General features: G+C 52.8%; 58 protein-coding genes and 1 riboswitch (2 of these 59 running past the window's edge). Of the genes, 14 read left to right on the plus strand and 44 right to left on the minus strand.

Annotated features, from left to right (window positions below):
- On the minus strand, positions 1 to 449 hold the 5' end (the start) of the coding sequence (dnaE, locus tag DWY25_RS00255; protein WP_117892223.1) for a DNA polymerase III subunit alpha. 2,635 nt of this gene lie to the left of the window's left edge; only the first 449 of its 3,084 coding nucleotides appear in the window; it begins with the start codon at positions 447 to 449; the stop codon falls past the left edge of the window.
- Positions 450 to 887: 438 nt separating this feature from the next.
- Between dnaE and DWY25_RS00260 the strand changes: the two genes are divergently transcribed.
- From DWY25_RS00260 to DWY25_RS00295, 8 genes are all read left to right on the plus strand, one after another.
- Positions 888 to 1,739, plus strand: a complete 852-nt coding sequence (locus tag DWY25_RS00260; RefSeq protein WP_006060344.1) for a DegV family protein — start codon at positions 888 to 890, stop codon at positions 1,737 to 1,739.
- A gap of 139 nt (positions 1,740 to 1,878) precedes the next feature.
- The gene (locus DWY25_RS00265) at positions 1,879 to 2,334 is read left to right on the plus strand and encodes a MarR family winged helix-turn-helix transcriptional regulator (RefSeq protein ID WP_117892225.1); all 456 of its coding nucleotides are present in this window, start codon (positions 1,879 to 1,881) and stop codon (positions 2,332 to 2,334) included.
- The gene (locus DWY25_RS00270; RefSeq protein WP_006060342.1) at positions 2,327 to 2,734 is read left to right on the plus strand and encodes a hypothetical protein; all 408 of its coding nucleotides are present in this window, start codon (positions 2,327 to 2,329) and stop codon (positions 2,732 to 2,734) included. The genes DWY25_RS00265 and DWY25_RS00270 overlap by 8 nt, the downstream gene beginning before the upstream one ends.
- A gap of 9 nt (positions 2,735 to 2,743) precedes the next feature.
- A complete protein-coding gene (locus DWY25_RS00275; protein ID WP_147336639.1) occupies positions 2,744 to 3,037 on the plus strand; it encodes a hypothetical protein in 294 nt (97 codons plus the stop codon).
- A gap of 264 nt (positions 3,038 to 3,301) precedes the next feature.
- Positions 3,302 to 4,780: a stage IV sporulation protein A gene (gene spoIVA, locus DWY25_RS00280; protein WP_006060339.1), complete on the plus strand. Its 1,479-nt coding sequence runs from the start codon at positions 3,302 to 3,304 to the stop codon at positions 4,778 to 4,780.
- A gap of 230 nt (positions 4,781 to 5,010) precedes the next feature.
- The gene (locus DWY25_RS00285) at positions 5,011 to 6,357 is read left to right on the plus strand and encodes a S1C family serine protease (RefSeq protein ID WP_244925893.1); all 1,347 of its coding nucleotides are present in this window, start codon (positions 5,011 to 5,013) and stop codon (positions 6,355 to 6,357) included.
- Between the two features lie 384 nt (positions 6,358 to 6,741).
- Positions 6,742 to 7,434 carry a hypothetical protein gene (locus DWY25_RS00290; RefSeq protein WP_147336640.1) on the plus strand — a complete coding sequence of 231 codons (693 nt, stop codon included), beginning with the start codon at positions 6,742 to 6,744 and terminating at the stop codon, positions 7,432 to 7,434.
- 48 nt (positions 7,435 to 7,482) lie between these two features.
- Positions 7,483 to 8,169: a hypothetical protein gene (locus DWY25_RS00295; protein ID WP_117892233.1), complete on the plus strand. Its 687-nt coding sequence runs from the start codon at positions 7,483 to 7,485 to the stop codon at positions 8,167 to 8,169.
- Between the two features lie 74 nt (positions 8,170 to 8,243).
- On the opposite strand, the gene DWY25_RS00300 is transcribed toward DWY25_RS00295, so the two are convergent.
- A complete protein-coding gene (locus DWY25_RS00300; protein WP_117892235.1) occupies positions 8,244 to 9,629 on the minus strand; it encodes a sodium-dependent transporter in 1,386 nt (461 codons plus the stop codon).
- 270 nt (positions 9,630 to 9,899) lie between these two features.
- Here DWY25_RS00300 and DWY25_RS00305 point away from each other — a divergent pair, with 270 nt between their 5' ends.
- On the plus strand, positions 9,900 to 10,340 hold the full coding sequence (locus DWY25_RS00305) for a LytTR family DNA-binding domain-containing protein (protein ID WP_117892237.1): 441 nt from the start codon (positions 9,900 to 9,902) through the stop codon (positions 10,338 to 10,340).
- A gap of 9 nt (positions 10,341 to 10,349) precedes the next feature.
- Entirely contained in the window at positions 10,350 to 10,811 is a 462-nt protein-coding gene (locus DWY25_RS00310; protein ID WP_117892239.1) for a DUF3021 domain-containing protein, read from the plus strand.
- A gap of 170 nt (positions 10,812 to 10,981) precedes the next feature.
- Here the strand turns inward: DWY25_RS00310 and nagA (DWY25_RS00315) are convergent, their stop codons facing one another.
- The 28 genes from nagA (DWY25_RS00315) to DWY25_RS00455 all read right to left on the minus strand — a co-directional run bounded on the left by nagA (DWY25_RS00315) (position 10,982) and on the right by DWY25_RS00455 (position 39,586).
- Positions 10,982 to 12,184, minus strand: a complete 1,203-nt coding sequence (gene nagA, locus DWY25_RS00315) for an N-acetylglucosamine-6-phosphate deacetylase (RefSeq protein ID WP_117892241.1) — start codon at positions 12,182 to 12,184, stop codon at positions 10,982 to 10,984.
- Positions 12,185 to 12,205: 21 nt separating this feature from the next.
- Positions 12,206 to 13,423: an N-acetylglucosamine-6-phosphate deacetylase gene (gene nagA, locus DWY25_RS00320; RefSeq protein ID WP_117892243.1), complete on the minus strand. Its 1,218-nt coding sequence runs from the start codon at positions 13,421 to 13,423 to the stop codon at positions 12,206 to 12,208.
- A 67-nt stretch (positions 13,424 to 13,490) separates the two neighbouring features.
- Positions 13,491 to 14,303 (minus strand): PTS system mannose/fructose/sorbose family transporter subunit IID, encoded by an 813-nt coding sequence (locus DWY25_RS00325; protein WP_117892245.1) that lies wholly within the window; start codon positions 14,301 to 14,303, stop codon positions 13,491 to 13,493.
- The gene (locus DWY25_RS00330; RefSeq protein ID WP_006060324.1) at positions 14,296 to 15,093 is read right to left on the minus strand and encodes a PTS mannose/fructose/sorbose/N-acetylgalactosamine transporter subunit IIC; all 798 of its coding nucleotides are present in this window, start codon (positions 15,091 to 15,093) and stop codon (positions 14,296 to 14,298) included. The genes DWY25_RS00325 and DWY25_RS00330 overlap by 8 nt, the downstream gene beginning before the upstream one ends.
- Before the next feature lie 12 nt (positions 15,094 to 15,105).
- Entirely contained in the window at positions 15,106 to 15,606 is a 501-nt protein-coding gene (locus DWY25_RS00335; RefSeq protein ID WP_117892247.1) for a PTS sugar transporter subunit IIB, read from the minus strand.
- A 78-nt stretch (positions 15,607 to 15,684) separates the two neighbouring features.
- Positions 15,685 to 16,098 (minus strand): PTS sugar transporter subunit IIA, encoded by a 414-nt coding sequence (locus DWY25_RS00340; protein ID WP_181981621.1) that lies wholly within the window; start codon positions 16,096 to 16,098, stop codon positions 15,685 to 15,687.
- A gap of 18 nt (positions 16,099 to 16,116) precedes the next feature.
- Complete coding sequence (locus DWY25_RS00345) at positions 16,117 to 18,852, minus strand: sigma 54-interacting transcriptional regulator (protein WP_244925894.1); 2,736 nt, start codon at positions 18,850 to 18,852, stop codon at positions 16,117 to 16,119.
- Positions 18,853 to 19,235: 383 nt separating this feature from the next.
- Positions 19,236 to 20,075 carry a DegV family protein gene (locus DWY25_RS00350; RefSeq protein WP_181981622.1) on the minus strand — a complete coding sequence of 280 codons (840 nt, stop codon included), beginning with the start codon at positions 20,073 to 20,075 and terminating at the stop codon, positions 19,236 to 19,238.
- A 140-nt stretch (positions 20,076 to 20,215) separates the two neighbouring features.
- Entirely contained in the window at positions 20,216 to 23,437 is a 3,222-nt protein-coding gene (locus DWY25_RS00355) for a DEAD/DEAH box helicase (protein ID WP_117892257.1), read from the minus strand.
- 56 nt (positions 23,438 to 23,493) lie between these two features.
- Complete coding sequence (locus DWY25_RS00360) at positions 23,494 to 24,483, minus strand: NAD(P)H-dependent glycerol-3-phosphate dehydrogenase (protein WP_117892260.1); 990 nt, start codon at positions 24,481 to 24,483, stop codon at positions 23,494 to 23,496.
- 12 nt (positions 24,484 to 24,495) lie between these two features.
- A complete protein-coding gene (der, locus tag DWY25_RS00365; protein ID WP_006060309.1) occupies positions 24,496 to 25,800 on the minus strand; it encodes a ribosome biogenesis GTPase Der in 1,305 nt (434 codons plus the stop codon).
- Positions 25,793 to 26,467 (minus strand): (d)CMP kinase, encoded by a 675-nt coding sequence (gene cmk / locus DWY25_RS00370; RefSeq protein WP_117892263.1) that lies wholly within the window; start codon positions 26,465 to 26,467, stop codon positions 25,793 to 25,795. Before cmk ends, der begins: the two co-directional genes overlap by 8 nt.
- The gene (locus DWY25_RS17635; protein ID WP_181981623.1) at positions 26,467 to 27,516 is read right to left on the minus strand and encodes a hypothetical protein; all 1,050 of its coding nucleotides are present in this window, start codon (positions 27,514 to 27,516) and stop codon (positions 26,467 to 26,469) included. The genes cmk and DWY25_RS17635 overlap by 1 nt, the downstream gene beginning before the upstream one ends.
- 324 nt (positions 27,517 to 27,840) lie before the next feature.
- Positions 27,841 to 28,443: an ECF transporter S component gene (locus DWY25_RS00380; RefSeq protein ID WP_117892266.1), complete on the minus strand. Its 603-nt coding sequence runs from the start codon at positions 28,441 to 28,443 to the stop codon at positions 27,841 to 27,843.
- A 96-nt stretch (positions 28,444 to 28,539) separates the two neighbouring features.
- Positions 28,540 to 28,656, minus strand: a riboswitch (FMN riboswitch).
- A 96-nt stretch (positions 28,657 to 28,752) separates the two neighbouring features.
- On the minus strand, positions 28,753 to 29,310 hold the full coding sequence (gene efp, locus DWY25_RS00385; protein ID WP_006060304.1) for an elongation factor P: 558 nt from the start codon (positions 29,308 to 29,310) through the stop codon (positions 28,753 to 28,755).
- Between the two features lie 49 nt (positions 29,311 to 29,359).
- Positions 29,360 to 29,728, minus strand: a complete 369-nt coding sequence (locus tag DWY25_RS00390) for a hypothetical protein (RefSeq protein WP_117892269.1) — start codon at positions 29,726 to 29,728, stop codon at positions 29,360 to 29,362.
- Between the two features lie 4 nt (positions 29,729 to 29,732).
- Positions 29,733 to 30,074: a hypothetical protein gene (locus tag DWY25_RS00395; protein ID WP_117892272.1), complete on the minus strand. Its 342-nt coding sequence runs from the start codon at positions 30,072 to 30,074 to the stop codon at positions 29,733 to 29,735.
- The gene (locus tag DWY25_RS00400) at positions 30,064 to 30,501 is read right to left on the minus strand and encodes a hypothetical protein (protein WP_181981624.1); all 438 of its coding nucleotides are present in this window, start codon (positions 30,499 to 30,501) and stop codon (positions 30,064 to 30,066) included. Before DWY25_RS00400 ends, DWY25_RS00395 begins: the two co-directional genes overlap by 11 nt.
- Positions 30,432 to 30,680 carry a hypothetical protein gene (locus DWY25_RS00405; protein WP_117892278.1) on the minus strand — a complete coding sequence of 83 codons (249 nt, stop codon included), beginning with the start codon at positions 30,678 to 30,680 and terminating at the stop codon, positions 30,432 to 30,434. Before DWY25_RS00405 ends, DWY25_RS00400 begins: the two co-directional genes overlap by 70 nt.
- The gene (locus DWY25_RS00410; protein WP_117892282.1) at positions 30,670 to 30,987 is read right to left on the minus strand and encodes a hypothetical protein; all 318 of its coding nucleotides are present in this window, start codon (positions 30,985 to 30,987) and stop codon (positions 30,670 to 30,672) included. The genes DWY25_RS00405 and DWY25_RS00410 overlap by 11 nt, the downstream gene beginning before the upstream one ends.
- Complete coding sequence (locus DWY25_RS00415) at positions 30,977 to 31,270, minus strand: competence type IV pilus major pilin ComGC (RefSeq protein WP_006060297.1); 294 nt, start codon at positions 31,268 to 31,270, stop codon at positions 30,977 to 30,979. Before DWY25_RS00415 ends, DWY25_RS00410 begins: the two co-directional genes overlap by 11 nt.
- 21 nt (positions 31,271 to 31,291) lie before the next feature.
- Positions 31,292 to 32,215: a type II secretion system F family protein gene (locus tag DWY25_RS18065; RefSeq protein ID WP_338067135.1), complete on the minus strand. Its 924-nt coding sequence runs from the start codon at positions 32,213 to 32,215 to the stop codon at positions 31,292 to 31,294.
- 34 nt (positions 32,216 to 32,249) lie between these two features.
- Positions 32,250 to 33,224, minus strand: a complete 975-nt coding sequence (locus DWY25_RS17915; RefSeq protein WP_117892288.1) for an ATPase, T2SS/T4P/T4SS family — start codon at positions 33,222 to 33,224, stop codon at positions 32,250 to 32,252.
- Positions 33,225 to 33,429: 205 nt separating this feature from the next.
- Positions 33,430 to 34,188, minus strand: a complete 759-nt coding sequence (locus tag DWY25_RS00430; protein ID WP_117892292.1) for a DUF2087 domain-containing protein — start codon at positions 34,186 to 34,188, stop codon at positions 33,430 to 33,432.
- Between the two features lie 208 nt (positions 34,189 to 34,396).
- Positions 34,397 to 35,002 (minus strand): MBL fold metallo-hydrolase, encoded by a 606-nt coding sequence (locus DWY25_RS00435; protein ID WP_039865038.1) that lies wholly within the window; start codon positions 35,000 to 35,002, stop codon positions 34,397 to 34,399.
- A 136-nt stretch (positions 35,003 to 35,138) separates the two neighbouring features.
- On the minus strand, positions 35,139 to 35,288 hold the full coding sequence (gene rpmG / locus DWY25_RS00440) for a 50S ribosomal protein L33 (protein WP_039865037.1): 150 nt from the start codon (positions 35,286 to 35,288) through the stop codon (positions 35,139 to 35,141).
- 102 nt (positions 35,289 to 35,390) lie between these two features.
- Positions 35,391 to 37,619 carry a peptidoglycan D,D-transpeptidase FtsI family protein gene (locus DWY25_RS00445; protein WP_117892294.1) on the minus strand — a complete coding sequence of 743 codons (2,229 nt, stop codon included), beginning with the start codon at positions 37,617 to 37,619 and terminating at the stop codon, positions 35,391 to 35,393.
- 308 nt (positions 37,620 to 37,927) lie between these two features.
- Positions 37,928 to 39,586 carry a potassium/proton antiporter gene (locus tag DWY25_RS00455; protein ID WP_117892299.1) on the minus strand — a complete coding sequence of 553 codons (1,659 nt, stop codon included), beginning with the start codon at positions 39,584 to 39,586 and terminating at the stop codon, positions 37,928 to 37,930.
- 160 nt (positions 39,587 to 39,746) lie between these two features.
- Here DWY25_RS00455 and ispG point away from each other — a divergent pair, with 160 nt between their 5' ends.
- Positions 39,747 to 40,802, plus strand: a complete 1,056-nt coding sequence (ispG, locus tag DWY25_RS00460) for a flavodoxin-dependent (E)-4-hydroxy-3-methylbut-2-enyl-diphosphate synthase (RefSeq protein ID WP_117892302.1) — start codon at positions 39,747 to 39,749, stop codon at positions 40,800 to 40,802.
- Positions 40,803 to 40,876: 74 nt separating this feature from the next.
- Positions 40,877 to 41,755, plus strand: a complete 879-nt coding sequence (locus DWY25_RS00465; RefSeq protein ID WP_117892305.1) for a carbohydrate kinase family protein — start codon at positions 40,877 to 40,879, stop codon at positions 41,753 to 41,755.
- 79 nt (positions 41,756 to 41,834) lie between these two features.
- Here the strand turns inward: DWY25_RS00465 and DWY25_RS00470 are convergent, their stop codons facing one another.
- From DWY25_RS00470 to DWY25_RS00485, 4 genes are all read right to left on the minus strand, one after another.
- A complete protein-coding gene (locus tag DWY25_RS00470; protein WP_117892308.1) occupies positions 41,835 to 42,605 on the minus strand; it encodes a class I SAM-dependent methyltransferase in 771 nt (256 codons plus the stop codon).
- 114 nt (positions 42,606 to 42,719) lie between these two features.
- The gene (locus DWY25_RS00475) at positions 42,720 to 43,862 is read right to left on the minus strand and encodes a transglutaminase-like domain-containing protein (protein WP_181981625.1); all 1,143 of its coding nucleotides are present in this window, start codon (positions 43,860 to 43,862) and stop codon (positions 42,720 to 42,722) included.
- 227 nt (positions 43,863 to 44,089) lie between these two features.
- Positions 44,090 to 44,977, minus strand: a complete 888-nt coding sequence (locus DWY25_RS00480) for a deoxyribonuclease IV (protein ID WP_117892314.1) — start codon at positions 44,975 to 44,977, stop codon at positions 44,090 to 44,092.
- Positions 44,970 to 46,340, minus strand: coding sequence for a DEAD/DEAH box helicase (locus tag DWY25_RS00485; protein WP_117892317.1), 1,371 nt, complete (start codon positions 46,338 to 46,340; stop codon positions 44,970 to 44,972). The genes DWY25_RS00480 and DWY25_RS00485 overlap by 8 nt, the downstream gene beginning before the upstream one ends.
- Positions 46,341 to 46,826: 486 nt before the next feature.
- Between DWY25_RS00485 and ispH the strand changes: the two genes are divergently transcribed.
- Positions 46,827 to 47,738: a 4-hydroxy-3-methylbut-2-enyl diphosphate reductase gene (gene ispH, locus DWY25_RS00490; protein WP_117892320.1), complete on the plus strand. Its 912-nt coding sequence runs from the start codon at positions 46,827 to 46,829 to the stop codon at positions 47,736 to 47,738.
- Between the two features lie 62 nt (positions 47,739 to 47,800).
- Here ispH and DWY25_RS00495 read toward each other — a convergent pair whose 3' ends face one another.
- Positions 47,801 to 48,823, minus strand: a complete 1,023-nt coding sequence (locus tag DWY25_RS00495) for a WG repeat-containing protein (protein ID WP_181981626.1) — start codon at positions 48,821 to 48,823, stop codon at positions 47,801 to 47,803.
- Positions 48,824 to 49,319: 496 nt separating this feature from the next.
- On the opposite strand from DWY25_RS00495, the gene DWY25_RS00500 reads away from it, so the two are divergent.
- The gene (locus DWY25_RS00500; RefSeq protein WP_117892324.1) at positions 49,320 to 49,778 is read left to right on the plus strand and encodes a GNAT family N-acetyltransferase; all 459 of its coding nucleotides are present in this window, start codon (positions 49,320 to 49,322) and stop codon (positions 49,776 to 49,778) included.
- Between the two features lie 210 nt (positions 49,779 to 49,988).
- Here DWY25_RS00500 and DWY25_RS00505 read toward each other — a convergent pair whose 3' ends face one another.
- The 9 genes from DWY25_RS00505 to tyrS form a co-directional block, all read right to left on the minus strand.
- Positions 49,989 to 50,702, minus strand: a complete 714-nt coding sequence (locus DWY25_RS00505) for a pseudouridine synthase (protein WP_420809853.1) — start codon at positions 50,700 to 50,702, stop codon at positions 49,989 to 49,991.
- Complete coding sequence (locus tag DWY25_RS00510; RefSeq protein ID WP_117892327.1) at positions 50,699 to 52,336, minus strand: oligosaccharide flippase family protein; 1,638 nt, start codon at positions 52,334 to 52,336, stop codon at positions 50,699 to 50,701. Before DWY25_RS00510 ends, DWY25_RS00505 begins: the two co-directional genes overlap by 4 nt.
- 2 nt (positions 52,337 to 52,338) lie before the next feature.
- A complete protein-coding gene (locus DWY25_RS00515) occupies positions 52,339 to 52,935 on the minus strand; it encodes a hypothetical protein (protein ID WP_147336641.1) in 597 nt (198 codons plus the stop codon).
- 330 nt (positions 52,936 to 53,265) lie between these two features.
- A complete protein-coding gene (locus tag DWY25_RS00520; RefSeq protein ID WP_006060274.1) occupies positions 53,266 to 53,427 on the minus strand; it encodes a DUF1540 domain-containing protein in 162 nt (53 codons plus the stop codon).
- Positions 53,420 to 53,647, minus strand: coding sequence for a sporulation protein Cse60 (locus DWY25_RS00525; RefSeq protein WP_117892332.1), 228 nt, complete (start codon positions 53,645 to 53,647; stop codon positions 53,420 to 53,422). Before DWY25_RS00525 ends, DWY25_RS00520 begins: the two co-directional genes overlap by 8 nt.
- A 48-nt stretch (positions 53,648 to 53,695) precedes the next feature.
- Positions 53,696 to 54,568: a 4-hydroxy-tetrahydrodipicolinate synthase gene (gene dapA / locus DWY25_RS00530; protein ID WP_117892335.1), complete on the minus strand. Its 873-nt coding sequence runs from the start codon at positions 54,566 to 54,568 to the stop codon at positions 53,696 to 53,698.
- Positions 54,565 to 55,143 carry a dipicolinate synthase subunit B gene (locus DWY25_RS00535; protein WP_117892338.1) on the minus strand — a complete coding sequence of 193 codons (579 nt, stop codon included), beginning with the start codon at positions 55,141 to 55,143 and terminating at the stop codon, positions 54,565 to 54,567. Before DWY25_RS00535 ends, dapA begins: the two co-directional genes overlap by 4 nt.
- On the minus strand, positions 55,140 to 55,943 hold the full coding sequence (locus DWY25_RS00540; protein WP_117892340.1) for a dipicolinate synthase subunit DpsA: 804 nt from the start codon (positions 55,941 to 55,943) through the stop codon (positions 55,140 to 55,142). Before DWY25_RS00540 ends, DWY25_RS00535 begins: the two co-directional genes overlap by 4 nt.
- 182 nt (positions 55,944 to 56,125) lie before the next feature.
- Positions 56,126 to 56,724 carry the 3' end of a tyrosine--tRNA ligase gene (gene tyrS, locus DWY25_RS00545; protein WP_039865030.1) on the minus strand. Its footprint extends 628 nt past the window's final position, so 599 of the gene's 1,227 nt are visible here — the last part of the coding sequence; its start codon lies off the right edge, out of view; it ends in the stop codon at positions 56,126 to 56,128.

The raw sequence follows: 56,724 nt of genomic DNA on the forward strand, positions 1-56,724 counted from the left end.
AGCTGCGTCTTCAGCCAGCCCAGCTTATCGCCCAACCCGCGGCGGTCTTCCTGAATCAATTCGCTTTCGGCAAAACCGCCTTCGCCATAGACAATCAGCACCCAATGCTCAAGATAAGGCTGAATCTGATCCAGCGTCAGCGCGTCCTGGCCGTCGCACAATCGGCTGGAAGCTGCCATCAGGCCGCCGAAGCCTTCGTCATCCCGCGCCAGCACCGTCATGGCGACCGTTTCCTCTTCAATGTTAACCAGGATTTCCAAACCGAAAATCGGTTTGATCTGTTCTCTTTGACAACACTTCCAGAATTCCATCGCGCCGTGCATCACGTTTTCGTCGGTGCAGGCAATCGCCTCATAACCGGCTTGTTTCGCCAGCGCGACTAACTGCGGCACTCTCAGGGTGCTGTTTAATAAGGTATAACAACTTCGCGCATGCAGATGAACACTCATTTTTCAGCACTCCCTTCTTTACTTTATTTTACCATAAAGCGGCCCGCTCAGCCACTGCTTCAACTCAGCGGGAACTTCCGTCAGCCGATTTATCCTACTTGTTTCCTCGGATCTAAAAGGCATTGTTTTCTTTTTTTACGCTGTTGTTTTCTTTTGAGTTAATTATACGAGATTCCTCAAGCCTCGTCAATTTCAAATTGAATTTTTTTCTAGTTCTGATTGAAACCTGAAATTTACCCCTTTTCTCCTGGTCCATTCTTCAAAAATTCCTCTTCCTTATTTATAAACCTTTTACCTTCGTCAATTTTCCATGCCTGCGATCATAATCAAAATTCACCCTTTCTCACAAAGTCGACAAACCGCCGATTCTGTAAGTGGATATTAGTTTACTTCTAATTCAGATCGCGTTAAAATTAAGCATATAAGGAGTGAGGAACTATGAAAATTGCCTTTGTTACCGACAGCGGCATCGGAAAAACCGCGGCGGAAATGGCAGCCGATGGCATCATCAGCCTGCCGCTTCAGATCAGCGTGGACGGCCGCAGTCTTCAGGATATGGAAGACATTGACAAGGATCAGCTGATCGCTCTGCTTCAAGAGCAGAAGGTCATGGCGACATCGCTGCCCGCGTTGGGCCGGATCCAGGAATGTTTTGAACAGTTAAAAGCTGAGGGGGTGGAACTGATCTTCGCCGTCCCGATCTGCAGCGGTCTGTCCGGCACGATCAGCGCGATGCAGACAGCCGCCGACCAGATTGGACTGCCGATCATCACAATCGACACGCACGTCACGGCGGTCGTTCAGGAATACCTGATCCGCACTGCCAAGCAGATGGCCGAGGCCGGCGCCTCCATGGAAGAAATCCAGGCCGCCTGCCAGCAGGTGATCGACACGACCAACACGCTGATTCTGCCCAGCGATATGCAGCATTTAAAACGCGGCGGACGGCTGACGCCGCTGGCCGCTACCTTAGCGGGATTATTAAAGATTAAACCGATTCTGGAGATCAATCAGCATACCCAGGGCCGGATCGACGTCAAGGAAAAGGTCAGAACCTATACCCGTGCGCTGGAGCGGGCTGTGCAGATCATGAAGGAAGACAACATCGACGAACATTATTCGATCACCATCGCGCACGTCGACGCGCCGCAGACTGCCGAACAGCTGGCCGCTATCCTGCGCCGCACCTTCCCGAAAACCGAAATTCAGATCATTAAGCTCGTCAATGTCGTCGCCGTTCACACCGGCTTGAACACACAGGCGATTCAATATTTCAGAAAGCTGGATTAGCCGTCAATCGCGACGGCTTTTCTGTTGCTTTAAAACGTGAAGACTGTGTGAACATTTCATGTGAAATCATGTGAAGTCTGTAAACACGTGTTTACAAGACCACAAAATTCTGTATAATAGTTTGCATGAGGTGATAACGATGGAAGAAGCGATTCGCAGTGTACTCGAAGATTTGTTTGATCTGCAGCCGCTGATGCTCAACCGGTCCATGGGGATCGCGCAGAACGAGAACTTCAGCCCTGTTCAATTATATGTTTTATTCACGCTGCAGTGCCGCGGAGAAATGACGCTGGCGGACTGCTGCCGGCAGACGTTGATTTCCAAACAGCAGCTGTCCAAGCTGATCGACGGTTTAGTCACGCGCGGGATCGTCGACCGCAAACCCAATCCCAACAACCGCCGCAGCATTCTGATCTCCGTCAGCCCTCAGGGCGGTGAAATCATGCGGCAGTACAAGGAGAAGCAGATCCGCCATCTGACGCCGTATTTCGCTCAGCTCAGCGAAGACGAACTGGCGTCGCTGCACCGCAGCTTCAAAGATATTACGCAGATCATGCGTAAGCTTCATTATAAGGAGAACGATAACCATGCTTGAAAAAATTAAAAACGCACTGTTCCGCTTTATGAACGGACGCTATGGCACCGACGCGCTGAACAACTTCCTGTTATTCGCATCCCTGGCCGTCCTGCTGATCAACACGCTGACCTTCAAAAGCGTATTTCTCGGTCTGCTGGGCGACGTGCTGATCTTCGGTTCGCTGTTCCGCACGCTTTCCCGCAACATCTGGAAACGCCAGAAAGAAAACATCAAATTTATGGAACTGACCCGGCCGGTCCGGTCCGCCTTCTCGCTGATCAAGAAAAACGCCGGCGATAAGGAACACAAATATTTCAGCTGCCCGCATTGCCATCAAACGGTCCGCGTGCCGCGGGGACACGGGAAGATTGAAATCACCTGTCCGCGCTGCAAGACGACCTTCGAGAGAAAGTCGTAGGGCGCGATGATGGGATCTTTCGTTTATTTTTTCATTCTGTTAATTATTCTGCAGGTGCTCTCGCCGCTGCTTTACGCCTATCCGATCGTCGGACTGTTGTTATGGGTCGGGATCATCGGCTGGTTTCTGTACCGCAATAAAAAACAGCGCGAGGCTTTCTACAAAGCGCAGCAACAGCAGCAGGATTATTATCAGCAGCAACAGCAGCAGGACTCCACTTCCTCGCAGACTTTCCAGTCCCGTCCGCACGTCGATGAAAAAGACGTGATCGACGCGGAATATACCGAGCGGGAAATCAAATAGCGCAGCCCTTCCGCAAGGAAGACCGGCTTTCTTCTGGATCCACCAGATTCAAATCCATCACGAAAAGACAATCCGCCGGTCCGGGTTGTTTTTTTCTGCGTTCACTGCCTTCGTTTGCCTGTTTCTCATGCGTATCCGCCGCAGTTCCTCACCTGATCGCCGCCGATCCCCTTCCGCCCGGCAGATTTCCACTTATTTTTCACATTGCGCTGGCATAGAGCCCCGGCCAAATTCATACACTTCAAATAGCTAAGGGAGGAAGTTATGGAAACGACAGAAATTTTGAAAAACATCGGTGAAAGAACTGGCGGCGATATATATTTAGGCATTGTCGGACCAGTACGGGTAGGCAAATCCACTTTCATCAAAAAGTTCATGGAGCAGGCCGTCATTCCGTATGTCGAAGACGAATACGAAAAAGGACGGATGATTGATGAACTCCCGCAATCCGGAGAAGGCAAGACGATCATGACGACCGAGCCGAAATTTGTCCCGAACAACGCCGCGACGATCGCTTTCGACGACGGCTTTACGGTCAAGGTCCGGTTAGTCGACTGCGTCGGTTTTGTCATTCCGGAAGCCAAAGGCTACAAAGACGAAAACGGCATGCGGATGGTGCGGACGCCGTGGTATGACGAGGCGATCCCGTTTAATGAAGCGGCCAAGACGGGCACGCAGAAGGTCATTCAGGATCATTCTACAATCGGCATCGTGATCACCACCGACGGCTCGATCGCAGATCTGCCGCGTGACTCGTATATCGAAGCCGAAGCCGAGGTCATCGACGAACTGACCCAGATCGGCAAGCCGTTCATCATCATCGTCAACTCCAAGGATCCATCATCGATTCAATGCCGCAGCGTCGTCGATAAATTAAAGGAAAAGACCCAGGTTCCGGTTCTTCCGATGGCAGTCAACCGCCTGGACGAAGACGATATCCATGCCCTGCTGCGGGAAGCGTTATATGAATTCCCGGTTTCGGAAATCAACGTCCAGATGCCGAAATGGGTTTCCGTTTTAAGCGACGAGCATTGGCTCAAACAGAGTGTTAACGGTTCGATTGAGGAAAGCATGAAGGCGATCACCAAGCTGCGTGAAGTCGAAGGCATCGTCGATATTCTCAACGAGAACGAATATGTCGAGAAAGCCAACCTGGCGACCGTCGATACCGGCAAAGGCGTCGCCGTCGTCGATCTGGAGGTCAAAAGCGGACTCTACAACCAGGTCTTAAAGGAAATCATCGGTCAGGACATCACCGACAAAGCACAGCTGATGCAGCTGATGCAGGAATTCGCCGAAGCCAAGCGGGAATACGACGCTATCAGCAGCGCTCTGAAAATGGTCAAACAGACCGGCTACGGATTCGCTTCCGCTTCCCTGCATGACATCCAGCTCTCCACCCCGGAAATCGTCAAGCAAGGCGGCCGCTACGGCGTGCGCATCAAAGCCATCGCTCCGTCGATCCACATGATCAAAGTCGACGTAGAAAGCACATTTGAGCCGATCATCGGATCAAAAGAACAGAGTGAGGAACTGGTCAGCTATCTGCTTCGCGATCAGGAAAGCGATCCGCAGGCCATCTGGGAATCGGATATCTTCGGACGCAAGCTGGCCGATATCATTAAGGACGGCATGAACTCCAAACTGTCAATGATCCCGGAAACTGCCCGCATCCGCCTGCAGGGAATCCTGACGAAACTGATCAACCGCGGCAAAGGCAACGTCATCGCGATTGTTCTGTAGCCTATAAAAACACAAAGAAGCCCGGACATTCCGGCGCTTCTTTTTTAACGGTGCTTTGCCGCCTGACCCGCGGATATTCGAGAATTTCCCGTCCTGCGTGAACTTTTTCTCCAGATCGAGGAAAGTGAACGTCAAAATCTTTAAGCCTTCACCTAATCTTCATGTTTCAGTCAATATGGAGTCACATCCCCGGGCTAGAATAAGAATCGTAAAAAGAAAGAGGTGTGATGATGATGAATGAAAATCATGAAAATCGAATCCCAGAAGAAAATCACTGTGAAAATGAAGCCGGCATGACCGCTGCCTCACAGGAACATACAAGCGAGAATGCCCAGGCGGAAGCCAAAGAACAACCCCGCTACGAACATATCCATGTCCAGCCTGAACCCGATCCCGTGCTGAAAGAATTAGCGAAGCAGCGCAAATCAATGAAACGGACGATGGTCGCCGGTTTCCTCTGCTGCGGCCTGTTAGCCGGAGGCATCGGCTTTGGCGGCGGACTGCTGGCCAATCAGATGAACGGTTCTTCCACAACGCTGTACCGCTCCACCGCCGGCAAGGTGGAAGTCCAGCCGGTTTCGGCCGGCAGCGAGATGAGCGTCGAGCAGGTCGCCGCTCTGAATCAGCCGAGCGTCGTAGAAATTAAGACGGAGAAAGTCACCAACAGCAGTTTCTTGCAGCAGTACGTGCAGACCGGCGCCGGCAGCGGCGTGATCATCTCCGAAGACGGCTATCTGATCACCAATAACCATGTGATCAACGGGGCTTCAACGATCCAGGTCCGCACCAGCGACGGTACAACCTACGACGCGGTGCTGGTCGGCACTGACAGCAAGACCGACGTGGCGGTGCTGAAGATCAATGCCAGCGGACTGAGGCCGGTCACCTTCGGTGATTCAGACAACCTGAACGTCGGCGAAACCGCCGTTGCGATCGGCAATCCGTTAGGCGAGCTGGGCGGGACCGTGACCAACGGCATCATCAGCGCCAAGGATCGCTCGATCACGCTCGATAATCAGCAGATGACGCTGCTTCAGACCAACGCGGCGATTAATCCGGGCAACTCCGGCGGCGGTTTGTTCAACTCCCGCGGCGAACTGATCGGCATGGTCGTCGCCAAATCCAGCGGCAGCGACGTAGAAGGCTTAGGCTTCGCGATTCCATCGAATCTTGTCAGCAAGATCGCACAGGAGCTGATCGCCAACGGTTATGTCACCGGCCGGCCGGCGCTGGGCGTTACCGTTCTGAGCATTGAAAACGCTCAGACTGCGATGCAGTACGGCGTCAGCAGCTTAGGCGTTTACATCACAGACGTAGAAAGCGGCAGCGCGGCGGGCAAAGCCGGACTGCAGGCAGGCGACCGGATCATTTCAATCAATAACCTGGTCGTCGAATCCTTTGCGGATCTCAGCGCGGCGTTAGACAATTACGCGGTCGGCGATACCGTGGAAATCATGGTCAGCCGCGGCGGATCCACAGTTACCGTTTCTCTGACCCTGCAGGAAAAGAAGAATACCACAGTTCCGCAGAATGAAAATGGCGAAACTCAGACCAATCCGGAAGTTCCGTTAAATTAAACGCTGAATTTCTTGAAACCGAATCGTAAACCTTCCGTCAACCGCGGAAGGTTTTTTTCATTTTCATGGTAATTCAAGAATGACCGGTTTCCCCTTCCCGTCTGGCTTTAAGAAAGATGGAGCGACCCTTCTGCTTAAATTGTTTTATTAGTTCAGGAATCAAGGTTATCCCGGCAAGGCTATGCAGTGGCAGTCAAACCTGGCATGTTTATTACTCACATTCTAAGCTGGATCCAAACTGGAAAATTTAGTTCAATTTATCCCCAAATGTAACTGTTTTCAGACAAAAACTCACTTTTTGGAAAAAAAATGAACTTTTTTTATTTTTCAGCAAGGCTTTTTGAAAAAAAACGCAATATTAAAGTTAGAAAGCGAGGACAAACAATGACACAGCCAACACTCAACGAGTACTTTACCCTTACCAACGATTTACTTTTCAAGTTAATCGTCTCCAGCATACCCCATTCCAAGAATAAAGACGTCGGATCCACAATGGTTTTTTCCATTGATTCTGAAACCATGAATTCCGCAGATTCCATTGGCGTCGGCCTCCAAGTCGGCGATTTCATGACCCTGGGCGTTCAAACGGTCACCGCTTGGCGGTCGGCGCATATCCGGACAAAGGATCTGGCCAGCGAGCTGCTCGGCGCGCAATCCCCCGGCATCAAAGAAATCGAGGATGCGCAGCCGGTCGTCGCCGTCTCCTTTGTCCAGAATCCCGGATCACGGCAAACATGGAAAACACCGCGGACTCTGCACTTATCGGATTTCGGATTGTTTACGCCGTTTGAAGACAAGCTCACGATGGTTGTCATACCGCTGCCTTCGGAGGACGAAAGCTTCACCCCGCCGCTCTGTCAGGAAGATCAATGGCGCTGGTTTATTAAAGAAGCCCGCCCGCATACCCAGTCGCCGATCATCAAAGCGCTATTCAAGATGGATCCGATCTTTGAGGTCATGCAGCGGAATCTGGACAGGCTCAGCGATCAGAAACAAATCTGCGAGGTGATGAAAAGACGTTACCTGCGGATGCAGGAAGTCATTCAAGAGGAAGAAAAAGCCGCAATAAGAGCCTGATTTTATGATGAAAAGTTCACCTGAACAGGAAAGCGAGGGATTATCCCGATGAATCAACCTTCACTCAACGAGTATTTCACCTTGACCAACGATCTTCTTTTTAAAATTCTTTTCAACGGCTACTCCGGTGAAAGGGATCCGCTGACAGGCAAGATCTCCCGGATTTTCGTAAGTCCGGAAACGATCGAAGCTGAAAAATCCATTAGCCTGGCGATGATTGCCAACGATTCCTGCTTGATCGGAATGCAGATCGTCAGTGCCTATCACTCAGTCAAAATCAGGATCAAGGCGCTGACCCTGGACCTTCTAAAATTGCAGGCGAGAGAAAGACCGGGGCAGCCGCTTCACAATTGCAAGGTCATCACCTTTGTGCAGGCTCCCCTGCCAAAATCAGAGCTGCAAGCTTTACGATCGCTCCGTTGGTCGGATCTTGAGCCTGACACCCTGCTCGACGATCTGATTGAATTAGAAACGATACCCTTGCCGAGTCAGGAAAGCTTCCAGCTGCCGATGTCCGTTAAGGATCAATACCGCTGGTTTTGGAAAGAAGCACGGCCTCATTTTCAGACTCCGGCGGTCCGCCAGCTGCTTCAGATCAATCCCAACCTTCAGCGGATGCAGCTGATTCTGGATTATCTCAGCGATCAGCCGGTTGTCCGCGAGCTTGTGAAGAAGCGTTATCTGCGGATGCAGGAAATTATCCTGGCCGATGAAAAAGCCGCGATGCGGGCTTAATCTCCCATCGCGGCCAACAATCAGATTTAAAGCAGACTGTCCTCTTTCTTTGAGCGGCAGTTTGCTTTTTTTGTTCAGGACAGCCCCTGCCCCTGGATCAGCGTGAAGTACAAAATGACTAAGATCACAGCCGGTGCGATATAACGCACGGTAAAGCTCCAATATTTCTTTAGCTTAAACGGCTTCTGCGCCTCTCCGCTGATTTCCTTCGCCGCTTTCTGCGAACCCCAGATCCAGCCGACAAACACACAGAACAACAACGCGCCTAACGGGATCATCAGGTTATCGGTGAACTTTTCCATGACCGCGTTCATCGGCAGCCATTGCAGCCCGTGCTTCCAATCCAGCCATGGCAAATTCAGCGAACGTTCCGCGCTCTGCGACAGCGAATACCCGATGCTCAACAAACTCATCGGCGCCGCCAGAAGCAGCGTCGACTTCAGCCGGCTCCAATGCAGCTCTTCGTTCAGGAAAGCTGTGCAGCTTTCCAGGATACTGATCGCGCTGGTCAGCGCCGCCAGAAACAGAAGCAGAAAGAACGCCAGACCGAACAATCCGCCGCCCGGCATCATCGCAAAGACCTCCGGCAGCGCCATAAACGCAAAACCGCCGCCCATGCCCAGCCCTTCGGCGCCCATCGTGACAAACACGACCGGAACGATCGCCAACGCCGCCAGAACCGCAACCAGCGTATCGAGAATGCAGATCATCACCGCACTGCGCAGCAGATTTTCTTTCTTCGGCACATACGATCCATACGTCACCATGATGCCCATCCCGACTGACAACGAGAAAAAAGCCTGCCCCAGGGCCGCGACCAGCGTATCGCCGTTGATGGCTTCCGGCCGGATCTCAAACAGATATTTGACGCCTTCCCAGGCCCCCGGCAGCGTGACTGCCCGGAACACGATCGCAATCAGAAGCAAAAACAAACATGGCATCAGAAACTTACTGAATTTTTCAATGCCGCTGGATACTCCGCGTACCACGACGAAGATGCACAAACCAAAAAACAACGCGCCCCAGATCAAAGGCTCGACCGGCGCACTGATAAACTGCACGAAGAAATCCTGAAACGGCGCGGCTGTCGCCGGGAAATGCGCGCCTGTTAAGTAAACGAAGACATACTTCGTCACCCAGCCCCCGACAATACAGTAATACGATAAAATCACGAATAACGTGACGACCCCCAAACCGCCGCAGAAGGCCCAGCGCCGGTTCAGGCTGTGAAACGCGCCGACGACGTTCTTCTGCGTTGCCCGGCCGATGGATAATTCCGCTAACATCACCGGCAAACCGATCAGCGCGACGATCAGCACATACAAAAGCAAGAACGCCCCGCCGCCATAGGCTGCGATCTTGCCTGGAAACTTCCAGATATTGCCCAAGCCGACGGCGCTGCCCGCCGCGGCCAGAATAAAGCCCAGATTACTGGCCCATTGTCCTCGTTTTGAATTCATTTCCTGTTCCCCTTTTTTAAACCTTGTTTTTCATTATATCAAAACCCGGCTTAAATTTGAATGAAAACTTTTCTTTTCTACGCATTTCTTTCCTTGTTCTGTTTCATCTTTTCACAGTTTCAGCGTTCATCCTTTTCAGCCTCTTTTCCTTCCCTGAATTTAACCGTTTGACCCGCAAAACCGACCGTCTGTCGGAAAGCGGGTGAATCCCGCCGGGATTTCCGCTATACTAGGATCAGATCAAGAAAACAGCCAAAGGAAGTGATGAACATGAAGGTTGAGATTCAAATCGACGAGAACTGCGGCGAACCCCGGCTCATCGTCGTCACCCGTCAGGTTACTGACGAAATCCAAACACTGATTCAATCCTTATCCAATACGCCCGCCGCGTATCTTGCGGGGTTTCAGGAGGATGAACTCGTCCTGCTTCAGCCCCGGGAAATCATCCGCATCTATGCCCAGGAAAAGAAAACGATTGCGGAAGCCGAGAAAGGCCGGTTTATCGTCCGGCTGAGTCTGCAGGAAGTCCAGGCCCGGTTAAGCCCCGGGGATTTCGTCCGGATTTCCCATTCGGAAATTATCAATCTGAGCAAGGTGAACCATTTTGACTTAAGCTTTTCCGGGACAATCTGCGTAACCCTGACCAACGGCGCGCAGACTTACGTTTCCCGGCGCTATGTTTCAAAAATCAAACAAACATGTGGAATATGAGGTGAAATCATGAAAAAGAAAATGATCCTGACCGGTCTGTTCGGAGCGCTTGCCGGCGTGGCCCTTTCTACGCTGATCACGCTGGCGATCTCGCTGATGCACAACAACGGGCACTATTACGCGGTGGTCCCGGAGCTGATCGCCTTCTGCGGCTCGGAGGTCAGCGCGATGTTCCTGCAGACGCTCTGTTCGATGCTTTACGGCGCGATCTGGGCGACTGCCAGTCAGATCTGGTCCATCGAAAGTTGGAGCTTACTCAAGCAAACACTCGTTCATTTGATCGTCTGTTCTTCCGGAACGCTGCCGATCGCCTACTTCATGTGGTGGATGCCGCACACGCTGATCGGTTTCGGTTGTTATTTCGGCCTGTTCTTCGCAATTTACGCCGCGATCTGGCTGATTGAGTACAGTCTGATGAAGCGCCGGGTAAACCTGCTGAACCGGCAGCTGAAAGCGCACAATCAAGCCTGAATCCAAGCTGTGAAATCGGATGCGAACAAACGGAAACACTGCAAAAACAAGAAAAAACTGGCCTGTGCAACGTTGGTAATAAAACCTTGCACGGCCAGTTTTTTATGTTCCAAGCCTGGAAGCCTCCATTGGATTTTCTTTCTTGTTGCTTCGGGTTTCTCAAGCTTGGCTTAAGCAACGCTGGTTTTCAGAAAATCCGGGTTGACCGTCAGGACGTCGCCTTTTTGATAAGCGCAGCGGCCTTCGACAAAGGTTTTCATCAGTTGAAAATCAGCGTCGACAACGATCAGATCCGCGTCTTTGCCTGCGGCAATCGAACCCTTATGCGGCAGGCTGAACAAGTCCGCCGGGTTTTCCGAGGTCATCTTAACGATCTCTGTGATCGGTTTAAGCAGTATTTCCGCCAGATTCCGGACACCGTAAAGCATGTTTTTGGAGCTGCCCGCAATCGTTCCGTCTTCCAGCAGCACCAGCCCCGCTTCGCTGATCGTCCGTTTATGTCCGCGGATCGTATAAACGCCCGCCGGCAGTCCGCTCATCGGCCCGGAATCGGAAATCATGATAAAGCGCGACATCGGTTTGATCCGGAACATGATTTCCAGCATCGGCTGACTGATATGAAACAGATCGCAGATGACTTCGCTGAAGATTTGATCGGAAAGCAGCGCCGCGCCATACGCGCCGGGTTCGCGCCGGTCCATCTGCCGCATCGCGTTGCCGGTATGGGTTGAACACGCCAGCCCCTGTTCGATCGCCCGGTTATATTCCGCAAACGTCGCGACAGTATGCCCGCCGCTGAGCAAAACGTTCTGACTGCGGCAGAAACGGATCAGTTCGCCCTGCGGATCCAGCTCCGGCGCCATCGTCATAGTTTGGATCTGGCCCTGGCTGGCTTCAATATAGGCCCGCATTTTCTCAACGGAGGGCTCAAGCAGCTCCTCCGGCTGAAACGCGCCGCGCCGGTTTGGATTGAGGAACGGTCCTTCCATGTGAATGCCGAGCATCCGCGCTTCCCCGTTTAAGCCCTGCTTTTGTTCGCCGATCGCCTGCGCGATCGCCGCCAGATTTTCCATTTCCGTCTCATTGTGATCGCCCGCCGTCACCAGATAGCTCGTCACGCCAACCGCCGCCATCTGTTTGGACAGCGCGTGAAAATCTTCTGGTTTCGTCGACAAGGCCGAATAGCCATAATAACCATGCGTATGAATGTCGATCAATCCCGGCAGCAGCTTGTAGCCGCGCCAGTCCTCATCCCACGCTTCCTCCTTTAACTCAGCCGCCGGCACAATCTGAGCGATCTTTCCATCCTCCACGATGACCAGTCCGTCGATCACGCCTGCCGGGGTTACGATTTCATTGCAGCGTATTTTCATGAATTTCTTTCTCCTTTTCGTTTAGTCCAGCTTCTGACAGAACTGTGAAAAATGCTCATTAGTCAAAATCGGATCCGCGGACGTATAGACCTGCCTCCCCTCGACCCACGTTTCCTGAACCTCGTAGCGGTCGTTGATTATGAAAAAATCCGCGTCTTTCCCCGGAGCGATCGAACCCTTCTGCGCTTCGATCCCCAACAGCCGGGCTGGATTCAGCGACGCCATCCGGCTGACCCGCTGCGGTGCCAACCCCAGTTTTTCGATCAGGTTTTCCATTCCGTAGAGAACATATTTCGAGCTGCCGGAAATCGTGCCGTCATCCAGCAGAATCCGTCCGTCGGAATGTACGTGGACGCGCTTGCCATAAGCGAAATAGGTGCCCGGTTCCACCCCGGAGAGCGTATCGGAGTCGGAAATCATGATGAATTTGTCAAAATTATGCTTTACCCGGAACATGATTTCCAGCATCCGCGGCGCAAGATGATAGAAATCGCAGATGATTTCGCAGACGACCTCCGGATCCAGCAGCGCCGCGCCCAAAGCGCCGATATCACGCCGGTCGATCTGGCGCATTGCGTTGCCGGTATGGATCGATACCTGGATGCCGTTCCGGACCGCCTGACGCATTTGTTCGTCATCCGCCAGGGTATGACCGGCCCCCGCGACAATCCCGTGTTCCCGCAGCCAGTGAATCGTTTCCACCGCGCCCGGCATTTCCGGAGCCAGCGTCATATACTTGATCTTTCCCCGGGCCGCCTGCCAATACGCCTCGCACTTTTCCACGCTTGGCAAAATGACTTCTTCCCGCGGCGTCGCGTTGTGCTTGTCGGGATTGAAAAACGGCCCTTCCATGTGAATGCCTAAAATCCGCGCCCCGGTCACGCCTTCGTCCAATGCCTCTGCGATCGCGCTGAGCATCTCCATTTCATGCGCCTTCCAGCCCGAGGTCGTTGCCAGCGTCGCCGTCACTCCGATCGAAGGCAGAATTTTCGATAAACCCTGAATTTCCGCTTTGTCGATCGTTTTGGCTGACCAGCTGCGATAGCCGTGGCTGTGCAGATCGATGATGCCCGCGAAGATCCGCTGATCCGCAAAGTCCCGGGCCGCCGCGATCTGCGCCGGATTTGGATTTTCGATCAGACCCGCAAACTTCCCGTCCGCGACCTGCAGCACCCCTTCCACCATACCCTGTTCCGTCAGGATCCGGCGGCTGTAAAATGAAACTGTTTCGTTATCCAATGTCGTCAACTCCTTTCCCAGTTGAAGAAGCGGCCCTGTTGAAACAAGCCGCTTCGGGTTAACCCTATTATAACAGACCGATCAGCGTTCCGATCAAACCGAACGCAAAGATTGCCAGAATCACCGTATTGACCTTGACGCCCTTGCGGATCGCACCGAAGGCTCCCAGCGTCAATAAGAGCGGCAAAATCTTCGGCATGATCTGATCGAAGACCTCCTGCAGCACCAGCGTTGTTTCACCGATCTGCGCCGTAAAGCCAACGTTGAACGTCACCATTGTCGCGATCATCGCGCCGACCGTCGTCAAGCCGATCACCGTCGCCAGCTTGGTCATGTGCTGAATCAGCCCGTTTTCATACGAAGTCTGAATAAACTTCGAGCCCAGCTGATAGCCCCAGATCGTGCAGTAATACCGGATGATCAGATGCGGCACGTTGAACAGAAGCAAGAACAGGATCGGGCCGAGAATGCTGCCCTGCTGCGCCAGCGAAATCCCGACGCCCGCCGCAATGACGCGGAAAGTTCCCCAGAAAAACGAGTCCCCGATGCCCGAAAGCGGCCCCATCAGGGAAACCTTGACCGCATTGATCGTCGAAGGATCCATGTCCTTTTTCTCGGCATATTCTTTTTCCATCGACGCCGCCATGCCTAACGAGAACGTGCAGATGTTCGGTGTGATGTTGAAGAACGCGGTATGCCGTTTCAGCGCTTCGACTTGTTCCTGCGGCGTTTTGCAATAGAGCTTGATCGCCGGGAACATCGCCCAGGCAAAGCCCAGCGCCTGCATCTTTTCATAGTTGAACGAGCCTTCCAAAGCGAAGGAGCGCCAGAACAGCTGGTTGATCAGTTTTTTCTCATCGGATTTCATCACGTTACTCATTGAAGAACGCCTCCTCTTCACTTTGGGCATCCGGCTGCGCCGCCATCCGCGGAGTGCGGGATGCGCTGATATCCTGAACGATCATGACGATTCCGATCGTCGCCGCGATGCCGGCAATCGCGATAATCGGCAGATTCAGATAGACTGATAAAATGAAGCCGAAGAACAGGAAGACGCACAGCCGGTTATCCCAAAGCATGTTCATCAATAACGCGAAGCCGACAGCCGGCAACATCTGGCTGGCCGCGCCCAGGCCGGTGATGATGATCGCCGGGATTTTCTCGACCAGCGCCTGCATCGCTCCGGCTCCAAACTGCAGCGAAACAAACGCGATCAGACCGTACAGCGCGGCATACAGCGCGCAGTGCCCGAAATGAAAACGCGTGATCTTCCCGAAATCGCCCGCTTCAGCGAATTCCTCGACCTTGTGCATCGTCGTCGCACGGAAGAAATAAACGAGATATTTGACCATCTGCTGAAGAATTCCGATCGGAACCGCCAGCGCCAGCGCGATCTCCACGCCCTGGTGCATGCTCATGGCGAAGGCCGTGCCCAGCACCGACCCCATGTTGGAATCCGACGGTGTTGCGCCGCCGATCGACACCACGCCTAAGAAGATCAGTTCCAGCGCTGCGCCCATGATTAACCCTTGTTGTAAATCGCCGAGGATCGCGCCGACCAGCGGAGCCAGAACAATCGGCCGGTTAACCATGACGTTGCCGCCGATATCCCCCGCCGCCTGACCGGCTGCCGCCACCAGGGCGATCAGAAGTGCTTGAACCAGTGTCATAAACAGTCCTCCCTATTTCCGGACGTTTTTCAACGCCTCTTTGACCTGAACCTTGTTGCTTGTCGGGATCATCTGAATTTCAAACGGCAGACCCGCCGCCAGAATTTCTTCGATCGCCGCGATGTCCGCGTTGTCGACATAGACTTCCTTGGTCATCATCATCCGGTCCCCTTTGTCGATCCGGCCGCTGTTGCCGATGTTGACCCGTTCGATGACCGACTTGTCTTCAATCTTTTGCAGCAAACGCGCCGCATCGACCGGATTTTTCATCACGACCAGAATGTTCATGCCCGCCGCACGGGGATCGTTGATCAGCTTGGCCGCCTCGTCGATCGTCTTGATCAGCAGCTTCAGATGCTCCGGCACCGCCAGCTTCATCGCCAGGCTTTGAATTGGATCCGTCACCAGCTCGTCATTGGCCACGATGATGCCTTTAATGTTCAGCTGTTTCGTCCACATGAACACCACCTGTCCATGCAGCAGCCGATCGTCAATCCGCAGCATTTTAATCATTGTCACGCCTCCTTTCTTTATTATCCTCCGGATCGCTCCGGTGAATTCCCTTGTTGTTTCCCGGTTGTTTCCGCCGCGTCAGAACAGTTCGTCTTCCGTTTGCGGACAAGCCAGGACGGCATTGCCGTAGATCATCCCCTGCCGGGCTTCCGCCAGCGCCGCAGGAATCGCCCGGGCCAGCGGTTCAGGGCTCAGACACAGCTGCAGCACCAGATTCAGATTCATCCCCGCGACGATGTGCACGCGCGGATCCTGCGCCAGGGCAAGCAAGGCGTTGTTGACGCTGCCGCCCCACAGATCGGTCAGAATCAGAAATTCGTCGGCGGTCCCTGCCGCCAGCCGTTCTTCGATCTGACGCTTTAAACAATCGGGATGACTGCCGGGCAATAAGGCCAGCGTGCTCAGATGCGGATCATCGCCGATGATCATCCGCGCGGTATCCGCCATGCCCGCCGCCAGCGCGCCGTGCGAAGCCAGAATGATTTCTCTCATCATTTTTCCTCCTGAAAATTAAACCCCTGAAGGGTCCTGTCGGTCGTTTTCGATATAGTCGTAGAGATAGGAAATCTCGTCGATCGGAACGGTGACGTTGTAATTCTTAAGCAGCGGCGCGAAGCTGGCGTTGACCTGTTCGATGAAATCGCGGTGAGCCTGGACAAAAAACGGCGTCAGATCTGCCAGCGATTCGATTGCCGTGCGGGTCACTAACCGTTCGATCAGAAAGCTGACGTGAATATAGATGCCGACTAGCGTCCGGCTTTGAAAGCGCCGGTTCATCTGCCGCTGCAGCGCGCTGACCGCTTCGTATACACAGTCCAACAAGCGCGCGGGATTGAGGATCGTCAAATTTTCCATCAAGCTCTGCAGCGAGAAATTCTTTAACAGCTGCTGCTGAAACAATTCCAGCTCCGCCGCGTCCAGCTCACCTTCCAAGGCCTGATTGAGCGGCTCCATTGAGCGGAAGCTGACGATATCCTCCAGCGCCATCGTATTGACGTTTTCCGGATGAAAACCTAACGGCCCGATCAGAATCAAAACCTCGTAGCGGTCGAATAAGACCTGCCGTTCTTGCGGCGACTGCAGCGTCGCGTAATCGGCTTCAATAAACCGGATATTTAATGGACGGGGCAGCGACCGGGCGAACAGCTCCGCCAGCTTGCCACTGATCTTCACCGAAATATCGCTGGTAAAGAGAATCGCCCGTTCTTTTTGCTTGCGCGCCAGAATCCGGTACCGGCATTGATAACTCTCGCATGCTGATTTCAAAATCATTTCCAGCGGTTCGCACCGGCTTAAGCGCATACCGATATCCAGCGCGAGTCCGGTTGAGATGTTGTTGATCACGCCGACTTCCATCGGACAGTCGAGATGCTCGGCAATTCCTTCCAGTGATCCCATATCGACCAACAGGATCATCGAGCGGAGGTAAGAATGGAATCGGATAAACTCGTTCAGTTTTTTCTCGATCTCGCCGACCTCCGTATCTAACGGCATATCCAGCGCGTCGAAAATTCGTTTTCCCAGCAGCTGATTCGCCGCGTCCGCGATGCTGGACGCCGTCGAATAGCCGTGGCTGATAATGATGCCGCAGTTTTGCCGGCGTATCGGCTCCTGGTTATAAAAGCGGATGTTGAGCGTCAGAAAGATCGTGTTTAACGGCTGGGAACGCAATTCAAGCGAACCGCATATTTTCTCAGTCAGCGACTCCGCTAACGCCGTTGCCTCCGGAAGCTGCTGACGCAAGGTGTTCAGGCAGCCCTGGATCGCTTCCTGCCGCTGACTTTCCCAGACAGCCAGACTGGAATGGATTCGCGCCAGCGCACACGTCATCCGGGCCAGCACAAAGCTGCAGTTCGGCGGCAGCGTCAGCCGCTGATCCAGATCCAGCGTATCCAGTTCACGGCGGATCTGAGCTTCAATGACGACCAGCCGGCTGTCCTCCTCCTTTGTTGAAAAGATAATCGTGTCGTAATATTCCCGCATCCGCGTCAGTCCCTGCTCCAGAAACTGCGCGAAGACGCGGTGTTCGTTATAATAGTGCCGGTGGCTTTCCAGCAGATGATCGAACAGCTTTAAAATCTGATCGCTGCCATCCTGGCGGCGGAATTGTTCGACCGGCAATGGCGTTGATTCCGACGGCTTGCGGACTTGGCTTAACGGTAAGCGGCCCAGCAGCTCCGGCGGCAGATCCATCGCTTTTAACACGATGACCGGCTCTTGCGGATGTTGGGAATAGGCGGCCGCGCACATTGTTTTTAAACCATTATTCAGCTCCGCTAAATTCAGTCCCGGCAGATCGGCGCACAGCGCTCCAAACAGCCGCGCGGACATTTTAATCTCCCGGTTCAGCTTGCGTTGTTCCTTCAAAAGCAGCTGGATCACCAGTTCTTCCCGCTCCTGGACCGGACGGCGGGAAAAGGCGGGAACCTGGCAGTGAACCGGGATGCTGAGCAGCAGCTCAGGCTGCAGCGCCTGCGCAGACCGGCTGGCCAGCGATAGAATAAAGCGGGCGTTATTCTTCAAGACCGGCTGTGTTTGGCGAGCCCGGGTATAGATGCCCGAGCGGATCAATTCAGCCAGCTTCAGCTGGCATTCCGCGCTCAGCTGATCGGCTTCCGTCAGGTACACGACGCCGTCTCCGGCTTTTTCAATCAAGCCTGAGCGCACCGTGCCCTCCTGTTCCTCGCCGAACAGCTCGGCAAGCTGGCGTTCAGGAGTCATTTCCGCACTGACGCTCCAGCGCACAAACCGGGCGGCGGCCGAATTCAGATGTTGATCCGTGAGAAATTCAAACGCCGACTGTGCGAGAAACCGCCGTCCGCTTCCGCGTTCACCTTCCAGAAGCACCGCCAGGCCGCTGGGGTATTGCATCGCCGACTTGAGCTGCGCGATGCAGCCGGCCAAAGAGCCGTCGGCTCCGACTACTTTTTCAAAGTTTTGCGCCTGGTACGGTTTCCGGGAAAGTGCCTGAACCAGATCGGCGACATTGAAATATTCCTCGTCGATCAACGTCACCTGATATTTTGTTTCCAGCTCCTGCCTCGCCAGATAGTAAACCGGACGGGAGCTGATTTTGACGCACGCGTTTTCCTTGCACAGCTCGTTGAGATACTGACTCGCCAAGGTGCGCGACAGATTCAGCTGCGCGGCGATATTCCGGGTCGTCAACCGTTCCAGCTGCGTCAAACCGTAGATCCGGGTCTGGTTTTTCAGCCAGATGAGAATTTCCTCTTTTGTTTTATTCATCCCATTCACCTCGTTCAGATCGGCTGATGGCTTCATTATAGGATATTCACCCAAAAAATCTTTAGATCTGATAAGTTTCAACACTGAGCGAAGAGATCTCCGGAATTCTGACACTATTCGTTTCAGTCATGTCAGTGTCGACACTCTGTTAAATTCCGTTGAAAGGCTTACCTATCTTTTAACCAGGCGCGATCCTGTTTAATGATACGAAATAAACCGGACTTTGTCGTGCTCAACTAGACCAACGGCGCCAAAGAGAAATCGGCGATTGCGAAATTTCCAAGTTAATAGTCAAGCATCCCAGTGAAATCTTGGACCAAGCGCTCTGAAAGTAAAAAAAAGGGAAACTGTTCTTTAGTTTCCCATCGTTCAAATTTCATGATTTACTGACGCAGATACGCGATCGCGCTGACGCCCGGCCCGGTATGCGTGCCGATCACGCTGCCGACGCCGCACACCTGCGAACTGACGATTGCTTTTTCTTCTAAGAAGGCGATCAGGTCGCTGACCGCTTCGCGGTTTCCCGTATAACCAAAGATCGGTTCATATTGAGGATCCGGCATCCCCAGCTTTTCCATCTGCTGCCAAAACAGCTGCAGCGTCGCTTTCTTGCCGCGGGCTTTGCCTAAAACGCTCAGCTTGCCCTCCTCCAAGGTGATCATCGGATGAATCCCTAACAACGAACCCGCGAATCCGGCCGCCTTGGACAACCGGCCGCCTTTCACCAGAAATTCCAGCGTGTCCACAGCGGCCAGAACGATGATGCGCGATTTCAGCTGATCTAACTGCGCCGCGATCTGCCTGGCGGACTGGCCGGCATCACGCAGCCGGATCGCTTCGCGCAGAAGCAGCTGCGTACCGATCGTCGCCGATAAACTGTCAACGATATAAATCGGTTCGTATTCACAATAATCCTTCGCCAGCTGCGCCGATTGACAGGTTCCGCTTAACTGGCTGGACAACGTCAGAACGAGGATTTCCTCGCCCGCCGCTTTCGCTTTCTCGTATTCCGTCAGGAAATCGTTCGGCGAGGGCTGCGAAGTTGTCGGCAGCTGACCGCTACCCGTCAGTTTGGCATAAAATTCTTCGATGTTCAAATCAATGCCGTCGCGGTATTCGTCATGGCCGAACAGCACCTTCAGCGCAACGACGCTTATCTTGAGCTGACGGGCGGCCTCCGGGGTCACATCGGTTGTGGAATCAGTGATAATACGAACTGTCATATCGTGTCTCCTCCTTGAGATAGTTTGAATATCAATATAAAAATCTAACCCATTATAACAGCGCATACTCCCCTTGACAACCCTTTTTCGCAAAATAAAAACGGCATTTCAAACAATTGCTTGAATGAAAGCCGTATCATTTAAAATTCAGTCTCAAACAGCTCGAGGATTTCCTCGCGGCTCATTGCGGCGATCGAACCGTCGGAGCCTTCGATGACCGATTGCGACAGCTGCTGCTTCTGCTGCTGAAGCTTGCTGATCTTTTCCTCAACCGTGCCTTCGACAATCAGCTTGACAACCTGGACGTTGCGCGTCTGGCCGATCCGGTAAGCGCGGTCGGTCGCCTGATTCTCCGCCGACAGATTCCACCATGGATCGTAATGAATGACGATCTCCGCGCCGGTCAGGTTCAATCCCGTACCGCCGGCTTTCAGCGAGATCAGAAAGACCGGCGTCTTATCGCGGTTGAAGCTTTCCATTAAATCAAAACGCTGCTGCTTCGGCGTCGCGCCGGTCAGCAGGTAGGTTCCGATCCCGCGCTTCTCGCATTCCCCCCGCAGTTTGTCCAGAATCGTCGTGAACTGGGAGAAGACCAGGATCTTCTTGCCTGACTCCACCGCGTTTTCAATCAGCTCCATGCAGGCGGTCAGCTTGCTTCGCTCGCCCCCGTAACCGTCAAACACCAGTCCCGGGTCGCAGCAGATCTGCCGCAGCCGCGTCAGCATCGCCAAAATCATGATCTTGGAGCTGCCGGCGTTGGTTTGCTGATCCAAGGTTTGCGTCAACTGCGTCTGGATCTGCTGCAGCGACGCCTGATAGAGCTTCTTTTCCGCCTCGCTGAATTCGATCTGCAGCACGCTTTCCGTCTTTTCCGGCAGTTCCTTCAAGACGTCCTGTTTCACGCGCCGCAGGATGAACGGCGATACCAGCTTCTTTAATAACGTCAGCCGTTCTTCGTCGTCATACCGCACGATCGGCAGCTCGTAGTTTTCCTTAAACTGTGCATAGCTGAACAAATAGCCCGGCATTAAGAAATCGAAGATCGACCACAGCTCGGCTAATGAATTCTCAATCGGCGTACCGGTCAGGGCAAAGCGGTGGCGGGCCTGGATCTGCTTGACAGCCTGGGCGCTCTTGGTCCGCTGATTCTTGATCGCCTGCGCCTCATCAAGCACCAGATACTGAAAAGCCAGCGGCTGGTACAACGCCTCGTCGCGCTTGACGTAGTCATAAGACGTGATGAGAACGTCAAAGTCGTCCACCGCAGTCAGCGTATCCTGTCGTTCTTTCAGCGTGCCGTGGACGCAGCCGCATTTCAGCTGCGGTGCGAAGCGGCGGATTTCCGCCTGCCAGTTGAGGATCAGCGAAGCCGGAGTGACCACCAGACTGCAGCCGCCCTCCCCCTGCAGCCGCGCATCCTCCAGCACGGCGATCATCTGCAGCGTCTTGCCGATGCCCATATCATCGGCCAGAATCCCGCCGAAGCCGTAGTGAGCGATCGTTTTCAGCCAGCGGAAGCCTTCCTTTTGATAGGTGCGCAGGATCTTGCGCATTGACGGCGGCACGTCGAATTTACTTTCCTCAATATTTTTAAAGTCGCGGATCATCGTTTTGAACTCCTGATCCCGCTCGACCTTGATCTCCGGCGTACTCATCAGCCGTTCGTTCAGCGCCAGCGCCCGGTAGTTTTCCAGCGTCACCGGCCCGGCGCCCAGCTGCTTCGGGTCAACCTGCAGCGCGTCCAGCATCGCCAGCACTTCTTCGGTTTCACCCTCGCCGATCGCAAAGTAATCGCCGTTTTTTAAGCGCACATATTTTTTCTTCTGCTGATAGCCGCGGAAAATTTCTTCCAGCTCCTGCGGCGTCAGCTGCGGACTGTCAAGCTGCAGCTCCAGCAGGCCCAAGGTCAACCGCACACCGACGGAGAACGAAGCCCGCGAACGGATCTGAACATTTTTCAGCGATTCGCAGATATAGACCTCCGCCAGATCCATCAGCTTGCCTACCCCTTCCGCCAGGAAGCTGAATTCCTTGGTTTCGTTTTTCTCAATCCAGGCGATCTGGGTCAGCGTGTCAATCCGCGTCACATACTGCCGGATGATCGCGCGCACTTTCTGTTCCTTGCGCAGATTGCGGTTATCGCGGTTGGTCAGCGTATCGAAGCCGATGTATTCGTTGGCGCCGTAACAGAAGCGGATCGTGATCATGATCGTGTGCGGCGTCGGCTCGTCGATATACACCCGTGTGACCAGCGGATCCAGACGGACCGGCAGCTCATCCATGCCCAGCACCGGAATCAGCTCGCTGACCGGCTGCAGGACGTTGTAATAGAAATTCTTGATCTGTTCGTGACTGACGAGCAGCTTGCTGCCCTTCTGCAGCCGTTTCAATAAGGGTCCGCACAGGATCCGGTACCGCGGAAGCAGCCGGATCAGCGTGCCGCCGACATAAACATAATCGGCCTCATTGCTGGCCAGGTAGCGGTATTCGTGCGGCGTGACCGTAAGCTGGTAGTCCTGTCCCTGCCCTTCGACTTGAAGCGTAAACTGCGGATTTTCCTCGATCATCACCATTGGCCGGCCATCCGCCATCATCACCGGATGATTCAGAAACAGCTCGTAAAAATCATCGACACTGCCGCCGGTCAGCTTGACATAGCGCGCCCCCGTATCAAAATTGGTCTGGGTCGGATAGTTGCGGCGGATAAAGCGCAGGATTTTCTGCGAAACTTCATCGAACGACTCCGGAACATGCAGAAACTGCAGTTCCTTGCCATAGCTGACAATCGCCGCCTCGTTCATCCGCGTCATAAATTCGCCTAGATTTTTCAAAATGTATTTTTTCTTGCGGCCGATCCGGAAACTGACCAGCAGCTCGGAATTGGAGAACATGACCTCCGGCTGCAATGCAACCGGATCGTTCTGCAGCATCACCGGATCGTCCAGCACCGCGGAATTGACATACGCCTCAATCAGCTGGTCGCTTTGCGAAAACATCTGCCGGCGGCGCATCTGCTGGATATAGTCGGCGGCGTTCTCCCGGTAATAAAAAGGAAAATGGTCAATCGTCCGTTCTTTCAAAAACATCAAAACCGCGCCGATGTGGGCGCAGGCTTTTTCATCGTGGACACAGTACGGACATTCGCAGGAAAAATGAAGCAGCTCGCCGGTCACGGAATGCAGCGACAGCTTAACATGCTGCAGATACGGATAAACGACCGCTTCGATCTCGATCAGCTGCAGCGTTTTATATTCGACGGCCGACAGCGACTGGATGATCGAGCGTTCCTGATGATAACGCCGCGCCAGATTCCACGTCCGCTCATCAAAATAGGTACTCAGATTCGTTTCGTCCAGAATCATTGGCACCGATTCCTCCTTTCCGATTGTTCCATCAGAAAAAGCCCCGCGACGGGCTTTTATTCTGATTTCAGCTCCCGGGCCATCAACAGCTTGATCGCCTGGGACGGCTTTTCGCCTTCATACAGCACGCGGTAGACCTGTTCGGTGATCGGCATGCTGATGTGTTTTTTTATTGATTCTTCATAGATGACCTTGGCCGCTTTCACGCCCTCGACCGTCTTCTTATTGGTTTTCCAGAAAATCTCCGCGCTGTCCTGGCGGCCGATCTGCACGCCGGCCTGGAAATTGCGGGAATGCGGAGACGTGCAGGTGACGATCAGATCGCCGACTCCGGTTAATCCCAGATATGTTTCGGCGCGTCCGCCCTGCGCGATGCCGTAGCGGGACATTTCCGCCAGACCGCGGGTCATCAGCGCCGCCCGGGCGTTGTCGCCTTCGCCCAGTCCGGTGATGATGCCGCTGGCAATCGCCATGATGTTTTTGATCGCCACACCGGTTTCCGAACCGATCACGTCGGTTCCGCGGTAAACGCGGAAATAATCGTTGGAGAACAGCTCCTGAATCTGTTTGGCTGACGCTTCGTTTTCACAGACCGCGTTGACCGAAGTCAGCTTGCGGAGAATGACCTCCTCCGCGTGCGAGGGACCGATCAGAGAAACGACGTCTGTCAGCGTTTCCGGCGTAAAGCATTCCTTGATCACTTCGCTGAGCCGCTGATGCGTCGTCGGATGGAATCCCTTGGCGACGTTGATCACAATCACCGGATGATCCAGGACGGAGGCGGCCTGTCGGCTGACTTCTTCTACCGCCCCGGTCGGCACCGCGAGAAGCAGGATATCGGCGGTTTTGACCGTATCGAAATCCAGCGTCGCTTCAATGGCCGGATTGACCAGCACCTCCGGAAAGTATTTCGTGTTGCGGTGGAGCTTCAGGTCGGCGATTTCTTCAGGACTTTTGCCCCAGACGACGACCTCATGATGATTATCCGCCAGCACCTGCGCCAGCGCCGTACCCCAGCTTCCGCTGCCCAATACGCAAATTTTCATCCTTTGCCTCCTCTATTCCTTACTGCGGGCGATGATCCGGATCGGCGATCCGTCGAAACCAAACGCCTCCCGCAGCCGGTTTTCAATATAACGGCGGTACGAAAAGTGCAGCAGCTGCGGATCGTTGACGAACAGCACGAACGTCGGCGGCGCAACCGCCACCTGCGAAGCGTACAAAATCTTGAGCCGCTGGCCGTTGTGCGTCGGCGCCGGCGTGGTCAGCTGAGCGTCCATCACGACTTCGTTGAGCACATTGGTCGCGATCCGCAGCTGAGAATAGTGATAGACGTCGTCGATCATCGGCAGCAGCGTATTGACGCGTTGATGGGTTTTCGCCGAGACGAACAGCACCGGAGCGTAACTCAGATACACAAACTGCGCGCGGATCTGTTCCGTCACCCGGTTCATCGTCTTTTCATCCTTTTCCACGGCATCCCATTTGTTATAAACGATAATGATCGGCTTGCCGGCTTCATGCGCATACCCGGCGACATGCTTATCCTGTTCGCGAATGCCGCTTTCCCCGTCGATCACAAACAACACGACGTCGCAGCGTTCAATCGCGCTCATCGCACGCAGCACCGAGTATTTTTCAATGTTTTCATAGACCTTGCCGCGCTTGCGGATTCCGGCCGTATCGACAACGACATACTGCTTGCCGTCATGTTCAAACGGAGTATCGACCGCATCACGGGTCGTGCCCTCAATATCCGAAACAATAACGCGTTCTTCTTTTAACAGCGCGTTAACCAGACTGGACTTGCCGACATTCGGCCGGCCGATGATCGCGAAGCGGATGCCTTCCAGCTCCGGCTGCTGCTTTTCGGGAAATGCCCCGACCAAGGCGTCCATGACGTCGCCGATACCGATGCCGTGCGATCCGCTGACCGCGATCGGTTCCGATAACCCCAGCGCGTAGAATTCGTAAATATTTCCCTGCAGCGTCGCGTCGTCAATTTTATTGACGGCCAGAACGACCGGCTTGCCGCTGCGCCGCAGCATCCGCGCGATGAACTCATCGTCGCCGGTCACGCCGTCGCGGCCGTTGACGACAAACAAAATAACGTCGGCTTCCTCGATCGCAATTTCCACCTGCGCTTTAATTTCTTCCTGGAACGGCTGGTTTTCCAGCTGAATTCCGCCGGTGTCAATAAGACGGAAATCCTGCGTCAGCCACGTTCCCTTTCCGTAAATCCGGTCCCGGGTCACGCCCGGAGTATCCTCGACGATGGAAACCCGTTCGCCCAGGATCCGATTAAAAATCGTTGACTTTCCGACATTCGGACGGCCAACGATGGCAACCACACCTTTAATCATGGTTTCCCTCCTTACTCTTTTGCGCCATGATCTGCTTGATCGTGGCGACGACCTCATCAATCGTCATATCTGAGGTATCGACGCAGACGGCGTCCTCCGCCTGCCGCAGCGGCGAATGAACCCGTTCCATGTCCTGCCGGTCGCGCTGTGCGATTTCCGCGACGAGCTGATCATAGTCTGAGCTGATTCCCTTCTGCTGATTCTCGAGAAACCGCCGTTTCGCACGAGCCTGGGGGGAAGCGGTCAAAAAGATCTTTACTTCCGCCGCTGGCAAAACGACCGTTCCGATATCCCGGCCGTCCATGACGACGCCTTTATCCGCCGCCATTTTCTGCTGCCGCTCAACCAGTTTCTGACGCACTGTTTTCAGTGAAGAAACCCGGGATGCCGCCATCGACACGGCGTTCGAACGAATTTCATCCTGCATTTCCACGCCGTCCAAGAACACCTGTCCCTGCGGGGTCAACCGGATTTCAGTCCGGTCGATCATCGCGCCCAGCGCCGCTTCCTCATCCAGCGCCAGCTTTTCATTCAGCGCTTTGTAGGCGATGCAGCGGTACATCGCCCCGGTATCTAAATGGATATAACCACATTCGTGAGCCAGCCGCCGGGCAATCGTACTTTTTCCCGCGGCGCTCGGCCCATCGATCGCAATGTTCAATTTCATTAAATAATTCCTTTCTGAAGCAGGATCCAGTAGACGACGATCCCCAGAACGACTAACAGCGCCAGGATTAACAGAACCAGAATGAAGTTTAACAGGCGATTCGTATAGGATACGGAATCGTTCATGTCGTTCAGCTCGTCTTCATAATCGTCCATCTGCGCCCGCAGCTGAACGGTTTCACTCATCAGCTTTTCCCGCAGTTCTTTTTCTTCCTGCATGTGGGAACGCAGTTTGCCGAAGAAACGGTGCGGCTGGGTTTCCTCATCCTCCCAATCCTCGTCTTCCTCGTCCTGATCTTCTTCCTCCTCGTCGTCCTCCTCGTCGCGGCGACGGCCAAACAGCTTCCAACGCGGCTTTTTCGTTTCTTCTTCGTCCTCGTCGTCCCATTCGTCATCGTCTTCCTCATCGTCTTCGTCGTCGACAATCGGCTGGATATCCGTGGTTTCTTCCTCAACCGGCGGCTTCATCCGACGGGATTTCTTGATTTCCGGGGTTGGCGCCGGTTCCAGCGTCTTTAACATTTCACCGCTGTTGCCGCTCTGATCAAGCAGCTGCTTGACCTCCATCGAGATCGTGTTGCGCAGCGTGTCATCCTCCGGCAGAACAAACGACGGAATATCCATGTCATCCAACAGGTTATCCTTGCTTGTGCTGACCATCTTTTCCTCAAATGGACGAATGGAGCTTTGTTCGCGCAGCTGCTTCAGGATGTTAACCTGCGTGTCCTCGCTGGCTAACAGACCGCGCTGCTTATTGTACTCCTTCACTTCGCTGATGTACTCGTCAAGATATTCATTATTAAAAGAAGCGGCCGTTGGATTCGCTTTCTCTTTCTGCGTTTCATCCGCAAAATAAGCTTCGCGGCGCAGATGGATCGGATCATGGTTTTCTTCTTCTTTAACTTCCAGCTGTTCCGTCGCAGTCGTATCCAAACGGCTTAACCGTTCGGCATAAGCGGAAATCCCCTTCGTACTGATCTGCGATTCCGCATCGTTCTGCAATTCCTGCCTCAGTTTTTCATATTTAGCCTTACGCGACATATTCTGCATACACAGTGCCTCCTAATCTTTTTCATTATATCAAAAATTGACTCCAGTTGCGAAGAAAACTGACGGTTTCCCGATTCTTTTGTGAAAGTAGTCTGTCGTTTTGATCCGCGGCGCCTTTGATTCAAGGACGCGGGCAGATCTTTTCTCCTTATTCCGCACCTGAAGATTATAAAAACAGAAATGGAATCCAATCCCAAAAAAAGCTGGTATGAATACATCCGTTTGTGCTTGATCAAAACAAGCAGCGGTCCGGATTGCAAAATACCAGCCTAGAAATCTTCAGTTTGTTTTCACTTTCTGATCAAAGCAAACCGGCGGATTCCGTTAACGGTGCAGAATCGGCGAGATGTGCTTATATAACAAGAATACCAGCAGCGAGGTCACAATCCCCTTGATCAGATTGAACGGCGTCGTGCAGAACAGTACGAGCGTGAACGCATTGTCGACAAACGGAACGACCTTGGCGCCCATCGAAATGATCGCTTCCAGCGGCATGTTGAAGAAGAACGAATACGCCGGCAGCATCACGAAGTAATTTGTCAAACCGCCGACAAGCATCAGGCACAGCGTCCCCAGGATCATACCGATCAGCGCGCTTTTCAGATTTTTATGCCGGCGGTAATACCAGGCGGCCGGCAGGATGAACGCGCAGCCCATCACAAAGTTGGCCAGTTCCCCGACATACGCCGTACCGGAACCGAAAAACAGACAGCTTAAGAAGACCTTCATCGCTTCGATCGCAACGCCGGCCAGCGGGCCCATCGCAAAGCCGCCGATCAAAACGGCAACCTCGCTGAAATCCAGCTTGTAAAACGGCGGAGCGATAAATGGAATCGGGAAATCAAATTCCATCAGGATAAAGGCGATCGCCGCTAAGATGCTCACTTTAGCCATGGTTTTTATGTTGAAAAATTTTCTGCTTGTCATAATTTTCTCCTCCACTTCTGACAACCTTCGCTTTTTCTGTCCTGACGACAAAAAAAGGTTTCAACAAAACCTTCGGGGTAGCTCTATGAAAAAGAAAAAAACATTCTTTCATCCAGACTTTACTGTCGCCACTGGAATTCCACCAGTTCAACCGAGAAACGGCTCGCGGGGTTTACCGCCGGTCGGGAATTGCACCCTGCCCTGAAGTTTTATCGTCCTTATCATAACCTTCACAAGCGAATTTGTAAAGGCTTTAGCAAAAAAAAGAAAAAGATTTGATCTGCATTCGACCAAATCTTCAGTTTCGACTTAAGCGCGTCCGGAATATTTTCCGTCGGCCGTGTTGATGACGACCATTTCATCCTGTTCGATAAACAGCGGAACACGAATTTCCAGACCGGTTTCCAGCTTCGCCATTTTTGAAGCGGACGTCGCCGTATCGCCCTTGACTGCCGGTTCGCATTCAACGATCTGCAGCTCGACCTTATCCGGCAGAATAATTCCCAGAATTTCGCCTTCATACATCGAAATCATGATGTTGTCATTCGGTTTCATAAACTTCATTTCCCATTCCAGGTGATCCTTCTGGATCTCAATCTGGTCATAGGTTTCGTTGTCCATGAAGACCAACGCGTCGTCGGTATCGTACAAATACTGCATTTCGCGCTTATCGATATGCGCCTGTTCTACCTTGTCACCGCCGGTGAAGGAGATTTCATTGATAACCCCGGTACGCAGATTCTTAACCTTGACCTTAACGATCATCTGACGCATCGCAGTTTTGTTGTGCTGAATATCCAGAACGACAAAAATATTACCTTCATTTTCAAATGTTGTTCCTGGTTTTAAGTCATTTACAATAATCATTACTATTCACCATCCTACCTAGTATATTTTATAGGAATAGGCGATTTTGTCAATGATTTCCCGGCTGCGGACGGCTATTTTCCAAATGAATCCGGTTGCCGAAGCGGCGGTTGCATCCAAAACTGATCGTCGAAGCGATTGTCGCAAACCCCAGATAGCACCATTGGTCAAGATTCAGCCGGCCGCCCAGGATCAAAAACTGAACACCCAGGATCACAGCGCTGACAAAGAAATCCAGCAGTTCCACAGTGTTCTTGGACCGATACATTAAAACCCAGGAAACAAAAAACAGCTCAGCGCCATAAACACAAGTCAGAAACGGCGTGCTTCCTGAGGGCAGAAACTGCAGCGTTTCCCCCAGCAGCATCAAAATCAGAAAGAAAACCGACGCGATCACACTGTCGATAAATTGTTTCATCGTTTCACCTCATCTCTATCTCATAGTTTGTCACTTTCCCGCCGTTTTCATCCAGCGTCATCACAATTTTTTCATATTCTGTCGTCACTTCCGCCATGCCGCCATGCCATTGCACCTCCGCCTGAATTTCCGGCCGCCAGCCATCACAGCGATAATCGTGCTCAAGCTGGCAGCGGATCCAGCGAAAGATCGGAATCAGGCGCAGCTCCTGCCGCTGACCGGCTTCCAGTTGTTCCGCGACCTCAATTTCCGCGTTGATCTGAAGATATCCCAGCGACGTCCAGGCGCTTAAGATCAGAAACCAGGCCAGAAAGAACAGGCTGACAAAGCCGCGTTTATCCCACATCTCCCACGATCGCCTCCCATTCTCCCCGCTCACCCGTCAGATGCATCCAGATCTGCGATTGGCGCTGCTCAAAACGCACGGATTCAACCTGATCGAAAAAAATCCAGGTTCCCGGATGGACTAACAGCCAGCTTCCATTCTGAACAAGCCGGCGGGTTTGACCTTCGGCGTCAAACGTCAGCTGATCGTCGTGCACTTCGATCGATCCGCTGCCCAGCAATAACCGGCGCAGCTGCTGCAGCTGGATCTGATCCTGGGCCGAACGCATTACCCAGTCCTGCCGGCTGAGAAATCTGACGACGGTTGGAATCATCGGCAGAAACAGCGTGACAATCCACAGACTCAGAAGCAGATCGATCAGGATGTTTCCCCGCCGGGTTCGGCAGGAGCGGGCGTTTCGATCGGAATCGGCGTGCATACCGGACATTCCCCCTTTGCTTCCAGCGCCTCCGCAAGCCGTTGATTGCTTTCCTGCTGCCTGCGCTTCACGATTTCATTGAGATGATGGCGGCTGCTCAGCAGCCCTCCGGCCATCAAAATACAAGCAGTGCACAGCGTGATTGCGATCAAGGCATCGCTCAGTAAAAAACCACGTTTATTTTTCAACGATCCGCCCTCCCGCCAACTCCATAACCAGGCATCGCCGGCTGAAGCATACCGTGCGGGCCTGGTCAATCCGCCCTTTCCTGTTGTAATGTATGCGGACGCGGCCGGTTTGGCCTCCGTCAATTTGGGCGGTTTGTTCCCGGCCTTCGCCCATCGCCCGGGCCTGAAGCGGCAGCACCTGGGCAATAAAACGACCGGGACTCAAGTCAGGCTGAATTACAAACGGTATCGTCAGCAGCTCGCAGGCCGCTACAATCGTCAGCGCCAGCAGCATTTCCGTCAGCGTCGTTCCCGCTTTAGCGGACATAAGCCTGACCCTCGCGGATTTCCAGCTGCTCGCCGCCGGAGCATTCCGTCTGCTGCTTCGTTAACAAACCCGCCGATACCAGATCGTTGATCCTTAACGGCAGCTGACCGGTGTCCAGCTTGTATTGCAGAATCGCGGAATCGATGACCTTCAGCTGCGCCGCGCAGCCCTTTTCATCGACGATTTTCATAACCCGCTGAATATTCGGAACAGACAGCAAAAACAGAATGGCCAGCACGCTGACGACGATAATCATCTCCAATAAAGTAAATCCCCTTTTCATAGGTTTCTCCTTTCCTATTTTTTACATCTGACTCATGATTGAAAGCGGCAAAAGCAGAATCTGATAGACGATCAGGATCATTGCCGCAATCGTTCCATACGCAAACAGCTGAAGACCGCGCGCGGTGAACCGCAGCTGATCCAACAGCTGCCCCTGGCGGACTTCGACATAACTCTCCAGCAAAGGCTGAACCTGACCGCTGTGCGAAGCGGTGCGCATCAGCTGCATCAGCGAAGGATCAAGGTATTCGCTGCCTAGCGCAGTTTCCAGACTTTCGCCTGCCAACAGCGCCTGCTCCACATGCCAGCTCATCAACTTCAGAAATGGTTTTTTCGGCAGCTTCTGCAATAACGTCAGCGTTGTCTGCGTCGGACAGCCTTCCTTGAGGCAGCAGGAAAAATAACGTGAGAAATCCAAGCCCAGCCATCGTCTTAAAAACTGACCACGGCGTTTTTTGACCAACAGCACATACGCGCTTAACCGCGCGGTCGGATTACGCAGCCAGACGGCCAGGGCTCCTCCGGCGGCCCCTGCGAGCGCCAGAAAGAAAAACAGCGTGCTTAAGCCGCGGTGCAGCAGCACCATACCGGATGGATCGCGGTCAAACGACTGGATCAGACTGATCAGCACCGGAAAGCAAACCCGGTTGAACAAGGCCAGACCGCCCAGACTGCCGGCGGCTAGAAGCACCGGATAGCCTAGCAGCTTGCGGATCTGACGGCGGTTGTCCGTATATAAACGGTGCAGCCGCAGCGCTAAGGTCAAGGCTTGCTGAGGCGGCATAACCTGCGCCATCGTTTCGAAATCCGCGTCGACGCCTTTTGCCAGAGCCGGAGCTAATCCAGCCGCAAATCCTGTGCCTTCCAGCATCCGCTCACGCAGCGCGGCGATCACCGGATGATTCTTCGGCGTTTCGATAAAGGTCAGGCTTGTCTGCCAGCTCATCGCACTGCCCAAAAGGATTGCCAGCTGCTGACATTCAGAGACCGACAGCCTCCCGTTGTTTCTGCGTAATGCGGTTTTTGAGCACCAGGTCGTCCAGCCGCTGCGGCAACGGGATAAAATTGTCCGGCAGCTGCCCCTGGCGAAGCTGCGCCAGCTGGTCAGGCAGAAGCACTTCATAGACACACATCCTTCCCTTTTGATTTTTTAAGGACACCAACCGCTGACAACTGACTCCGGCCAGCATCTCCATCAGCTGAGTTTCGCTGACTCCCAGTTCGATCATCCGTGTGATCGCCGATTGAGCTGATGAGGCATGAATGCTGGTCAAAACCAGATGTCCGGTCAGTGCGCAGCGCAGCGCCATCGCCGCCGCCACCGGCTCGCGGATTTCGCCGATCATGATAACGTCCGGATCATGCCGCAGCAGTTGGCTGATCCCTTCGTCATAGCCCAGATGCTGACGCTCGTTGATCTGGATCTGAATGAAGTGGTCTGAATAGATTTCAATCGGATCCTCAAGCGTAAAAATCTTGGCAGGGCTTAATTCGTTGAGCATGGCGTACAGTGTGGTCGTCTTGCCGCTGCCGGTAGGGCCGCTGACGAGGAATAAGCCGCTGCGGCGCTTCAGCACTTGCTTAAGCAAATCAGTTTGCTTTTTATCCGGACAACAATCGGTCAGCGTCCAGTCCAGCGTTCCATTGAGGATTCGCAGCACTCCGCTGGTCAGCATTAAACTGTGCATGACCGCAAACCGCAGGGCCAGGATTTTTCCATCCACATCGATCTCAAACCGGCCGGTCTGCGGCCGGCTCCGGTCGCTCAGCTCCAGGTTGGCCCGGTATTGAAGATAGCGGAATAGTTTTAAATCCTGCGGTTCGGTTTCGATGTCCTTAATCTGAAGACCGCAGCGCATCTGCAGCATCACTGTTTCATTGCGGATGGAAAAATGCAGATCGGTGGCGTGCTGTTTTAAAGCCATCCGCAGCAAAGCAAGTAATCGTTCTTCCATATTCTCTCGCCCCCTACACCTTCAATATTGCGCATTTTTGAAAAAAGCCCCCTAAAAAAAACAAAAAAGTTGAATTTTCATCATTTTTTACTCAAATTGAAGAAAAAAAAACTGGCAGCACACAGTTCAAGCGTTGTGCTGTCAGCTTCTTTGATTAAAACATTCATTATCCCGGGGCGGGCTAAGCGTGTTCCTTGTTTTCAGTTTATTTCCGCCAATAGGCGCTGCCGTCGGCTGTCCGTTCCAAAAAACCATATTCAATTAATGCCCGGCGCAGATAGACATGATCATGCCAGATTCGTTTGAGCATCGTGTTGATTTGCTTTTCGGTGTACTGAACTTCGGGTTTGAAGTTCTCCGCGATCTGCGCCAGCACCGCCAGCTTACGCTTGGCCTTTGCGGGCATTTCCTTCAGCGCGCCCTGTGCGTCAAAATACGTTTTCAGAATCGTATCGCGTTCCTTTTCTGTTAATTCATATCGCTCATCCCGCATCACCGCCGCCGCGTGCGCATCGATCAGTTTCGTATCGTTGAACTGCTGGATGGCCCGGCCGCTGTTTTCGTTAAGCAGATTCATCATCATGACAAACAGCTGCGCCTGCTTCTGCTTTTCCCGCAGCTTAAACCGGTAATTGCGGATAGTCGATAAGGTTACGCCTTTTTCCTTCGCAATCTCCTGATCACTTTGCCCGGATGCAAAAGCTTGAATCATTTCCAACTGCATCGCGCTGATGCCCAACGCCTCCGGACCTAACCGAAGCAGCATTGCCAGCGGTGAACCATGCGCATTTTTCACATGCAGGTTCATCTTCCGCTCGCCCAAAACCCACCGATCGTCCTGCGCGTAGATTTCCTGAAGATGATAACGCTGCCCGCAAAATAAGCATTCTGCTTCATCGTCAATAATCCGGTATCCGCGTCGAATTTCCTCAGCGTCGGCGTCCCATAGTTCCTGTTTTTCCATTTTTCTCAACCTCCTCTCGTATTTTATATAAACATTATACACTATCATCTATTTATTTGATAGATATTTTTTATAACATCTACATTTTCATAATCACTTTTTTTCATTTCTTCTTTTCACTGGCTTTTCCCGCTTCTCTTCCCTCGTCAGTTTTCCTGATAAATCAAAAAAAGCGCCGGCCGCTAAGCACAACGCTTGTGTAATTTAATTAACGGCGAGTCCGCAGGAAGGGATTGTCGTTTAATTCTTTTTCCAGAGTTGTCGCGGCTCCATGGCCTGGATACAGGTTTAACTGCGGGTTCAGCATCCGGACCATCTTCAGCGTCTGGCGCATCTGCGAATCATTTCCTAACGGCAGATCCGTCCGGCCTACACTCCCTTCAAAGACAACGTCGCCGCAGAAGCAGTCCTGACCGATTACAATCAGCACGCTGCCTGGCGTATGGCCCGGCGCTTCCAGAATTTGAAGCTCGATCTGCCCTAACTTCATCGTGCCTTCCATTAACGGAGTTGTTTGGGTGCGGACATGCGCGGTCATACCGGCCATCCCATTGAGCGTTTCATCTTCAAGCAGAACCTGATCCGCAGGATGCACATACACTTCGCAGTGAAACTGCCGGACCAGTTCGTCAACCGCGCCGATATGATCAAAATGACCATGTGTCAAAATGATTGCCGCCGGCACCCGATCCTGCAGCCGGTCCAAGATTCTCTGAGGTTTGCCCGTTGGATCCAAAATTAACACGGTTCCCTGATCCTCAAGAATATAACAGTTGGTCGCAAACGCGCCGGACGGAATTGTTTCTATTTTCATCTTTACCTCCATTACCGCGCATAACGCGGTCATAACGATTGCATGAAAGCAAGCTAAGATGTCTTACTTTCGCCTTTCACCTTCGATCAGATTATGAAGAATATCAAAAATAAAAAAAGCCAGAATCCGGCTTCTTTTATTTTTTCTCCTTGTGAGCTGTTTTCTTATTGCAGCGTGGGCAGTATTTCTTGATTTCCATCTTTTCAGGGTGTTTTCTCTTGTTTCTTGTCCCAATGTAATTTTCTTCGCCGCATTCAGAACATTTGAAAGTAATTGCGTCTCTCATGAATATTCCTCCTAATAATGCTAAACAAGTATAACATAGTTTTTTTTAAATTACTATATTTTTTGAAAAACCTGTTAATTCTGTGATTTTTTCGGATAAAACTTACTGCACCGGCTCCGGCGACGTCTGCGGATCGTTGGAATCCGGGGTCGGCGGCAGCGCCGGGGTTTCCGTCGGCACAACCGGATTGGAATCCGGCTGCACCGGTGTTTCAGAATTCTGCGCCCCATCGTCCGGATTGTAAATGGCCTTTGTCAGTTCGTTGGTGATCCGCAGGCAGAGATTGCTTTGCGAACCGCCGCCGGTAACCCAGGCGTTTGGAATCATACACGCCATCGCATAGTCCGGATTTTCCGCCGGTGCATAAGCGACAACGCTGTTGTTGGTCGTATCATAACGGGTTGTCGTTCCATCTTCGTTGGTCACGTTGATAAATGATTCCGCCGTTCCGGTTTTCGCCGAGATCGTCACCGGCACATCGGTTAAGCCATAACAGATCCCGCCGTAAACGCAGGCATTGAAGCCCTGCCGCACGCGGTCCAGAGCAGCCGTATTTTCCAGCGTCGACATAACGTTGACATAGTTTTCATAGACGACGTTCTGTGTACCCGGATCAAACGCCCGGCGCACTAAGCGCGGCTGAATCTTCTTACCGCCGTTAGCAATCGTCGATACATACTGCGCCAGCTCGATCGTCGTGTAGTTGTCCAGCTGTCCGATCGCAAAGTCCAGCGTATTGCCGGCATTGGCCAGTTTCCCCGGCATATAGCCGACCGCTTCGTTCGGCACGTCGATGCCCGTTAATACGCCCAGACCAAACTGACTGTAATAGCTGCGCATCAACAAATAGGTATTCGCGTCGATCTGCAGCGGATTGTTTTCAATATACGTGCCGCCGCCCAGACGAATCGCAACGTTGAACATAAACACGTTGGACGACTGCGCCAGGGCCTGAACATCGTCAACCCAGCCCAGTGTCTTCCAGGATTTCTTAATCGGCGTATCCTTAATTTTGATATAGTTATCTAAAATCTTCTCGCCCGGCTGAATCACACCCTGATCCAGTCCCATATAGACCGTCGCGCCTTTGACCACTGATCCCGGCGCGTAAGCGTCGGTGTAGATACTTGTCGGGCTGGCGCTGATCGAACCATCCGCATTGCGGATCATGCACGACATTGCCAGGATATCGCCGGTATTCGGATCCTGCAGCACATACATAATCCGGTCCATATACGGGCGCAGCGGATCATCCTTATATTCCGTCAGCACCTGGGTTAAAATTTCATCCAGCTTCTGCTGCAGACGCGCATCAATCGACAACTCCAGATCATAGCCCTTAGAACCCTCGTTCACCTCGCTCAGATAACCCGTGCCGTTTTCGTCATAAGCCAGATCATAAACCGAGCGCTTGCCGCTGAGCAGACCTTCATATTGCTTCTCCAAACCGGAACGGCCAACCTTTTCATTGCGGGAATAATCCAGCGCCAGATAGTAATCCAGATCCTCTGACGGCAGCCCCTGCTTGGAGGTCGTCACGGTACCCAGCACTGATTTCAGCATCGTCCCGAACGGATACTCGCGATCCCAGTCAAAATCCACGTTAAAGCCTTGATATTCTTCCATGTGTTCGATTAAAAACGCCGCTTCCTCCACAGTAACATCGCTTTTAATAATCTTGGTCTGACCGCTGGACGGCATATCCATCGCCTGCTTGACAACATAGGCCTTACGCAAATCGGTATCCAGCGTCTGCAGATCCTCCTCGGTAATCCGCGCCAACTCCAGATAATAAATGTCATTGTCATTCAGATCACCTTTATAATACGCCGCCATTTCTTCTTCGGTGATCCGTTCGGCGTCGATTTCCTTTTTATGCAGACTCAGATACAAATCCTTCAAATCCCGCGTCCCCAGCTGCGTTTCATCGACTTCATAATCCGTTGAAAAACGCCGCGCCAGTTCCCATTCTTTTTCATCGGAAATACCCTGGGGCGGAAAATATGTAATATTTAAACGTTGTTTATTGCCGACCAGCACCTGACCGTTGCGGTCCAGCATTTCACCGCGCGGGGTCGTCACCGTCTGATACCGGCGGGTATAGGTTGCCAGCTTTTGCGCGTAGTCTTCAGTTCTCAGCATCTGAATCGTATACAAACGCACGACGATGGCCGCCATGCCCACGCAGACCGCCAGCGCGACCAGCTGAAAACGCCGGGTAACGATCTTGCTTAAATCCAGCGCTTTGCGCAGGTGTTCGCTGCTGCCCTCCCAGTGCAGTTTCTTATCATCTTTGGTTTTTCTTGGTCCAAGTAACGGTTTATTTGTCATGCACGATCTCCTCGTATGCCTTATTATACCTTATTTTTTTCTGATTGAAGCTAAAACTTGCGGCGTCCGGATGAAAACCTGCATCACATCCCCTTTTTCAACGGGATCCCGCTGAAGGCGATAAAAGAAAAACAACGGCCAGGCCTACGCCCAGCCGGTTTAAGTCTGATCTGCGATTTTGAGTCATTCCGCTTGAACAAAGAAGATTTCCCTATTCCATGAAAAAGGATCTTCCCCTGATCGTAAGGCCGCTTTTGTGCGGAATCGCTGTCTGCGCCGCCGAACATTTTAAATTCTGCGCACTGCGCTTACTTCTTAGAAGCTTCCTGCGGCTGATGAACAATCAGCATGTCGTCCGCTTCAATCCGTGTGCTGCCGTCCGGCACCCGCATCGTCTTTCCCCGCAGAATCATCATGATCAGAAGCGACGGCGGTAAATTCAGTTCCTTGATCCGACGGTTCTGCCACGGATGGCCTTCCTCGATCAGGATCTCCGTCAGCGCCAACGGCATCGCCGCCGTCAAGGCCGGCGCGATTGCGATCACCTGATCACCCTGCTCGATCACGGTCTTCCCCTGCGGAATCAGAGTGTCCTGTCCCCGGCGGATCATCGCCAGCAAAAAGTCCGGCGGCAGATTCAGTGCCTGGACCGGCTGCCCGATCCACATATGCCCCGGGCGGATATCCAGCTGAATCATTTCAATGGCCGGATCATCCTTATAATCGTTAAACGTCTTCAATACATCCGCTCCTGAATCGATCATATCCAGCTTGCGCGCAATCCACGGCAGCAGCGTTCCCTGCAGACTGATCGACAACAGCACCAGACAGAAAACAACGTGAAACACATCGTAGCGGGTATAGGCCGGACTGACCGTGACCATGATCGCGAAGACAATCGACGACGCTCCGCGCAAACCGGCCGCGCCGACCAAAACCGTCTGCCGCCATGAACCCGCAAACGGCTTTAATAATAAGCTCACCGCGATCGGCCGGGCCACCAACGTCAAAAACACCATGATGGATAATGCCGGAACGATGACTGAGGGCAGCTGGGACGGAAACGCCAGCAGCCCCAACAAAAAGAAAATTACAATCTGCATCAGGCCCGTCACCCCGTCAAAAAAATGCACGAGCGAACGTTTGTTGCGGATCGGCGCGTTTCCCATCAGAATTCCAGCCAGATACACGCACAGATAACCGTTTCCGCCAAGAGCGCTGCACAGCGCATACGCCAGCAGCGCCAGACCGACGACAAAGATCGAATCAAAACCTTCCGTCGCAAAATCAAACCGATTTAAACAGGCGATGCCCACTTTAGCGCACACCCAGCCGGCCAGGCCGCCTAAAACCAGCTGCAGCGCCAGCATTCGGGCAAACGTTGCCGGATCACCCTCGCCCGCCATCATCGTTAAAAGCATGACCGTCAACATATATGAAAACGGATCGTTGCTTCCGCTTTCCAATTCCAGCAGGGAGTCGGTATTTTCTTTAAGCGCCAGCTTTTTGCTTCGCAGAATGGAAAACATCGAAGCCGCGTCGGTGGAGCTGATCACCGCGCCGATCAAAAAGCTTTCCTGCCATTCCATCCCGATCCCCCAATGACAGAACGCACCGGTCAGCGCCGCTGTCAGAAATACGCCCAGCGATGATAACAACAGCGCCGGCGCGGCTACCGGCCGGGCCTGCTTCCAGCGTGTTCCGAAGCCGCCGTAAAACATGATATAAATCAGGGCTGCCGTACACAGCTTTTCCGCGAACGCATAGTTCTCAAACGGAATCCGGAATAATCCGTCGCTGCCGAATACCATGCCTAATAAAATAAACAACAATAAACTGGGCACGCCCAGCCGAAACGAAAGCTTGTTGCAGAGAATGCAGATCATCAGCACCCCGCCGCCTAAAATTAACAGTTGATTGAAATCGATATCTTTTCCTCCTCTCTTCGATCGTCCAGGATCCTCCATGATCGCAATTCTCCGGATCCATCCGCTCCTTCTGACTCGTTGGATTTATTATATCATATCCGCGCCGTCTCACTTCCGGTTTCCAGTCCGCTTTTTTCCTTTTGTTCTCCTGTCCGCCCGCTTTCATATTTATGCTATAATGGTTACTGAGGTGAATTTCATGAGAAAAAGAACGGAAACCCGTCCGATCCAGGTTGGAAACTTGCAGATCGGCGGTCAAAATCAAGTGATCATTCAGTCGATGACCAATACCAAGACGAAAAACGTCGCTGCCACCGTGGAACAAATCCGCCAGCTGACCGAAGCCGGCTGTCAGATTGTCCGGATGGCGGTCTACGATCAGGAGGACGCGCGGGCGATTCGGGAAATTAAAGCTCAGGTCAGCGTTCCGCTGGTCGCCGATATCCATTTTGATTATAAATTAGCCCTGACCGCGATTGAATCCGGCGTTGATAAGATCCGCATCAACCCCGGCAACATCGGCGCCCGGGAAAACGTCGTCGCCGTCGTGAATGCCTGCAAGCAGCATCAGGTACCGATCCGGATCGGTATCAACAGCGGCTCCCTGGAAAAAGCGGTACTGGAGAAATATGGCAGACCGTGTGCGGAAGCGATGATCGAAAGCGCCCGCAAGCATGTTGAAATTCTTGAGGAGCTGGACTTTCACGACATCTGTTTATCGTTTAAATCCAGCGACGTCATGCTGACAATCGAGGCGTACCGCCTGGCCTCCGAGGTCTTCCCCTATCCGCTGCACTTAGGCGTGACCGAAGCCGGAACCTTTACCTCCAGCGCGATCAAGTCCAGCGCAGCGCTGGGCGCGCTTCTGATGGATGGCTTGGGCGACACCATCCGTGTTTCCGTCAGCGCGGATCCGGTGGAGGAGCTGCGTATCTGCAAGCAGCTGCTGCGCTGTTTCAACTTGATTGACAACGTTCCGAATCTGGTCAGCTGCCCGACCTGCGGCCGGATTCAGTACAATATGATTCCGATTGCCGAGGAAGTCGAACGTTTCCTGGCGACGATCAACGCTGATATCACCGTCGCAGTCATGGGCTGTGCCGTCAACGGACCGCAGGAAGCCAGCCGTGCCGACATCGGGATCGCCGGCGGCAAAGAGGAAGGCTTACTGTTCAAGAAAGGCCAGCTGATCCGCAAAATTCCACAGGATCAGATCGTGGAAGTTTTAAAAGAAGAAATTTTGAAAATGATTTAACAGCCTGCCGCGGTTTTCTTTCACTGCGGCAGTTTTCTATTGGAAACAACGATGCCACGCAAAGGAGAAATAAAATGACAGAAGTTCTGTGTTTCGGCAGCTGTGTGCTGGATCTTTATGCGGAGGGACAAAAGCCCGCGGTCGGCGGAGACGCGGCGAACCAGGCGATTTTGTTATCCAGGCTCGGTTTCTCCACGGCCTGCAGCGCCCGCCTGGGACGGGATCAGGAAGCCGATCTGATCCTCGATCAGCTGCGGCTTCATCACGTTGACGTTCGCTGGCTGCGCCAACATGAGGGCGAGATCACCACGCATTCCTTAATTCAGCTGGATGCGCAGGGTGAGCGCCGTTTCACGGTTACCGGCGAAGCGCACCGGCATTTCACGCTGGCCGACTTCCCGCTGGAGGCGCTGCCTTCCCTTCGCGCATTATCGTTAGGCTCGCTGTTTACGCTGCATGCGCTGGAAACTTCCGGCATGGAACTGATTTTCCGCCGCGCCCGGGATCTCGGCCTTCCGATTTATAGCGACACGACCCGTGACCGGCACCACAAAGGCTTACCCGGCGTCGCCCCTCTGCTTCCCTATCTTGATGTTTTCATGCCCTCGCTTGAGGAAATCCGTCCGCTGTGCTCACGGTTCCAGCCGGATGAAATCGCTGAAGAATTATTACGGTTCGGCATAAAAACCGTGGTTCTGAAAATGGGATATAACGGCGCCAACGCCTATCAAGCAGCACAGGTTTGGCGCTGCCCTGGCTATCCTGCCCAGGTCGTCGACACAACCGGTGCGGGCGACAGTTTCTGCGCCGGCTTCATCGCCAGTTCGCTGAAAGGCCTTCCGATCGCTCAGGCCTTGGAAAACGGCTGTTGGTGCGGAGCGCAGGCTGTTCAGATCCAAGGGGCAAACACCGCCCAGCTCGATCCGTCCCGCCTGCCCTGGCCGCTGCGTTAACCTGCCGATCCAGCCATAAAAAAGACAGAACCCCAAGCGGAAACAATCTTTCCGGCTTGACCGTTCTGTCATTTTTTATTTAGGGTTTCCGCGCGAGATAGAGATCGAGCGTATCATAGATCCGGATCTGACCGCCGGTTGCTTGTAAGCGCAGCGCCATTTCTTGTTCAAAAGCCCGGCGGCGGGCTTCCGGCAGCGCGCGGTGATCAGAATAGGTGTTCAGCAATCCCAGATACTCTTCGGTATTCAGTGTCCTCACGCGCCGATACCAATGCGTTTGAACGGAAGCGAAACCCGCTTGGATAAGCCGGTCTTTCCATACCGCCAGATCCGTTTCATCAAACTCCTTCAAAGCCTGATCCGACGGACAAAATTGTTGATAGACCTCGCGGTTAATCCGGTTTGACGGATCTTCCAGCCGGTTTGGATAGGGATGATTCCAGAATAAGGCCAGACAGCCCTGCGGCTTCAACAAGCGCAGCACTTTTTCCAAGGCCGCCTCCGGCGGCAGCCAGTGAAATGCCGTCGCGCTATAAATCCCATCCCAGCTGTTTTCAGCCAGTTCCAGTTCCATAAAATCTCCCAGAATCACCTGAAACCGCGGCGCCTGCTTAAACTTGTCGCGGACAAATCGGGCCAGATTCTCCCCCAGTTCCACCGCCGTCAGATCACAGCCGGTATCCAGGATCGGCTGGGTGGCCTGTCCCGTTCCAATACCAATTTCCATGATCCGGCTTTGCGTTCCGGCATGGAAGCTTTCGATCACATCCTGCATCAGTGCGTCGGGATACCCCGGCCGATAGCGATCATAATTCTGTTCATCTTCATTGAATTTCAAACGCAGCTCCACGTTCTTCCCCTCCTTCATACGCTTTAGATTAAGTTTAACACAAAATCAACATCAGCGGGTTTCAGAACGGAGGTTTTTATCCCATTCCCCTGGCTCTGCGATCCAAGCTTTCCGCTAAGCGTCCTTTTCCGGCGTTGCCCAGAACGCATCCCAGTCTGTCGATAACAGGCTGGAAGTCGAAAACTGCGTATTCACAGGAATCAGATAAACAAAATCGCTGATTTCACGTCCGCAGACTGCCGGCCGCTTAAAACGGAATGTATTCTTCGTCATATAATCGCGGTAGTCGTCTAAAACAAACGCCTCGCCGTTATAGTTTGCTTCCGGATTCGCCGTCAGCGGACGCCCTTCGATCAAGGCGGAGCGCAGCACTTCCACGCCGATATAATTTCCCTGTTCGTCCATCAACATTAAATTGTAGGTCGGATCCAGGAAGATCCACTGATCCAGCTGTTCGCTGTACGCCTGAACGACGACATGACATTCTTGATCCCATTGACTTGCCGAAAGACACCAGACCGGCACCGCCTTCACCCCATAGCTGCGCAGGATCCCGCTTAACAGCACCGAGAGATTATTGCAGTTAAGACCCTTACCCGTATCGGCATAGACGCCGACGCTGTCCAACGAATCATCGCCGCGGTATTGCGAATATGAGCTGTGATCATATTCCCCGCAGACCCAGGACAATCCGGCTTTCATCAGCTCCACATCGGTTTTCCCGCTCAGAACCTCATCCAGCTGGTGCTGATCCAGCCAAGCTGAAGCCTGCGGATCCTTTCCCAGATCAAATTGATAGGCCGGGACTTTGCCGTCAGGCGCATACTTCTGATATTTTATTAACAGTTCCATTCGTTCCTGAGTTGAGGCATTTAAGCTGAAATTCAACAGATCGTTGGCCTCGGGTTCACTCCATACCAGCGCTACGCTGGATGTCTGTCCGCCGTGATCCAGACTTCCCTGATAGCTCTCTTTTCCCGGCTCAATCGTCAGCGTAAACACTTCGTTTTCATAAGTAAACCGAAGTTTCCCGTCCTCCTCCTCCAGCCTTTGCAGCGGCGACTGCACGCCGATCTGCCCCAGCCATCCCTGCCCGGTGTTAATGAGAACCAGCCGGCGGTCATGATCAACGAGAAACCCGGCCCCTTCATAGAATCCAACCGGCAGGGATTCCAGCGAATCAGAAATCGTTGTCTTTGCCGCGCAGCCGCTCAGCAGACAGAGTAACCCAAGCATGATTTTGATTGTTTTTAACATTCGTATTTCCCCCATTCATTTTAATTTTCAAGCAGTCTGTACTACTTACAGTAATACAGCAACATTAAAATTTGAAAATGACAAGAGGTTCCTTTCCCTTTGCTTTCAGCGCCTGCGAAAAAAGGAGCCTTCACAACGAAAGACTCCTTCTTTTGAATATTTTTCCCAATCCCGTCAATCATTGCAGGCTCCGCAGGCTTTTTCAGCTTTCGCCAAGCGGGCTCCAGCTATTTTACCGTTTTCAGACAATCCAGCTTCTGCGCATCGAAAGCGCCGCTTCGCAGCATCTCGATTTCCAGGCCATACGGCGCATGATCGTCGACATATGGTGTTTCCAGGATTTTAACGACAGCCTCCAGCCGCGGATCCGCAAAAAACCGGTACAGCGAATCAAAGCCGATTTCACCATGACCTACATTGGCATGGCGATCCTTGCGCGCGCCGCGGACATTTTTGGAATCATTGAGATGAATCACCTTTAATAAGGACAGTCCGATCACTTCATCCCACTGTCCTAACACCGTATCCAGCTCATCCACCGGATAGCCGGCATCATGGATATGACAGGTATCCAGACAAAACGCGATCCGTTCTTTCTTCGTCACGCCCTCGCGGATCGAACGCAGCTGTTCAAAATTCCAGCCCAGTTCACTGCCCTTGCCGGCCATCGTTTCCAGACAGATCAGCACGTCGTGATCATCTTCTTCGAGCGCCTGATTCAAGCCTTCAATGATTCGCGCCAGCCCTTCCTCCGCCGTCGCCTTGACGCTGGAACCGGGATGCAGAACCAGATACCGCGCGCCGATCGCTGCGGTCCGGGCCAGTTCCTGCTTCAGAAAGCGAACGCCCAGTTCAAAGGTATCCGGATTCTGAACATTGCCCAGATTGATGATATAGGGCGCGTGCACGATCACGTTTTCTAATGGAATCCCATTCTCCTTTAACAGACTCTGCGCTTCTTCAATCCGCAGCTGTTCCACCGGCTTGCGCAGGGTGTTCTGCGGCGGTCCGGTATAAATCATCAGAGCGTTTGCTTTGTAAGACAACGCTTCTTTGACCGCGCCCGCAAAATAGTCCGGCGCTTTCATTGAAACGTGACAGCCAATCTTATTCATCGCTTCCCTCCTCGCGTTTCTGCCGCTGCAGCGCCTTGTAGCGTTCCTTGCGCTGAGCCTGGATTTCGCTCTGGATCATCGCGCGGCGTTCCTTGCGCTGGATCTGCTTGACTAAAGCTGCCTTTTTCTTTTTATATCCCGGTTTGACCTTTTCCTTTTTCCGGTTCAGCGACCGCGCAATTTCCTTTTCGCGCTGCTGCCCCGGCGACATCTTGCGGCGGTCGGCCTGCCGCTGCGCCTGCCATGCGCCATTTTTAAACGAACGAACTTCAAAATGCACGCCGCGTTCTTTCAAAGAGCGGATGGCACGTTCATCTTGTTCCTGGTATAACGCGAAGCACGTTCCCTCACGGCCGGCCCGGCCGGTCCGGCCGGCACGATGGATATAAAAATCCAGTTCGTTCGGGAAGCCCAGCGAGACGACGTGTGTAATCCCGTCGATATCAATTCCGCGCGCCGCGATATCTGTTGCCACGATGTAGCTGTGATCCGCCTGTTCCAGCTGCTTCATCGCCTGCCGGCGCTGGCGCGGCTGCAGGCCGCCGTGGATTTCGATCACCGGCACATCCGCCTCGCGCAAAGCGTTGGCTGTCGCGGCCGCTTCTTCCCGGGTATTGGCGAAGATCAGGCAGACATACGGCATAAAGCCCGGTAAAATCTGCAGCAGCGTTTCCGCATAGCTGCGATGCTTGCACGGAACCAGGATATGTTCGATCTTCGGATCCATTTTCGTTTCCTGCTCGATTTTGATCGTCTGCGGCGTCTGCATATACTTCTTTAAGAACGGCTTAAGCCCCTGCGGAATCGTCGCGCTGAACGCCATCATCTGTAAATGATTCCCCATCCGGGAAGCGATCGCGTCGATATCCTCCAAAAAGCCGAATTCCAGCGTCATGTCCGCTTCATCAACCACCAGGATTGATGCGGTATCGACCCGCAGCACTTCCTGATCCAAGAATAAATCCTTGATCCGGCCCGGCGTGCCGATGACTAAATGTGGCTGGGTCTTCACGGAATCCGCCATTTTTTCCCGGTCCAATCCGCCGGTGATCAGCCGCACGCGCAGCCGCGGATCCGCCTGCGTCATCGTCTTGGCGCGGTTGTAGATCTGCATGGCCAGCTCGCGGGTCGGCGCGGTAATGACAGCCTGAACCTGCGGCAGTTCAGGTTTGATTTTTTCCATCAGCGGAATCAGAAAAGCATGGGTCTTGCCGGTGCCGGTTTCTGAAATACCGATGAGATCGCGGCCCTTTAACGCAACCGGGATGACGGCAGCCTGAATCGCCGTCGGTTCTTGAAAGCCTTCCAGCTCGATCAATTTCTGCGCGCTCGCGCGCAGTGCGAAGTCGTTGAATTGTGTCATATAAATCCTCCTTTACGGGGTGAAATCTTGTTTATTATCGAATCGGTTCCGATCGTTAAACTTCTCACTTTGCCCATCAATTATACAGATTTTAAGCTTTTTATGCAATTCTCACACCGCTTTTCCCGCATTTTTTTCCATGAATCTTAAACCATTCTCCCTTCGTTCAAGTCAATATGTCCATTTTACCCAGAATAATCCGCATGGAGTAGAGCCTGCTTATGCATTTCCTCGCGGACTTGCTGGATTTTATTTCACTTGCGTCCAAATCGGCATTCACGTTATAATGATTCCGGCGAAACAAACAAGGATTTTCCCGCTGCTCTCTGAGAAGAAAATGAATTATCGAAAAAAGTATAACGGCGGCAGGCGAAAACAAATCGGCATCCTCATTATCAAGGCAAACTCTGCGTCGCTCTCCGACGTCTCCGTACTCCGTATATTTACCGAGTAATGATCAAACCAAGAAAAAGGAGGGTTTCATTTATGGAAATTATCCCCGTCATTCCCCGCGGTTATTGTAAAGGGGTTACCCAGGCCATCGCGCTGGCTCGAAAAACAGCGCGGGAAAATCCAGGCGTACCGATCACGATGCTCGGTATGATCGTCCATAACCGCTACGTCGTCGACGCGCTGCAGCTCGATCATATCCGCTGCGTGGAACAGGCGGGCAAAACCCGGCTGGAGCTGCTGGATGAAGTAAACGAAGGCATCGTGATCTTTACAGCCCATGGTATCAGCGAGGAAGTCGCAGAGAAAGCGCGGCAAAAAGGCTTGACCTGCGTCGACGCTTCCTGTTCCGACGTCAAGGAAACCCAGCGCTTAGTCCGTCAGGCAATCGACGAAGGTGCGGATGTACTGTATATCGGCAAGCGGAATCATCCGGAAGCTGAGGCCGTGCTGGCGATCAGTCCGCGCGTGCATCCGGTCTACGATCAAGATTCATTGGCCGCGCTCTCCCTTGATAATTCCAAAATCCTCGTCACAAACCAGACGACGATGAGCGTTCTGGAAATCGGCCGGCTGATGGATCAGATCCGCGTGCGTTACCCGCATGCCCGCTTTGAAAAAGAGATCTGCAATGCCACCCGAATTCGTCAGGAAGCAATCCAGAAATTGGAGAATGTCGATCTGTTGATCGTGGTCGGCGATCCGCAGTCCAACAATTCCAACAAGCTGAAAGACATCGCCATCCAGAGCGGCATCCCGGAGGTGCTGCTGATCGAAACCGTGCGGCAGCTGAAGCCGCAGGACTATCTGGGACGCGAGCGCATCGCCGTGACCAGCGGCGCTTCTACACCGACCTACCTGACGCAGCAGGTGATCGGCTATCTGAATGAAGTCGCGCAAGGCAACACCCCGGAATACCCGGATATCGAACTGGATAAGCTGTTATAAAGACAACGCCGTTTTCACGGCGTTGCTTTTTCTTTGACACGGAGAACCAAACTTTCCGCAAATTACTGGAACGTGCGCTCGCCCGCCTTTTCCAGCAGGATCTGACCGTCATAAAACGGCGCGGCAAAATCATATTCAAACGGAATCAAAATTGAACCATCCGTTGCCAATACACCATACAATCCACTTTGATCCTGCGCGACGATTCGTCCGTGATCCGGGGGATAAGCCGCCCAGCGATCATGATCCGGATCAATCAGCAGCGGCGCCAAATATTGGCAGGAGATAATTTCTTCTCCCGCGGCATTGACATATCCCCACAAGCCATCCCGCGCCACCGGAATCAGATCACCATTGATCGCCAGACCTTGATCATAGATCGCTTCGGTAACCATCTCGCCTTTCTTGTTAACGATGCCGACGCGGTCCAGCCATTCATATTCAGGTACTCCCTCCGGCGTTTCATCATAGCCGCTGACAGCGTGATACAAGCCCAGCTCATCGCTCATCCGCGACCCGTCGAAAGGGACAAACATACCGGGGCCGTCATCTGCACTGAACACGGTATAGACCTCCCCTGTTTCAATATCAGCATAAAACCACTTTGCGGCGATCCCATGTGCTCCCGAGCATAGGTAATACGGCGTTCCGGAAACCTGTTCAAAATCATAAGCTTCCGCCTCGCAATGCAGTTCCAAAGAATCTAAGACTGGATAGCGCTGGCCGCAGATCTCGACGACCATTTCCTGATTTTCATCGGCAATTCCGTACCGTCCGTCTTTTTCCAAAATAAACATCCCGCTGACAAGCTCCAGTTCGGCAAATGCGTCAGGAAAACGATTGATCAGGGGATAGATATGATCAAAGTCAGTTTCTGAAAGTGACTTTAGGCCCGCGATCGAATGATCTAAAACTTCAATTTGATAATCATCAATAATCCATTCATGAAATTCATTTCTGTAGGCCGACTGATATTGGACTTTCAGTGAAACGTATTCACTACCGACGCAATTTGTTAACGTCACCCAGCTGCCTGTTCTGATCCGGTCGTCGCCGGCAGTCACACGATATTGATTATCGATCACCTGATTTCGTCCCGTTGAGACAGATTTTAGGACAACTTCAATTTCGCCTTCTATCGCAGGGGTAGACGTAGGGGTCGATTGGATAACCGGAGTCGGTGTAGCTTCCGCAGGAGGTGTCGTCTCCGGTTTTGGCATTGGGGAACGCTCTGGTTTCGTCTTTGTAGCGCAACCTATCAATAAAAATAAGACCAGGGTCAACACACTAAATCGCCGCATCATCTTTTCCTCCCTTTTCTTCTATTATAAAGAAATCGTCAGGGTTAAAGGGCTTAAATTCTTAATTTCATAGAATCGTAAGAATTCATCGGGTACCTCTTTTTATACTGTCTGACCATAATTAGTTATAAGCTGATCCGCCATGAGCCAAAAGTTCTCCTATCTCTGTTTTGTCGTTTTCATCTCACCCTCGCCAAAAGAGTTCGACGGATTTTTGATCATAAAGTATAATGAGTTCAACTTATCGTATATCAATCCCAGGAAAGGAATAAAGAATCAGATGGAAATCTTAAAAATCAGAGAGCATCGCGAACTGGCAGAGCGTGCCGCAAAGTGGTTTCATGCGAAATGGTCAATCCCCGTTGAGGCTTACCAGGAAAGCATTGCGGCCTGCCTGCGTGGGGACAAAGTCATTCCGCAATGGTATGTCGCACTTGAACAGGATGAAATTATCGGAGGGTTGGGCGTTATCGAAAATGATTTTCATGACCGGCCGGATCTGACCCCCAATGTCTGTGCCGTTTATGTTGAAAAAGCCTGGCGTTGTCAGGGAATCGCCGGGGCTTTATTGCGTACTGTCTGTGAGGATATGCGGCAGTTTGAAATCAAAACGCTGTACCTGCTGACGGATCACACAAACTTTTATGAACGTTACGGCTGGGAATTTCTCTGCCTCGTTCAAGGCGATGGAGAAACAGAGCCTGCGCGGATGTACGAGCGCTCAACCAATTCCATTTAGCCGCTCCGAAAGAAACCGGATTCGGGCAAAACTTCAGCGCTGGTTAGCCAAGCATAAGAAAAAGACTGGAATTTTTCCTGGTTCTTATTCGGCTTTAGGCAAAAATAAAAAGGGCAGGCAAGATATAACGCTTTATCTTACCTGCTTCTTTGTATGGAAATTCTATTCCTACCCTAAACCGAGTAAGAACCATTTTTCCTCCGGTCCTTTTTACTTTTCTGCTTTTTTATGATTTTTCAAAGCTTCGATTTCCTGCGGTGTACAGTTCCGCCACTGCCCCGGCTGCAACGCTGCATCCAGCTTCAGCGGACCCATCGTCAACCGTTTTAAGTACACAACCTCGTTATCGCAGGCGTGCATCATTCGTTTCACCTGATGAAATTTACCTTCCTGGATCGTCAGCAGAATGACGTGTTCCGCTGTCTGCCGAAGCGCCGCCGGAAGGCAGACTTCCTCATCACTGATCCGGATTCCTGTCTGGATTGCCGCTTCATACTGCGGATCCCAGGGTCTTTCCAAATGCACCTCATAAGTCTTATCGACATGTTTTTTCGGCGAAAGCAGATCATGCGCCAAAGCGCCGTCGTTGGTGATCAGAAGCAGGCCTTCGGTATCAATATCCAGCCGGCCGACCGGAAATAAGTCGGAGCGGTTCGTTTCCAGACAATCCAGTACTGTTTCATAGCGGCTGTCCTCCGTGGCGCTGACCACGCCCTGAGGTTTGTTCAGCATGATGTAAACTTCAGTTTCATAAGTGACGATCCGGCCGTCGACCTGGATCTGATCCTGCCGCTCGTCAATTTTCTGATCATCCTTTTTTACCCGCTGACCGTTGACCTCGACCCGGCCCTTACGGACCAGCTCCTTAACCTCTTTGCGGGTACCGAAGCCGGCATGCGCCAGGAATTTATCCAGCCGCATCATCGTACAAACCGCCTTGTCATCCGCCGGACCATCGCCGGCAGGCTCATGTGGAACAGATGCTGCGGCAGCCGGAAGAACGCTGTGGTGATGACATACGTCAGCATCCCCAGAATGCCATAAGCCGCTAACTGCAGCACCCCGACGATCCGCGAAGCGTTAACCACGGTCAGGCCTGCCCAGCGCAGCAGGACAAAACAGCCGTTCATCGCAATCAAACCGATCGCAATCGCGCCTAACCGCCGCCAAACGCGCGTGTACTGCACTTTATATTTTTTCTTGATCAGATTCAGATTCAGGAAAATAATGACCAGCGACGTCACGACGCTTGAGGTGATCGCACCGCTGAAACCGGTGTATTTAACAAGCGGAAAGAACGTGATCAGCTTGACGACAAAACCGATGATCAGATACAGGATACTCTGACGGCGGAAACGCAGCGACATCATTAACGAGCTGCAGATCGGCGACAAGGTGCCGGTTAACGCCAAAAGCGAACTCCATGCCAGCATTTCGCTGCCCAGGCTGAGATTTCCCTTGCCGTACATGATGTAATAGATCGGCGAAGCCAGCGCAAACAGACAGAAGCACAGCGGCGCGCCGATATACAAAACGGTGTCCAGACAATCCAGAACATTTCGCCGCAGTTCTTTAAAGTTGCGGTTTTCCAGCGAGATCGTAACATACGGAACTATCCCCGTCGAAAAGCCCAATGCCAGCACCTGCGGAATCGAGGTCAGCTTGTTGCACTGCACCTGGATAATGCCCAGCGCCAGCTTGGCGTCCTCATAACTGCTTCCGGCAGACGTCGCCGTGTTGATAAAAAAGTTATTGTTGACGATATTCATACTATTGCCCAATAACGCCGTAATCAAATAGGGCAGGCCAAACAGAAGCAGCTCCTGAAACAGCTCGCCGACTTCCTTCGGCCGGCTTGTCTGATGCCGCGCCAGCTCCTTGATCGGCTGATAATGCTTGCGGTCGTAGATCAGATAATAGGCGATCGCCGCAATTGCCGCCAGCGAGGTGGACAACACCGCCATATACACGGCGAAAATGTTGTTCATATCCAGGATATAAACAAAAAAAGCACCCAGTGCCAGGAGCGAAACAACCCGGGTCAGCTGTTCCAATACCTGCGAGAACGCATACGATTTTAAATCCTTCAACCCCTGGTAAAACCCGCGGAACGAGCTGAGAAACGGCACGCAGACGACGGCCAGCGACAGGATCATGAAGACATTGCGCAAAATTGCGACGTCCTCCGGGGTTTTCTTCGCCCCCAGCACTGAAGCCGCCAGCGGTCCGGATACCATGATGAACAAGATCGCCATGACAAATCCGCTTAAAAGCATCAGCGCCATCGACAGCTTGCGCACCAGGATGACAGTTTTATAATCCTCGTTATTCGAATATTTAGCGACCATCGCCGCAACCGCAAACGGAATCCCAGCCGAACAGATACTTAACAGGATATCATAGTAGGTATAAGCGACGCTGTAAAACGACATATTTGCTTCCCCGGCGATCGCAGTAAAAGGGACAACATAAAGAAGTCCCAGAGCTTTGGAAATAAAAATCCCGGCCGAGCTGGTTAACGCCCCGGCGATCAACGATTGTTTTTTACCCTTGGTCATGGCTACTCACTGTCGCCCTCGTCCTCCGTCGGAAGATCGTCATGCGCGCCCTCCGGCTCCGGTTCAGCTTCCGGGGTTGTGCTTTGATTCTCAAAATCCCCCGTCAGCTGCAGATATTCGCGGGTTTCCTTCAATTTGGCGTAATCCTTCCATAACACCATCACGTTCAGAGAAACGATCGGTGAAGTGGTTTCCCCGCTGGCCATCAAGCCCTTCACATAGCCCAGCTCAGGATAAACCTGATTGGGAATCAGCGAATAATCCTCATTTTCCAATAAACCCACCGATGGTGCAATGACTGAAGTCTGGGAATAATCGACAGCCGCGTCGACGACCAGCATTTCCACATCGACCATAGCGACCCGCGGTTGATCCAAAATCACATAATACCGGTAAGTCCCGTCAGGAAGCTGGTTCATGACGACTTCGAGATCATAAAAATCCGATTTTTCCTGAAATCGGTCCATCTCCATAATGGATTTATAGTAAGCAGTATACAGCTGCATTTTTTCCGTACTGATTTGGTTTGGATCCTTTTTAGAACAGCCGCTGATCAGCAACAAAGCGGCGGCCATCAAGCAAAGTATCTGTCTGCGCATAAGCAACACCTCCAGAGTATTATAACATAAGACGTTAAGCTTACAAAAGCATTAATTCCCGCTTTTGTGCCGGACGCCGCCAAATTCTTCTCCCATGCCGATCAAACCGCTTGTTTTCTCCCTGCCTGCGTTTTTAATTGGAGAACTAACGCCGGGACAAAGCGGCCGGTCTTTGCGGTTAAGCCGCCGGACGGATGCCCTCTCTTATTTTTAACGTTCCTTTCCCCTTTCGCCGCCTTCCGCACTGTGTTTCAGGAAGAGAAAAGAAAAAGAAACTGCTTTCTTTCCCCGCGTTTTCAGCCGGCAGAAGAAATCAGTTTCCCCTTCGCTTTAGCGCTCGGCCTTTTTCTTAAAGGTCCGGCACAGCGTTTCGTGATCGCAGCAAGGCTGGACACATTCGTCACAGCCGACTTCAATCTTTTCAGCGGTGCATTCGCACTGCGTGTTATATACGCAGGTCTTGACGTTGCACCCGATCCGGTTCTTATTCATCGTCATCGCCTCCCGCATTTAGGTTTCCCGCTTCCGCCGATTTTATCCGATAGACGATCATTCCGCTGAAGCTGTACAGCTGTTCGGGAATCACAGAGAAATGCGAGGTCGCTAACTGGACTGACAACACGTCCTTTTCATCCAGCTCCGCCAGAAATTCGTTCAGGCTGTCGGTCAGGTCATCCTCATGCTGCTCGTCAAACACTTTCACCTGGATCATGTTTCTCACCCTGCTTCAGCATACCCGCAGGCCCTGGGTGAAATTTGTCTAAAGCAGGGCGTGCTGCTGCATAAAATCATGCAGCGCCTGTTTTTCCATCGAATCCAGCGGCACTAACGGCAGCCGCACCGTGTCTGTGCACCACCCCTGCAGTGCAAGCATCGCTTTGATATCCGAAGGTGAGGAAACTTTGAAAATCTGGTTGCTGACCTGCTTGAGAAACTGATCCAGCTCCGCATTCTCCACGCCGTATTGATAATCTTCCCAGATCTTGACGATCATCGGCATCATGCAATGGCCGGCGACCGAAACAATCCCGCTGATCCCCTCGCGCAGGCCTTCCAGAAAATAACCGTCCTCACCGCTGAGAATCTGCACCTGATCATTGGCCATCAGAATCGCCTTCACCATCTCCATGTCATGGCACGCCTGCTTTAAGGCCCGGATCCGGGGATAATCCTGAGCTAAACGAATCACGGTTTCAGCGCTTAAAGCCACGCCGGAGCGCTTGGGTACATTGTAAAGCATGAGCGGTTTCTCACTGACGCGGGCGCACGCCGCGAAATGGGCATACAGTCCTTGTTGGGACGGCCGGACATAATACGGACACACAAGCATGATTCCGTCGACCGGTTCCGCATTGACCCAGCGGATGAGATCCAGCGTCTCTGCAGTGTTGTTGGTGCCGCAGCCCATCCAGACGCAGACCCGGCCTTCGCTTTGCTTCAGGACGCAGTGCAGCACCTGTTGTTTTTCTTCCCGGGTCAAAGCGCTGGCTTCCGCCGTTGTTCCGCATACGACAAACCCGTCGCAGCCCTCCGCGATCAGTTTCTCGACAAGGTTGCTTAACGCCGGCAAATCAAGCTCTCCGGCTTCAGTCATCGGCGTGATCAGCGCCGTCATGCAATGGCCCAGCTTCATTGGGATCCCTTCCCTTCCAATAACAATGGTTGGATCTGGCGGTCTTCCAGCGCCGCCTGCAGCGCGGTTTCAATTAAACGCCAGTCACTGACCAGACTGTTCGGTTTACGCACGTAGTCGTCCTGGCCGAACGGCACGAAAAACAGATGCCGCAGCTGCTTCAGACGCAGAAGATTCGCCCCGGAAAGGCCGAGGAAATCATTGGACGCGATGCCCAGCACCAGCGGTTTCTCGTTTCGAAGCAAGGCTTTGGCCGCCAGCGTGACCGGCGTGTCATAAATCCCCAGCGCCAATTTGTTCAGTTCAGTCGCCGTCATCGGTGCGATGACCATCGCATCGAAATGATCGATCGGACCGGTGCGCTCCGCTTCCTGCAGCGTCGTCATCACCGGCTTGCCCGTCAGTCTTTCCAGCTGGGTCAGCCGTTCCTTCGCCGTTCCAAACCGGGTGTCCAGCTGCGCCGTATTCTCACTGACAATCATCGTGATCGGCCAGCGCTGAACCATGTCGGTCAGTTGTTCAATGACGGCGGCATGATTGCAGAAGGAACCGCACATTCCCCATAAAAGCTTCATCGTTTCACCTCTTTCAAAATCACGTCGGCTAAAATTTCACCTGCACTCTGCCAGGCTACAATTCCCGGCAGCGGCGGAGCCGCGATGACATGCGTGTCCTTGCGTTTGTATACGCGTTCGCTGACGCCGACCGCCCGCGAAGCGATATCAATGATCAGCGGCTGTGTCTGCCAGCCGGCCACCATCGCCTCGCTGATCACCTCCGCCGGCGCGGTGTTGATCACGACCGGCCACGGCTGTTGAAACTGCCATTCCTGCAGCCGGATAAAGCTGTACGGCAGTTGTGCGGATTCGGGATGCGCATGCGCGGATACAATCCTGACTTCCAGCCCCAGCTGGTGAAACAGTCCGGCAATCGCCCGGCCGCAATGGCCGAAGCCGATCACGTCATAACGATACTCCGGCAGCGAGCGCGGCGTATTCTGGATCACCATCGCTAAAATTCCCTCAGCCGTCAGCGCTGCATTGGCTGCGACGACCTCCTCCCGCGCCAGAAGCGAGATCACTGTCTGCGGCAGCTTCTTAATGTACGGCGTGATCACCCCCGTAAAAATCAACGTTTCCTTGCGCAGCGAAGCAAAGAAATCCTTCATGCAATACCCTCGTTTTTTAAGTTCGATAAACCCGTCGTCGCTGACCCCCTGGATCGGCAGAATCACCAGATCCATTTTGTTCGCCATCCGTTCGATCTGTTCCATGTCTTTTTCACACCGGCCTTCCTGGACCTGAATCCCGGCCGACCGTAAACGCTGAATGATAATTTCCATTCGCTGGTCATTCACAAACACGACCGCTTTCATGGATGCACCTCCTCTTGTATCCCATTCTATGACGAAAAAAAAGAAGGGTTCCTGTCCCTTCGGTCCTTGCCGAGGGAAACAAACCCTTCCTGATCTTACAATTTATTTTTCCAGCCAAACGCTTTCTTTCATGCGAAGCCGGCTTCAACGATAAAGCGATTCAAATCGTTTCGATGATCGGCTTATTGGAAATCGCAGACGAAATAGTTCTTCTTGCCTTTGCGCAGAATCGTAAATTCCTGATTAAACGCTTCGCTGCGGCAGACCGGCGTCATCGGATCCGTGACCTTTTCGCCGTTGACCTGAATCGACCCGCCGGCGATCCACTCGCGGCCTTCGCGCTTGCTTTTCGCAATACCGGTCGCCACCAGCACGTCGAGTAACGGCTGCTTGTCCTCGATCGTAAACCGTGGCATGTCGGAAATGCCCTGCTTCAGCTCCTCCACGGTCAGATCCTTGAGGTTGCCGCCGAACAGCGTCTGCGCGATTTTAATCGCGGTGTTGTACGCTTCCTCACCATGAATGAACGTAATGACTTCCTTCGCCAGCGTCTTATGCGCTTCACGCAGATGCGGTTCGGTCCGGTTCTTTTCTTCCAGCGCTTCGATTTCCTCCCGGCTTAAGAAGGTCAAAAATTTCAGGTAGTCGATGACCTTGTTATCCTCGGAGTTGATGAAGAACTGGTACATTTCATAAGCCGACGTCTTGTTGATATCCAGCCAGATCGCATGACCGTTGGTCTTGCCGAATTTCGTACCGTCCGACTTGGTCAGCAGCGGCA

Origin of the sequence: Holdemania filiformis, assembly GCF_003459085.1 — a bacterium.
Classification (GTDB): domain Bacteria; phylum Bacillota_I; class Bacilli_A; order Erysipelotrichales; family Erysipelotrichaceae; genus Holdemania; species Holdemania filiformis.

Excerpts from the sequence above, each read along its gene's own strand:
- DWY25_RS00260 (WP_006060344.1), top strand. The coding sequence starts at position 888 with ATGAAAATTGCCTTTGTTACCGACAGCGGCATCGGAAAAACCGCGGCG.
- DWY25_RS00265 (WP_117892225.1), top strand. The coding sequence starts at position 1,879 with ATGGAAGAAGCGATTCGCAGTGTACTCGAAGATTTGTTTGATCTGCAG.
- DWY25_RS00270 (WP_006060342.1), top strand. The coding sequence starts at position 2,327 with ATGCTTGAAAAAATTAAAAACGCACTGTTCCGCTTTATGAACGGACGC.
- DWY25_RS00275 (WP_147336639.1), top strand. The coding sequence starts at position 2,744 with ATGGGATCTTTCGTTTATTTTTTCATTCTGTTAATTATTCTGCAGGTG.
- spoIVA (WP_006060339.1), top strand. The coding sequence starts at position 3,302 with ATGGAAACGACAGAAATTTTGAAAAACATCGGTGAAAGAACTGGCGGC.
- DWY25_RS00285 (WP_244925893.1), top strand. The coding sequence starts at position 5,011 with ATGATGAATGAAAATCATGAAAATCGAATCCCAGAAGAAAATCACTGT.
- DWY25_RS00290 (WP_147336640.1), top strand. The coding sequence starts at position 6,742 with ATGACACAGCCAACACTCAACGAGTACTTTACCCTTACCAACGATTTA.
- DWY25_RS00295 (WP_117892233.1), top strand. The coding sequence starts at position 7,483 with ATGAATCAACCTTCACTCAACGAGTATTTCACCTTGACCAACGATCTT.
- DWY25_RS00300 (WP_117892235.1), bottom strand. The coding sequence starts at position 9,629 with ATGAATTCAAAACGAGGACAATGGGCCAGTAATCTGGGCTTTATTCTG.
- DWY25_RS00305 (WP_117892237.1), top strand. The coding sequence starts at position 9,900 with ATGAAGGTTGAGATTCAAATCGACGAGAACTGCGGCGAACCCCGGCTC.
- DWY25_RS00310 (WP_117892239.1), top strand. The coding sequence starts at position 10,350 with ATGAAAAAGAAAATGATCCTGACCGGTCTGTTCGGAGCGCTTGCCGGC.
- nagA (WP_117892241.1), bottom strand. The coding sequence starts at position 12,184 with ATGAAAATACGCTGCAATGAAATCGTAACCCCGGCAGGCGTGATCGAC.
- DWY25_RS00325 (WP_117892245.1), bottom strand. The coding sequence starts at position 14,303 with ATGAGTAACGTGATGAAATCCGATGAGAAAAAACTGATCAACCAGCTG.
- DWY25_RS00330 (WP_006060324.1), bottom strand. The coding sequence starts at position 15,093 with ATGACACTGGTTCAAGCACTTCTGATCGCCCTGGTGGCGGCAGCCGGT.
- DWY25_RS00335 (WP_117892247.1), bottom strand. The coding sequence starts at position 15,606 with ATGATTAAAATGCTGCGGATTGACGATCGGCTGCTGCATGGACAGGTG.
- DWY25_RS00340 (WP_181981621.1), bottom strand. The coding sequence starts at position 16,098 with ATGAGAGAAATCATTCTGGCTTCGCACGGCGCGCTGGCGGCGGGCATG.
- DWY25_RS00345 (WP_244925894.1), bottom strand. The coding sequence starts at position 18,852 with ATGAATAAAACAAAAGAGGAAATTCTCATCTGGCTGAAAAACCAGACC.
- DWY25_RS00350 (WP_181981622.1), bottom strand. The coding sequence starts at position 20,075 with ATGACAGTTCGTATTATCACTGATTCCACAACCGATGTGACCCCGGAG.
- DWY25_RS00355 (WP_117892257.1), bottom strand. The coding sequence starts at position 23,437 with ATGATTCTGGACGAAACGAATCTGAGTACCTATTTTGATGAGCGGACG.
- DWY25_RS00360 (WP_117892260.1), bottom strand. The coding sequence starts at position 24,483 with ATGAAAATTTGCGTATTGGGCAGCGGAAGCTGGGGTACGGCGCTGGCG.
- der (WP_006060309.1), bottom strand. The coding sequence starts at position 25,800 with ATGATTAAAGGTGTGGTTGCCATCGTTGGCCGTCCGAATGTCGGAAAG.
- cmk (WP_117892263.1), bottom strand. The coding sequence starts at position 26,467 with ATGAAATTGAACATTGCGATCGATGGGCCGAGCGCCGCGGGAAAAAGT.
- DWY25_RS17635 (WP_181981623.1), bottom strand. The coding sequence starts at position 27,516 with ATGCAGAATATGTCGCGTAAGGCTAAATATGAAAAACTGAGGCAGGAA.
- DWY25_RS00380 (WP_117892266.1), bottom strand. The coding sequence starts at position 28,443 with ATGACAAGCAGAAAATTTTTCAACATAAAAACCATGGCTAAAGTGAGC.
- efp (WP_006060304.1), bottom strand. The coding sequence starts at position 29,310 with ATGATTATTGTAAATGACTTAAAACCAGGAACAACATTTGAAAATGAA.
- DWY25_RS00390 (WP_117892269.1), bottom strand. The coding sequence starts at position 29,728 with ATGAAACAATTTATCGACAGTGTGATCGCGTCGGTTTTCTTTCTGATT.
- DWY25_RS00395 (WP_117892272.1), bottom strand. The coding sequence starts at position 30,074 with ATGTGGGATAAACGCGGCTTTGTCAGCCTGTTCTTTCTGGCCTGGTTT.
- DWY25_RS00400 (WP_181981624.1), bottom strand. The coding sequence starts at position 30,501 with ATGTCCGGTATGCACGCCGATTCCGATCGAAACGCCCGCTCCTGCCGA.
- DWY25_RS00410 (WP_117892282.1), bottom strand. The coding sequence starts at position 30,987 with ATGTCCGCTAAAGCGGGAACGACGCTGACGGAAATGCTGCTGGCGCTG.
- DWY25_RS00415 (WP_006060297.1), bottom strand. The coding sequence starts at position 31,270 with ATGAAAAGGGGATTTACTTTATTGGAGATGATTATCGTCGTCAGCGTG.
- DWY25_RS18065 (WP_338067135.1), bottom strand. The coding sequence starts at position 32,215 with ATGAGCTGGCAGACAAGCCTGACCTTTATCGAAACGCCGAAGAATCAT.
- DWY25_RS17915 (WP_117892288.1), bottom strand. The coding sequence starts at position 33,224 with ATGGAAGAACGATTACTTGCTTTGCTGCGGATGGCTTTAAAACAGCAC.
- DWY25_RS00430 (WP_117892292.1), bottom strand. The coding sequence starts at position 34,188 with ATGGAAAAACAGGAACTATGGGACGCCGACGCTGAGGAAATTCGACGC.
- DWY25_RS00435 (WP_039865038.1), bottom strand. The coding sequence starts at position 35,002 with ATGAAAATAGAAACAATTCCGTCCGGCGCGTTTGCGACCAACTGTTAT.
- rpmG (WP_039865037.1), bottom strand. The coding sequence starts at position 35,288 with ATGAGAGACGCAATTACTTTCAAATGTTCTGAATGCGGCGAAGAAAAT.
- DWY25_RS00445 (WP_117892294.1), bottom strand. The coding sequence starts at position 37,619 with ATGACAAATAAACCGTTACTTGGACCAAGAAAAACCAAAGATGATAAG.
- DWY25_RS00455 (WP_117892299.1), bottom strand. The coding sequence starts at position 39,586 with ATGGAGGATCCTGGACGATCGAAGAGAGGAGGAAAAGATATCGATTTC.
- ispG (WP_117892302.1), top strand. The coding sequence starts at position 39,747 with ATGAGAAAAAGAACGGAAACCCGTCCGATCCAGGTTGGAAACTTGCAG.
- DWY25_RS00465 (WP_117892305.1), top strand. The coding sequence starts at position 40,877 with ATGACAGAAGTTCTGTGTTTCGGCAGCTGTGTGCTGGATCTTTATGCG.
- DWY25_RS00475 (WP_181981625.1), bottom strand. The coding sequence starts at position 43,862 with ATGTTAAAAACAATCAAAATCATGCTTGGGTTACTCTGTCTGCTGAGC.
- DWY25_RS00480 (WP_117892314.1), bottom strand. The coding sequence starts at position 44,977 with ATGAATAAGATTGGCTGTCACGTTTCAATGAAAGCGCCGGACTATTTT.
- DWY25_RS00485 (WP_117892317.1), bottom strand. The coding sequence starts at position 46,340 with ATGACACAATTCAACGACTTCGCACTGCGCGCGAGCGCGCAGAAATTG.
- ispH (WP_117892320.1), top strand. The coding sequence starts at position 46,827 with ATGGAAATTATCCCCGTCATTCCCCGCGGTTATTGTAAAGGGGTTACC.
- DWY25_RS00500 (WP_117892324.1), top strand. The coding sequence starts at position 49,320 with ATGGAAATCTTAAAAATCAGAGAGCATCGCGAACTGGCAGAGCGTGCC.
- DWY25_RS00505 (WP_420809853.1), bottom strand. The coding sequence starts at position 50,702 with ATGATGCGGCTGGATAAATTCCTGGCGCATGCCGGCTTCGGTACCCGC.
- DWY25_RS00510 (WP_117892327.1), bottom strand. The coding sequence starts at position 52,336 with ATGACCAAGGGTAAAAAACAATCGTTGATCGCCGGGGCGTTAACCAGC.
- DWY25_RS00515 (WP_147336641.1), bottom strand. The coding sequence starts at position 52,935 with ATGCGCAGACAGATACTTTGCTTGATGGCCGCCGCTTTGTTGCTGATC.
- DWY25_RS00520 (WP_006060274.1), bottom strand. The coding sequence starts at position 53,427 with ATGAATAAGAACCGGATCGGGTGCAACGTCAAGACCTGCGTATATAAC.
- DWY25_RS00525 (WP_117892332.1), bottom strand. The coding sequence starts at position 53,647 with ATGATCCAGGTGAAAGTGTTTGACGAGCAGCATGAGGATGACCTGACC.
- dapA (WP_117892335.1), bottom strand. The coding sequence starts at position 54,568 with ATGAAGCTGGGCCATTGCATGACGGCGCTGATCACGCCGATGACTGAA.
- DWY25_RS00535 (WP_117892338.1), bottom strand. The coding sequence starts at position 55,143 with ATGAAGCTTTTATGGGGAATGTGCGGTTCCTTCTGCAATCATGCCGCC.
- DWY25_RS00540 (WP_117892340.1), bottom strand. The coding sequence starts at position 55,943 with ATGAAAGCGGTCGTGTTTGTGAATGACCAGCGAATGGAAATTATCATT.